The sequence below is a fragment of the Sphingopyxis sp. H115 genome (assembly GCF_001468465.1).
GTDB lineage: Bacteria > Pseudomonadota > Alphaproteobacteria > Sphingomonadales > Sphingomonadaceae > Sphingopyxis.
This window is the reverse complement of the sequence record NZ_LNSA01000001.1, coordinates 223,753-280,688: the sequence shown is the minus strand read 5'-3', so window position 1 is coordinate 280,688 and position 56,936 is coordinate 223,753. Positions and strand designations below refer to the sequence as shown.

Sequence of the window (56,936 nt, the reverse complement as noted above, 5' to 3'; positions counted from 1 at the left end):
GGGTCGGCAAGGTCGGGGAAAATTCCCGCCATATAATCGTCGTGGAACGCCGAAAGCCGGTCCCAAAGGTCTGCGACCGATATCGCGCGCCCTTCGGGGCGAAGCGTGCCGGCCCGGCGCGCGAGCGCGGCGTCCATGGCGATACGCGCCGCGTCCCCGCTGTGAAGCAGTTCGACGCGGCCGTCGGCGTTGATCGAAGGTTTTTCGCCCTTCCATATCTGGTCGATGAAGGTGGCGGTGACATTGTTGTAATAGGGCCGCGCGAGTTCGCCGAAGATATGCGGAAGCACGAGGTCGCAAAAGGCGCCGCCGGTAAAGGCCGCAATGATATCCGCCGCCGCTTTCTTGGACCGGCCGTAAACGGTGTCGAGAGCGGCGTGGGTGCTGTTCGCGTAAACGATGAAGGGCGATACCCCGGCCCGGGCGCAGAAATCGACGAGGCGGCGCGCGATCGCGGGATTGCCTTCGGCCACTTCGCCGTCGCTGCCCCGGTTCACGCCCGCCCAGTGCAAGATGATGTCGGCACCGGCGAGCGCATCGGCGAGGAGCGCGTCGTCGTTGAACGCGGCCCGGTCGAGCGGAACGAGCGTCCACGGTTCGGCATCGCCGCGGTAACGTGCGCCGCAATTGTCCGCGTGGAGCCGCGCGGCCGAATGCCAGCCTAATAGCCCCCGCGCTCCGGTAATGACGATCTTCATGGGGTTGCGGTCCGCCAGCTATCCACTGCCTGCTGTACTTCGGGGAGCGACAAGAGCAACTGCTTCACGCCTTCGACGTCAAGCCTTTCCGCATTATGGCTATGAAAATCCTCGAATTTGGCGAGGTCTTCGGTGCCTTCGGAAAAATAGGCATTATAGTTGAGGTCGCGGCCGTCGAGCTGGAGGCGCCAGTAATCGCCCAGGTCTTCCGCGGTGCCCAGCTCCTGCGAGCTGGCCAGCGTTTCGAACAATTTTTCGGAGTGCCGCCAGCCGATCACATTCACCGGGTGATCAGGAACGTCGAATAACTGCTTCAGCGCGACGACAAGGTCGGCGATCGTGCTGGCCGGCGCCTTTTTGATGAACAGGTCGCCCTGCCGCGCCTTTGCGAAGGCGAAGCGGACGAGCGCAACGCTGTCGCGCAGCGGCATCAGGAATCGGGTCATTTCGGGCTCGGTCACCGTGATCGGCCGCCCGGTCGTGATCTGCCGAATGAACAGGGGGATGACCGATCCGCGCGAATGCATGACATTGCCATAGCGCACGCAGCTGATCGTCGTTCCGGCGGCGGGGCCCAGTTCGCGCGCCGCAGATTGCGCGAGCTTTTCCATCATCGCCTTGCTCATGCCCATCGAATTGATCGGCATCACGGCCTTGTCGGTCGACAGGCAGACGAGGCTTTTGACCTTTGCGTCGATCGCGGCGCGAATGACGTTTTCGCTGCCGAGGATGTTCGTGCGCACGGCTTCGAGCGGGAAGAATTCGCAGGACGGCACCTGCTTGAGCGCGGCGGCATGAAAGATCGCGTCAACGCCAGCAGTGGCGCGGTCGACGCTCGAACGGTCGCGGATATCGCCGATAAAGAAGCGGACGCGCGAATCCGCGAGTTCGTTGCGCAGATGGTCCTGCTTTTCCTCATCGCGGCTCAGCACCCGCACTTCGGGAATTCCGTCGGCCAGAAGCTCGCGCAGCATCGTCTTGCCGAAACTTCCCGTTCCCCCGGTGATGAGGACGGAATTGATCGCGTCTGCCATAGATTGTCCCTGAAACTGAATGGATATATCGTGAATCTGCGAACCGGATCAGTTGGTTATCGTCTGGTCCTTCCGCTGGGGAATATTAAGTTGGCACGGCGACGATACAGCGCGAAGGAGGTTTGTGAAGGCACCGAAAACGCATCCCGTCGCGCGCTTCCCATTTCTCGGCGCGTTTTGCCTATGGCTTGCAATCGCCCCGAGATCAAGAATGGGTGCGATGCCGCGAGGGCATTCGATCGTCGGCGGACCGGCAGACTTGCTTGTCTCATGACGAGGCATTACGAAACATTTGCTCCAGCATTATGATCTTGTCCCTCTCATCTCATCTCTGCCGCGTCGAGGATGGTGGACCGCGCGCATTGTCGCCAGTCCGCAGGACCGTCTGGACTATTTCGGTGTCACTGCCATGAAGCGCGCGATCGACGTGGTCGCGGCCAGTCTGTTGCTGCTGATCCTGTTTCCAGTTTTGCTGGTTACGGCGCTACTCATCGCCGCTCGCATGGGCCGTCCGGTCCTGTTTCGCCAAGTCAGGCCGGGGCAGCATGAGGTGCCTTTCGAGATGCTGAAGTTCAGGACGATGCGCGATGCCGTCGATGCGGTAGGGAACCCTCTGGCCGACGCTGACAGGCTGACGCGCCTTGGGCGGTTTCTTCGCGCATCCAGCATCGACGAACTTCCAGAGCTTTGGAACGTGCTGAAGGGCGACATGAGCCTGGTCGGGCCCCGGCCGCTACTCATGGAGTATCTGCCTCGCTACACGGCGGAGCAGACGCGCCGCCACGCGGTTCGTCCCGGAATTACGGGATGGGCGCAGGTCAACGGCCGGAACGCGCTGAGTTGGGAACAGAAGTTCGCGCTGGACACATGGTATGTCGACAATCGCAGCCTGCGGCTCGACATACGGATTCTGTGGATGACGGTCGCAAAAGTAGTGCGGCGCGAGGGTATCGCTGCGGAGGGCGAGGCGACGATGCCCAAATTCGACGGGGTGGGCAAAGGGTGACACGATTGGTCGGCGTTTACGGCGCCAGCGGCTGTGGGCGCGGCATCATGCCGCTGTTGCGCGCTGAACTCGGCGGCAGCGAAGGCCAACTCGTCTTCATCGACGATGCGCCGCAGGCGGACCGCGTCAACGGTCACGAGGTCTGGAGCTTCGACCGCTTTCTCGGGGCGCCCGCAACATCGCGTCACGCCGCACTTGCTGTCGCAAATTCACGGGTGCGCGAGACGCTGGACCGGCGATGTACCGAGGCCGGGATCGCGTTGATCGGCGCGCGCGCCGCCAATATCGTCATCATGGACGAGGTGGAGATCGGCGCGGGCGCGCTGCTGTCACCATTCGTCACGCTGACGTCGAATATCCGCATCGGCCGCTGTTTCCACGCCAATCTTTACTCCTATGTCGAGCATGATTGCGTGATCGGTGACTATGTGACCTTTGCGCCCGGCGTGCATTGCAATGGTAATGCGACAATCGGCGATCATGCCTATGTCGGGTCCGGCGCGATTATCCGGCAGGGCATGAGAATCGGGGCGGGGGCGACGATCGGAATGGGGGCGGTAATTACGAAAGACGTGCCTGAAGGCGTGACTGTCGTCGGCAATCCTGCCCGGCCCATGGAAATGAGATGAGATGCTGAACACGAATTTTGCGCCTTGGCCCCGTTTCAGTGAAGAAGAGGTCGAGGCGGTCGCGGCGGTGCTGCGGTCCAATCGCGTCAATTACTGGACCGGCGACGAAGGCCGGGCGTTCGAGCGCGAATTCGCCCAATGGTCGGGCAGCGACCATGCCATCGCCGTCGCCAACGGCACCGTGGCGCTCGATCTCGCGCTGCACGGCCTGCGCGTCGGCGCCATCAACGGGGGCAGCACGACCGACGAGGTGATCGTCACGCCGCGCACCTTCCTTGCGTCGGTCAGTTGCGTCGTGAATGCCGGCGCGGTGCCGATTTTCGCCGACGTCGATCGCGACAGCGGCAATATTTCGGCCGAAACCATCGCCGCCGTCCGGACCCCGCGAACCCGCGCCGTCATTATCGTCCACCTTGCGGGCTGGCCCGCCGACATGGACCCGATCATGGCGCTGGCCGGCGAGCATGGGTTCGCCGTCGTCGAGGATTGTGCGCAGGCGCATGGCGCGCGCTACAAGGGGCGCAGCGTCGGATCGATCGGCCATATCGGCGCCTGGTCCTTTTGCCAGGATAAGATCATGACCACCGGCGGGGAAGGGGGGATGATCACGACCGACGATCGAGAATTATGGTCCCGGATGTGGTCGTTCAAGGATCATGGGAAGAGCTGGGAAGCCGTCTATGAGCGCGCGCATCCGCCGGGCTTTCGCTGGTTGCACGAAAGCTTTGGCACCAATTGGCGGATGATCGAGATGCAGGCCGCGATCGGCCGCATCCAGTTGCGGCTGATGCCGCAATGGACCGCCGCACGAACGCGCCACGCCGAAGCCATCTATCAGGCACTGGAACCCTTTTCGGGCGACGACGGGATATTGCGCCTACCCGCGCCGACGGATGCGGGTAGCGTGCACGCGCAATATAAATTCTATGCCTATTTGCGACCCGAGCGGCTGGCACCGGGATGGGACCGTGACCGCATCGCAGCCGAAATAAACGCCCGCGGCGTGCCCTGTTTCCAGGGCAGCTGTTCGGAAGTCTATCTGGAAAAGGCGTTCGACGGGACGGGGCTGCGGCCCGCCCAGCGCCTGGGGGTCGCGGCGGAGCTTGGGCAGACCAGCCTGATGTGGCTGGTACACCCGACACTGACCGAAGATCAGGTTACGCTCACCGCCGATGTCAGCCGCGACGTGATGCGCGCCGCGAGCGCCTAGGAGCGCCGTCGCGGCGCGCTCCGGTGAGCGCAGGGCCGCCCCCCGGCCGTTCAGGCGCCGCCGCTCGACAGCCGCTCTGCCCAGGCTGCGTCGGGAACATATTCGGGCACGAGCCGGCTGACGATCTGCATGGCGGCGACGGGATCGCCGCTGCCGCGGATCGTCGCGTCGAGTTGTTGCAGTTCCTTTTCCAGATCCGGCCAGGCCCAGCATTTTTCGCGCGCGCGAAGAATGCGGGGGTGGTTGGTTGGCCCCGGATTGTCGCCGATCAGCAATTCTTCGTAGAGCTTCTCGCCCGGCCGCAGCCCCGTCTCGACAATCTCTATATCGCCGTCGGGGCGGTCGGCGTCGCGGACGGAGAGGCCCGACAATTGGATCATGCTGCGCGCAAGGTCGATGATCCGCACCGGCTGGCCCATGTCGAGTACGAACACTTCGCCGCCCTTTGCCATGGCGGTCGCTTGAATGACGAGTTGCGATGCCTCCGGGATCGTCATGAAGTAACGAGTGATGTCGGGATGGGTGATGGTCACGGGCCCGCCCGCGGCGATCTGTGCCTTGAAGCGCGGCACGACCGACCCGCTGGACCCCAGCACATTGCCGAAGCGAACCATGCTGAAGATCGTCGAAGCCCCCGGCTGCTCGGCCCGCGCCTGCAAGATCAGTTCGCAGACGCGTTTTGAAGCGCCCATGATGTTCGTCGGGCGCACGGCCTTATCGGTACTGATTAGCGTGAAATTGCTGACCCCGTTCGCCTCGGCGGCCTCGACGCTGTGCAGCGTGCCCATGATATTGTTGCGCGTGCCCGAGATCGGGTTCGCTTCAACTAGCGGAACATGCTTGTACGCCGCAGCGTGAAACACCGTGTCGGGACGGTGGCTGCGATAAATGCGCATCGACGTCGACCGTTCGGCGACATTGCCCAGTTCGAGTGTGATCGGGACATTGAGATCGAGCGCCTCGATCATCTGCGTCAATTCCTGTTCGATCGCGTAAAGCGCGAATTCCGATTGGTCGAGCAGGATCAGCCGTGCAGGATGGCACTGGAGAATCTGGCGGCACAATTCGCTGCCGATCGAACCGCCGGCGCCGGAGACCAGGACGATCTTGCCGACGATGGTCTTGCCCATCAGCACCTCGTTGGGCGCGACCGCTTCGCGACCCAGCAATTCGTCGATCTGGATTTCACGCAGGTCGTTAACCGTCACTGACCCTTCGATGATATGCGACAGGCTGGGAAGCGAGCGCACATAGACCTGCTCCGCCTGCAGCATCTCGATAATCTCGCGCCGCCGCATGCGCGACGCGCTGGGTATGGCGAGGAGCACTTCGTCGATGTCGGTGTCTTCGAGCAATTGACCAAGACGGTTCGACCCAAAGACCGGAAAGCCGTCGAGCCGCTGGCCGTCGAGGCGCAGGTCGTCGTCGATGAACCCGACTAGGTAGATTTGCGGCTCGTGCCGCAGCGACAGCGCCAATTGTTGCCCGGCCCGGCCCGCGCCATAGACCAGCACGCGCCGCGCGGTCACCTTCATCTCGCTCAACATGTCGAGGAGCGCGAAGCGAATGACGATCCGGCTCGACGCGAGAAGCATCACGAAGATGATCGGCTGCAATATCGTGAGCGTACGAGGCACTGCGGGCATGCGGACCGCTACAAAGACGATCAACAAGGGAATGGTCAGCAACGCACAGGCTATCGCAAGGTCCGCGATCGTGCGTGCGCCCGAAAAGCGGATCAGCGATCGATAGACCCCCGTCAGAAAGGCGATGGGATACCAGCACAACAAGGCCACGCCGGCGAAAATCAAGACCGGGCGCGAAAAAAGATCCCAAACGCCCAAACGCAGCGAATAAGCGATCCAGACCGCGATGACGCAGAGCACGCCGTCCATGGCGGCGGCAAGGATACGCCGTTGGTCGCGCGTCCAGCTCAATGCCATGCGTAGAAGATAGTCCGGCGCGGCGCGCCAGCCCTGCCTGCCCCTAATTTGCATATTTTGACCGATCGTTTCCTGCAGACCCTGACACACGAAAAATTGGATTTGCGGTAATCGCCCAACAAAGTGATCGATGAATAGTTCCGCTCATGTCGCCTACCGGGAAGATTTAGCTTTACCGCCGGATATCTGCAATAAAATCATGTGGCTGCCGAAACTCGATGCAAGGAGCAGGTCATGCGTTCGGTCGCGCATCATTATCCTGTCATCCCACATCGCCGCCGGTCGCGTTGGATAGCGTTTTTCGCCGCTCGCCTTGTGACGGCAATCACCGCCGATGCCACTATGCTGGCTGTCCGGCCTTGCATTCACGGCCATGACGCTCGAATAGGGCAGTGGGGAGCCATGATGGATTTTGCATTCGACAATAGTTTCCACGACGCGATGGACGGGTTCTACGCCCCCGCCGAAGCGGTAAGGCCGTCGGCACCGCGGCTGCTGATTTTCAATCTCGCGCTCGCCGAACGCCTCGGGATCGATGCGGTCGGCACGACCGACGAACAGCTGGCGGACATATTCTCGGGCCGACAGCTTCCGGAAGGGGCCGCGCCGCTGGCCTTTGCCTATGCCGGGCATCAGTTCGGCCATTTCTCGTCGCAGCTCGGCGATGGGCGCGCCCTTTTGATCGGCGAAATCGTCGCGCCCGACGGTGTACGCTTCGATGTTCAGCTGAAGGGATCGGGCCCAACGGCTTTTTCCCGCAACGGCGACGGCAAGGCAGCGATCGGACCCGTGCTCCGCGAATTCCTCGTGTCGGAAGCCATGGCGGCGATGGGCGTCCCGACGACGCGTTCGCTCGCCGCAGTCGCGACCGGCGACCGCGTCCAGCGCGAACGCGCGCACCCGGGCGCCGTGCTGACGCGGATCGCAAGCAGCCATATCCGCGTCGGAACCTTCCAGTTCTTCGCCGCCCATTTCGGTGCCGATCATGTGGCTCAGCTTTCCAATTACAGCATAGGCCGCCATTTTCCTGACCTGGCCGATGCCGCCAATCCGCATCTGGCCTTGCTCGATCGCGTGATAGACCTGCAATGCGAGCTGGTGGCCCATTGGCTGGGCGCCGGGTTTATCCACGGCGTGATGAACACCGACAATGTCGCGATCAGCGGCGAGACGATTGATTATGGTCCCTGCGCCTTCATGGATCGGTTCGCCGTCAAAACTGTCTTCAGTTCGATCGATGCGAACGGCCGTTATGCCTATGGCCGCCAGCCGCAGATCATGCACTGGAACATGGCGCGCTTTGCCGAAGCCTTGCTGCCTGTGATCCATGCTGTCGATCCAGCCGACGTCGACCGCGCCAAGGCGCTCGTCGATGGGATCCCCGAACGTTTTCGGGACATCTGGTTTTCCCGGATGCGCGCGAAGCTGGGCTTTAGTCAGGCCGACGAGGCCGATGTCGCACTGATCGATGCGCTGTTCGCCGAGCTGGAATTGCATGCGATCGATTTCACGTCCTTTTTCCGCGCGCTCGCGCAGTTGTTGCGCGGCGACGGCGCGATGCTGGCGGCCCTCCTGCCCGATGCCGACACGATGGCGCCATGGATCGCCGACTGGTGGGCGCATCTCGAGCGCGAAACGATCGCGCCGCTCGAACGCGCCGACGCGATGGACGAGGTGAACCCGCTCTATATCCCGCGCAACCACAAGATCGAAGCTGCGCTTGCCGCGGCAGAGGGCGGCGACATGGCGCTGTGGCTCGAATTGCTTGAGGTTGTTCGCAATCCTTACATCGCGCGCGCCGAGTGGGCCGACTATGCGGAACCCGCGCCGGCCGATGCGGGTCCGTACACCACTTTCTGCGGCACCTGAGGACGTCCCCCCAGCGTTCATGGTTGCCAGAGTTGAGCGAACAGGTTCCGACTGTTAGGGAGCAGCGCCTGCGTGACGAAGGGACAACGAGAGTGCTGAACTCCCCAGTTAAAATTGCGGTCGTTGGCACCGGCTATGTCGGCATCTCCAACGCGGTGCTGCTCGCGCAGAACAACCGCGTCGTCGCGCTCGATATCGACAGTCATAAAGTGGACCAGATCAACGCGCGCGTGTCGCCGATCGCCGATCCGGAGATCGAGGATTATCTCGTAAACCGCGACCTCGACTTGATTGCCACGATCGACCGGCAGACCGCCTATGACGGCGCCGATTTCGTCGTCGTCGCCACCCCCACCGACTATGATCCTGAGAGCAATTATTTCAACACCGGATCGGTGGAATCGGTCATCGCCGACGCGCTGAAGATGGCGCCGGGCGCAATGATCGTCGTCAAATCGACCGTTCCCGTCGGCTTTACCGACCGGATACGCAGCGAGCATGGCAGCGAGGCGATCGTCTTTTCGCCCGAATTCCTGCGCGAAGGACGCGCATTGTACGATAATCTGTACCCATCGCGCATCATCATCGGCAATACGCATCCCCGCGCCACGGAGTTCGCGAACCTGTTGCTCGCCGCGTCGCTGAAACCCGACACGACGGTGCTGCAGACCGGCAACACCGAGGCCGAAGCGATCAAGCTTTTCGCGAATACCTATCTTGCGATGCGCGTCGCCTTCTTCAACGAACTCGATACCTATGCCGCGATGCACGGCGCCGATTCGCGGCAGATCATCGACGGGGTCGGGCTCGACCCGCGGATCGGACAATTTTATAACAATCCGTCCTTTGGCTATGGTGGTTATTGCCTGCCAAAAGACACCAAGCAAATGCTCGCGAACTATAAGGATGTTCCGCAAAACCTGATCCAGGCGATCGTTTCGTCGAACACGACGCGCAAGGATTTCGTCGCGTCCGAGGTGTTGAAGCGCAAGCCGCGCGTCGTCGGGATTCACCGCCTGGCGATGAAGGCGGGGTCGGACAATTTTCGCGCGAGCAGTATCTTGGGTGTGATGAAGCGGATCAAGGCCAAGGGGGTCGAGGTCATCATCTATGAACCGCTGCTCGAAGAGCCGACGCTGTTCAATTCGCGCGTCGTACACGACCTCGCGGCGTTCAAGGCCGAAGCCGATGTGATCATCGCCAACCGGATCGGCGACGAACTCGCCGATGTCATCGACAAGGTCTACAGTCGCGACCTGTTCGGGGTCGATTCCTGAGCGTGGGAACTTGATCGGCGCGGGCTCGTTGATCGGGGGCAACCCATCGAACGGGCAGGGGAAATGCGACGAAATGATGGGGCATGCGGACGTTTCGGCCATAGAAACCGGTTGCGCCGTCGCCGCGCGCACGCCACACAGGCGTCATCGGCGGATCACAGATGCATTTTCCTGAAATAACATGTGAAAGCCACTCGCGGCGATCGTCGCGGGTGCGGCATCTGTCCGTCCTGTCGGTGTCTATCCTTGCCTTGGGATGGACCGCGTCCGCGGGCGCGCAGCAGGTCGCGCCGCCCGCCGTGGTGCCGACGCTCCCACCGGCGACGGACGAACCGATCGCGTCGCCGACACTTCCGCCGCCTGAGGTTCAGCTTCCGGAGGTCGCGCCAATCATCGAAGACGATGAGTTCGACAAGGCCATCCCGCCGATCAGCGCCGGGGACGACGCCGAACTCGACCGCCCGCTCGAATCCATTGCGGATTTCGAGAAGCGGCAGGCAGCCGAAGCAGCGAAGGATTCGTCCAACTCAGGAGAAGCGACCGCCGAGGCGCAAGCGCCGACGATCGACGGCACAGCCGTCCCGGTGCTGGCCGATGGCGATGCAGCCGAGGCGATCGGCGATGCTCCGATCAGCGATCAGGAACTCGCGGCCCCGCTCCCTCCGCTCGACAATTTCAACGTCGAACCCGTGGTCTTTGCCGAGGCGGAGGAAGAACGGGGCGACGCCAGCATCGCCTATTCGGTGAAGGTCAACGGGCTCGATCCGGCCGACGACAGCACCGACGTCGATCTTGCCGACCTGTTCGGCGATTTGTCGGCGCTCTATGGTGGCGACGGCAAGGCCGACAACGCGGCGATGATTCGCGCACGGCTGTCCGCCGACGGCGAACTGATGCAGCGCATCCTCGCGTCGGAAGGCTATTATGATGCGGTCGTCGATACCCGGATCGATCGCGGCGAGCGGACGGAAGGGCAGGAACGCCAGCGTCGGCCCATCACCGCGGTGATCGACGTCAAACCGGGCCAGCGTTACACGCTGGCCGATATCATCATCGATGCGGCGCCGACGATCCCTCCGAACCTGATTGCCGACAATTTCCCATTGAGCGTCGGCGAGCCGATCGTCGCGCAGCGCATCCAGGGGGCGGAGGCGGCGATCGCGCTTAAGCTGCCCGAAGAAGGATATCCCTTCGCCAACGTCGGCCAGCGCGACATTCTGCTCGACGGCGCGACGGGTGACGGAGTGTATACGCTGCCGATCGACATCGGCAAACGGTCGCGCTTTGGTGGGATCGAGACGACAGGCGATCTCGCGTTCGATGCAGAGCATGTCGAAGTGCTGGCCCGCTTCAAGCGCGGCGATCTTTACGACAGCCGCAAGGTCGACGACCTGCGGCAGGCGCTGGTCGCGACCGGCCTGTTCGCGACCGTCGCCGCCGAGCCGCAGCCGACCGGTGAAAGCGCCGGCGACGGGACCGAATATGTCACGATGCTGGTCACGCAGCAGGCCGGGCCGCCGCGGACGATCGCGGCGAGCGCAGGCTATGGCACGGGCGAGGGCCTGAGGATCGAGGGCAGCTGGACGCACCGCAACTTCTTGCCACCCGAAGGCGCGCTGATTTTCCGCGGCGTCGCGGGGACGCAGGAACAGGGGGTCGGCGCGACGCTGCGCCGGTCGAACGCCGGACGCCGCGACCGCACGTTCGAACTGGTTACCGAAGTCACACGCAGCACCTATGACGCGTTCAATGCGATCACGGGGCGTGTCGGCGCGCGGGTCAGCTATGATTCGACCCCGATCTGGCAGAAGAAATTCACCTATGCCTATGGTGCCGAACTGATCGCGACGCGCGAGGATGATTATGACTTCGTCGCGGGCGACCGCAGCTATGATTTCTATACGATCCTTGGGCTCACGGGGCAGGTCGGGATGGATCGTACCGACAGTCTGCTCGACCCGACGAAGGGGTTTCGCGTCACCGCGCTGATCCAGCCCGAAGGCTCGCTCGCCGGGCGCTTCTCGCCCTATGCGCGAGCGCGGCTCGACGTCAGCGGCTACTATCCGGTTACAGACAGCATCGTACTGGCAGGCCGCGTCCGCGTCGGTTCGATCCTGGGCGCGGCGCGCGAGCGGCTGGCCCCCTCGCGGCGCTTCTATGCCGGCGGCGGCGGGTCGGTGCGCGGTTTCGGCTATCAGGAACTGGGGCCCAAGGATCCGAACAACGATCCGATCGGCGGGCGTAGCGTCAATGAGGCGGCGTTCGAGGCGCGATATAGGTTCGGCAATTTCGGGGTCGTCGGTTTTGTTGACGCGGGACAGGTGTATCGCGGTTCGACGCCCGATTTTTCGAACCTGCGTTTCGGCGCGGGGATCGGGGCGCGCTATTATACGAACTTCGGCCCGATGCGGTTCGATATCGCGACGCCGATCGGGCGCAAGCCGGGTGAGGCGCGGGTCAGCGTCTATGTCTCGATAGGACAGGCCTTCTGATGACCGGAGACCCGGCCTTCGACGCCGAAGAGGACGCACCGGCGAAACTCCGGTCGTGGCCGCGCACAATCTTGCGCTGGATCGGGGTGGCACTGCTCGGGTTGATATTGCTTTTCGCCCTGTTTCTCATCGGGCTCAATAGCGACGCCGGACGCCGTTTCGTCGTCACCCAGATCGAGAAATATGAATTCGAAAACGGGATGAAGATCGGGATCGGCCGGCTCGACGGATCGCTCTATGGCGAGATGGTCATCCGTAATTTTACGCTGTCCGACCCCAAGGGCGTCTTCCTCGCCTCGCCTGAAGTGCGGGTCGACTGGCGGCCGATCCGCTATCTTGCGAACCATGTGGATATCCGATCGGCCACCGCCGCGACGATGACGATGCGTAAATTGCCCGAATTGAAGCCGGTTCCCGACACGGGCGAGCCCTTGCTTCCCGATCTCGATATCGACGTCGGGCTGCTACGGATCGACCGCTTTGTCTTCGAACCCGCCGTTGCGGGCGAACGCCAGGTGGCGACGCTCAACGGCAAGGTCGCGATCGCTGACCGCCGGGCGCAGGTGACCGCAAACGCAGCGACGCTCAGCGGCGGCGGCGGACAGGGCGACAAACTGAAACTGTTACTAGACGCGGTGCCGGAGCAGAACCGGCTTGCGGTGACGCTCGATGTCAACGCGCCGCAGGGCGGCGTGCTCGCGGCGATGGCCGGCTTCGAGGAAACGCTGACCGCCAAGCTCGACGGTCGCGGCGACTGGAAGGCCTGGAACGGCGAGCTGACCGCAAACCTTGGCACGGCGCCGCTCGCACGCATCGCCCTGACCGGACGCGACGGGACCTTCGCAGCGAAAGGGGCGGCAGAGGCCTCGCGTCTGTTTGCGGACGGACCGGTCGCCGAAATCCTGGGGAAGGAGACCGCGATCGACCTGACCGCGCGGCTCGACAAACGCAAAGCCGCGATCGACGGGCGGCTGTCGTCGGAGGCGGCCGAACTCGGGATCAGCGGCGGGGCCGATCTTGGCACCAACCGTTATGAGGGTCTGCAACTTGCGGTCAACATCTTGCGGCCGGGCGCGATCGCGCCGGCGGTGCGTGCGAACGGCCTTCGCGCGACCGCCACGCTCGACGGCGAGTTCGCGTTGCCGACGGTCGATTATCAGGCGAATGCGAACAACCTCGCGGTCAACGATATCGTCGTCGAAGGACTGAGCCTTGCCGGCAAGGCGCGCGTCGATGCCGACCAGATCGTCATTCCGGTCGCGGGCCGCGCCGCGCGCATTCGCGGCCTCGACACCGTTGCCGGCGGCACGCTTGTTCAGGTCCGGCTCGACGGTGACCTGGCCTATAGCGACGGGCGCATCCTCAGCGACAATCTGCGCCTCCGTTCGCCGCGTATCGACGCCAAGGCGATTCTTGTCGCCGATCTCAACAAGGGTTTCTACACCGGGGCGATCGACGGACGGATCAACGATTATCGCATCGAAAGCGTCGGCATTTTCGATATCGACACCGATGCCGATCTCAAGACCGCGCCGCGCGGCGGCTTCGAAATCGCCGGCCGCGTCCGGGCGCGATCGACGAGGCTTTTCAATTCGGGGGTGCGCGACTTCCTCGGCGGCAACGCCACGGCATCGAGTGACGTGCGCTATGGCACCGACGGTCTCGTCCGTTTCGCCAACCTCCGCCTCTCTGCTCCGCGCCTGCGGATTACCGGCGGGCAGGGGAGCTACGCGCCGAACGGGCAGATCCGGCTGACGGCGCGCGCCAACTCGGCCGACTATGGCCCGGTCGGTGTCCAGGTGGCCGGCACGATCAGCGATCCCGACGCGGTCGTGACCGCCGAACGCCCGGGGCTCGGCATCGGCCTTGCCAAGCTTGTGGCGCGCATCAACGGCGCCCCGAACGGCTATCGCCTCGCCGCGACGGGCGAGACGGACTATGGCCCCCTGTCCGCCGATGTCCTGTTGCTCACGGCGAAAGGCCCGCTGACAATCGATGTCGAACGCGGCGACCTGTCGGGCATCGGCTTCAAGGGGCGATTGGTGCAGAGCGATGCGGGGCCGTTCGTCGGGCGGCTCGACGCATCGGGACAGGGGCTGGGCGGTCTCGTCCGCCTGAGTGCGGCGGGCCAATATCAGGCCGCCGCGATCAACGTCCGCGCAAACAATGTCGTGTTGCCCGGGGCGGCGCAGCTTTCGGTCGGTTCGGCGATCGTCGATGCTGATGTCACGCTGTACGACAATCCGCACGTCGTCGCCGACATTCAGATTGCGCAGACGCGCATCCGCGAATTCGATATCGCCGTCGGCAGGGTCAAGATCGACTATCGCGACGGCAGCGGCCGCGCGCAGGCGCTGGTCGAAGGGTCCAGTGGCGTGCCGTTCCGCGTTGCCGCCAATGCCGATCTGAAACCGGACTTGTGGCGCGCATCGGTGCAGGGCCGGGCAACGGGCATTAATTTCCGCACCACATCGCCCGCGCGGATCATCCCTGGCGCCGATGGCTATGAATTGCTGCCCACGACGGTCAATCTGGGCCGTGGCAGTAGCGCGCGGATCGCTGGCCGCTTTGGTGAGGGCATCATGCTCCAGAGCCGCCTCGAACGCGTAAATATGGCGATCCTCAACGCCGTTTATCCCGACATGGGTCTCGGCGGCCGTGCCTCGGGAAGCCTCGATTTCGAACAGGCCAGCGCCGACAGCTTCCCGCGCGCCGACGCGCGGCTGACGATCACCGGCTTCACGCGGACGACCGCCGCCTCGGTCAGCCAACCGGTCGACGTCAATTTTGCCGGCAAGCTGCTCAGCGATGGCGGCGAGGCGCGGGCCGTGATGCGCAAGCGGGGCAGCGTAATCGGACGTTTGCAGGCCTCGCTCCGCCCGCTCGGCGCGGGCGCGGGCAGCTGGACCGAACGCCTGATGGCGGCGCCGCTCGGCGGCGGTATCCGCTACAACGGGCCCGCCGATACGCTCTATTCCTTCTTCGGTCCCGCGGACCAGCATGTGACCGGCCCTATCGCGGTCGCGGCCGATTTCAGCTGCAGCGTATCCGATCCCTGCCTGAATGGCGTCGTGCGCGGCAAAGACATGGTCTATGAAAACCAGACCTATGGTACGCGGCTGACGAACATGGTCGTGAACGGCCGCTTCACCGGGAACCGGCTAGAGATCGAGCAGGTCACGGCAACCGCGGGCGACGGCACGGTGCAGGCCAAGGGCTTCATCAGCCTGGCGTCGGCCGACGGCTATCCGATGAATATCTCGGCAACGCTCGACAATGCGCGGCTAGCGCGCAGCGAGAACATAGCCGCGCGCGCGACGGGCAATCTGACGCTGGAAAAGGTCGCGGGTCAGACGGCGCTGCTGTCGGGCAGCCTGCGCCTTCCGGAAACGCGGTACCGGATCGTGCGCGAAGGCGCGGCGCAGGTGCCGGTACTGACCGGTGTCCGGCGCAAGCCGGCCGCGGGCCGTCCGCGGATCAGCGGCGACGGGCTTGCGGCGGTGGGCGGCAGCCTGTTCGACCTCATCCGGCTCGACATCGCGCTGAAGGCGCCCGACGAAATCTATGTCAGCGGCATGGGACTCGAGTCCGAATGGAAGGCGGACATCGTGCTGCGCGGCACGACCGAGGCGCCGCGGGTGACCGGGGAGATCGAGCTGGTGCGCGGGACGCTGGGCTTCGCCGGACGCTCGTTCGAATTGCAGGAAGGGCGTGTAACCTTCCCGACCGGCGACGCGTTCGATCCCTCGATCCGCCTGCTTGCAAGCGACACGATCGAAACGGTGACGGTGAACGTCAGCGTGACCGGCCGCGCGAGCAATCCTCAGATCGCATTCTCGAGCGTGCCCGGCCTGCCACAGGACGAGATCGTGTCGCGCATCCTGTTTGGCGATTCGATCACAACGCTGTCGCCGCTCCAGGCGGTCCAGCTCGCCTCGTCGCTCAACGCACTGAGCAGCGGGGGCGGAGGACTGAGCCCGCTCGGCGCGCTGCAATCGGCGACGGGAATCGACCGGCTTCGCGTTCTTGGCCCCGACGACACCGTCGGGCGCGGCACGGCGCTCGCAGCCGGGCAGTATATCACCAAGGACATCTATCTGGAGGTGATCACCGACGCGCGCGGCTATACCGCGACGCAGCTGGAGATCAGCCTGACTCCGGCGCTGTCGCTGCTGAGCCAGGCGGGCGGGTCGGGCCAGTCGAACCTTAGCATTCGCTACCGCAAGGATTATTGATGCGCGCCGCAATCCTCTTCGTTTCCGCGCTGTTACTTGCGGCGTGCAAGGACGAGCCGCGGTTCGACGACCGCTATGACGAGGCGGCAAAAGAGATTGAGGCGCGCGCGAACGCGATGGACGCCGATATCGCGAAATCCGGTCAGGCAGCGCCTGCGGCGTCAAATGACTTGTCTGAAACCGCGAAGCCGTCTAACCCGCCGCCGTCATCTGGGGAGTAGCCAGCCGTCCTTCGCGACGGGCCACCGCGTCAACATACTTGGCTGAGAGGTCATGGTGCGGTGGAAACGGGAAACCGTTTGGGCGAGACCAATGGCATCGACCTTCGTCCGGGCCGGACGGCGGGTCCGGTGTCTATTGGAATCGCAGCCGTCCGGCCCCGGAGTATCCCATGGAAGCCCTGTTCACGTCGACCGCCGTGGTCGCGCTCGCCGAAATCGGCGACAAGACGCAATTGCTGGCGATCCTGCTCGCCGCGCGTTTTGGCCGTCCGGTGCCGATCATCCTCGGTATCTTGGTCGCTACGCTCGCCAACCATGCGCTCGCGGCGATGCTTGGCGCATCGGCGGCAGCCTTCCTCGACAGCGCAGTTTTTCGATATGCGATCGGCCTGTCGTTCATCGCGATGGCCCTATGGACGCTTATCCCGGACAAGTTTAGCGATGACGAAGCGCCCAAGCCGCGCTTCGGCGCGTTTCTGACGACGCTCTTTGCCTTCTTCCTCGTCGAAATGGGCGACAAGACGCAGGTCGCGACCATTGCCTTGGGCGCGCAATATCAGAACGTCGTGGCGGTGACGGCAGGGACGACGCTCGGCATGATGATCGCAAATGTCCCGGCGATCTTCCTCGGCAACGAATTGCTGAAACGCGTCGACCTGGCCAAGGTCCGCATGGTCGCAGCAGCCCTGTTCCTGATCATCGGCCTGTGGGTGTTCGCGCAGACCGCCGGCTGGCTCGGCTAGTCGGCGTTGCGCGTGGCGAGCATGCGTTCGAAGCGCCAGCTCGATGCGCACATCGCGTCGAGGTCGCGATTTGCCTTCCAGCCCAGTTCCCGCGCGGCGCGTTCGGGGCTGGCGAAGCAGCTTGCGACGTCGCCGTCGCGGCGCGGCGCGATGCGATAGGGGACGCTAACGTCATTGATACGCTCGAAGGCTTCGACCATCTCGAGCACCGAATAGCCTTGTCCCGTGCCGAGATTCCACGTCGAAATCGGTTGGCCGCTCTTCGCGACCGCCTCAAGCGCGGCGACATGACCCTCGGCCAGATCGACGACATGGATATAGTCGCGCACGCCCGTTCCGTCGGGCGTGTCGTAATCGTCGCCGAACACCGACAATTCAGCGAGCCGTCCAGCGGCGACCCGGCTGATGAAGGGCATCAGATTGTTCGGAATGCCGTTGGGGTTTTCGCCGATCAGGCCGCTGTCATGCGCACCCACCGGGTTGAAATAGCGCAAGATGGCGATGCGCCATTTAGAATCCGCCGCCGCGACGTCGCGCAGCATCTCTTCGATCATTAGCTTGGTACGGCCATAGGGATTGGTCGCCGACGTCGGGTGGTTCTCGTCAAGCGGTAGATATTGCGGCTGGCCGTAGACGGTCGCGCTCGACGAAAAGACCAGCGTATGCACATCGCAATCGGCCATCGCTTCGAGCAGGGTCAGGGTACCGCGCACATTATTGTCATAATATTTTATCGGCTCGGCGACCGATTCCCCGACGGCTTTGAGGCCTGCGAAATGGATGACCGCCTCGGCGCCATATTCTTGGAGGACATAGCGCATCGCGTCGCGGTCGCGGATGTCGCCCTCGACCAGCGGAATGGCGGTGCCGGTGATCGCTTCAAGCCGGTCCATCACCGCTGCATCGCTGTTGGAAAGATTGTCGAAACAGACGACGTCATGCCCCGACGACACCAGGGCGGTGGCGACATGGCTACCGATATATCCGGCGCCGCCCGTCAATAATATCTTCATCGCTCGGCCTGTCTCCATCGGGCAACGGCCCGGTATCGCCGCCCTATTCTATCGGCGGCATACTACCAAGAGATTGTGCGTAGCCGCGCCGGCAAGGCCGGCTTTTGGGATGTCGATCGAGAATATGGTGAGCCCTGCTGGGTTCGAACCAGCGACCTACTGATTAAAAGTCAGTTGCTCTACCGACTGAGCTAAGGGCCCATCGCGATACCGCCAAGGCGATCTTGCGAAGTGAGCCGCCGCCCTAGTGCCCCGACGCGTTCGGGTCAACCGGCTTCGGACGGATCAACCGTGCGGCGAGTTGGCGAACGCTGCGTCCCCGCAAGGGGTGCTTCCATTCGGGGACGATCGCGCGCAGCGGGCCGAGCACGAAGGCGCGCTTTTCGAGGGCGGGATGGGGAATAGTGAGGCTGGCATCGGCCCACGCCCCGCCCGACCAAAGCAAGATATCGAGATCGAGCGTCCGCGCGCTCCAGCGCTGGCCGGTGCGATGACCGAAGCGAGCTTCGATTTCCTGCAAGCGATCGAGCATTTCGGGCGGACTCAGCTTGGAGGCGACGAGCGCGACGGCGTTGGCATAACGGCGGCGCGACGGACCGATCGGGTCGCTGGCGATGATCGGGCTGGCGTCGACCGCCTCGATATCGTCGCTCTCCAGCGCGGCGAGCGCGGCAAGCAGCACGGCGCGCGGATCACCATAACGCGCATGGCGGCGGTTCGACCCGAGGCCGATGGCATAGAGCGGGAGCGGCATTGCGTTGCTCATAGATGCGCGCCTATCGCAGATATGTGGAAATTGACAGCCCATTGCCCGGAACCGAACCGCCGCGCGATTGCCCGCGCTGCCCGCGGCTCGTCGCTTTGCGGCGCGCGTGTCAGGATGAGCACCCCGACTGGTGGAACGCGCCTGTTCATGCCTTCGGCGATCCCGATGCCTGGCTGGCGTTCGCTGGGCTGGCGCCGGGCAAGCATGGCGCGAACCGCACCGGGCGGCCGTTCACGGGCGATTATGCCGGCGACCTGCTGTTCGCGACGCTGGCCGAATTCGGGCTGAGCAAGGGATGCTACGATGCGCGGATCGACGACGGGCTCACGCTCGACGGGGCGATCATCGTCAACAGCGTCAAATGCCTCCCGCCTCAGAACAAGCCGATGCCCGCGGAGATCGCGAACTGCCGCCCCTTTTTCGAGCGTCAGCTTGCCGCCCTGCCGGCAGTCCGGGTGATTATCGCGCTCGGGCGGATCGCCCACGATGCGGCGCTGCGCGCGGCGGGCGAGCGCCTCGCCGCCCATCGCTTCGCGCATGGCGCGGTCCATGCGCTGCCCGGCGACCGCTACCTCGTCGATAGCTATCATTGCTCGCGCTACAACACGAACACCGGGCGGCTGACGGCCGAGATGTTCGCCGACGTCTTTCGCACTGCGATCGCACTCAGGGATCAGACGAGCGGGCCGAATTCCTCGACCAGTCCGCGATAAAGTGCGCGCTTGAAGGGCACGATCAGCTTCTCGATCTCGCCCAGCTCGGCCCATTTCCACGCGCGGAATTCTTGATGCTCGGTGTGGATGTTGACGTCGCCGTCGTCGCCCATGAAACGCATCAGGAACCAGTGCTGGCGCTGCCCGCGATATTTTCCGCCCCACATCTTGCCGATCAGATGGTCGGGGAGGTCGTAGAAATATTCCTCTTTGCTGCGCGCGATGATCTCGACCAGCCCGCCATGGACGCCGGTTTCCTCGCCAAGTTCGCGGATGGCGGCCTCTTCGGCATCCTCACCGTCGTCGATACCGCCCTGCGGCATCTGCCACGCCTCGGTGGTGGTATCGAGGCGCTGGCCGACGAAGATGAGACCGTCGCGGTTGGCGAGCATCACGCCCGCGCACGGGCGATAGGGAAGTTTGTCGTGATCAATCATGCCGTGCCGTTAGCTTCGGCGACGATCGCTTTCAATATGGTGAGCGCGCTGCGGATGTCCTCCTTCGCGCTTGGGATTCCCTGCGACAGATTGATATAGCCGTGGATATTGCCCTTGGCCTCGCGGTAGGTTGTCGGCACCCCCGCTTCGATCAGCTTCGCGGCGTAAGCGCGCCCCTGGTCGCGCAGCGGGTCAAGCCCCGCGGTCACGAGCAGCGTCGGCGGCAAGCCTTCGGCCGGAAAATCGAGCGGCGAGGCGCGGTAATCGGCAGGATCGGCGGCATAATGATTGCCGAACCAGGTCATGCTGCCTTTGGTCAGCAGATGACCCTCGCCGAAATCGCGATAGCTTTGCCAGTCGTCGTGCGTCGTGACCGCAGGATAGATGGGGTGGATCGCGATGACTGGTTTCGCCGCTGGCTTGTCGCGAAGGCTGAGCGCGGTGGCGATCGTCAGATTGCCGCCCGCGCTTTCCCCCGACAGAACAAGGCCGGTGCAGGGGACATGGTCGGCGACCCAGCGCGTCGCGGCTTCGCAGTCGATCGGGGCGGCGGGGAAGGGGTGTTCGGGCGCAAGGCGATAATCCACGGCGATCACCGGCATGTCTAGCAGCCGCGCCGCCTCGGCGCAGTAGGGATCATGCGTGTCGAGATCGCCGATCACCCACCCGCCGCCGTGATAAAAGACCATCACCGGACCGGTGTCGCGATCGGGGCGATTGTCGTAGATGCGGATGGCGATATCGCCCGCGGGCCCCGGGATGGTGCGGTCCTCGACATTCGCGATCTCGCCGCGGGGCACGTCGGCGAGCTGGCCCATCACACGGAACATCTCGCGCGCGCCTTCCGGCGGCATCTCCTCCATCTTCGGGCCTTCCTGCGCGTTCAGGAAGGCGAGGAAAGCCGCCACGTCGGGGCGCGTGAAATGGGTGGTGCCGTCGGTCATCTGCATCTCTCCCTGATCCAATTTTCACCATGCTATTCGGTATCGACGGGGTAAATTCAATCCCGAAATGAAACTCACCTGCGCTTCTCGCTTTGCTGCGCACAAATTTTTCTCAATTGCGGCGAAGCGCCCACAGGCCTAGGCCAGTGTCACAGGTTCGCAAGATTCAAAGGCAGATACGAAAAATGGCGACAGCGGTAGCGGACGAAGCCGGCAAGCGGCAGTCCCCCCTTTCGGACGCAGTGGTGGTTCGATTTGCCGGCGATAGCGGCGACGGGATGCAGCTGACCGGCGGTCAGTTTACCTTGTCGTCGGCGCTGGCGGGCAACGACTTCGCGACCTTCCCTGATTTTCCTGCCGAGATCCGCGCCCCGCAAGGCACGCTTTTTGGTGTGTCGGCTTTCCAGATCAATTTCGGTTCGTCGGCGATCGACACCGCGGGCGATGCACCCGACGTGCTTGTCGCGATGAACCCCGCGGCGCTCAAGACCAATGTCCCGCAGCTGAAGCAGGGCGGCCTCATCATCGCCGACGAGGGTGAATTCAACGACCGCAATCTCGCCAAGGCGAAATATGACGCGAACCCGCTCGACGACGGCAGTCTTGCGAAGTGGCAATTGCTGAAGCTCAACATCAGCCAGCTCACCATGGACGCGGTCAAGCCTTTCGGGCTCGGCAACAAGGAAGCGCTCCGCTGCAAGAATATGTGGACGCTGGGGCTGTCGCTCTGGATGTTCGACCGCGATCGCCAGCCGCTGATCGACTGGCTGAACGCGAAGTTCGCCAAGGACCCGAACCTTGCCGCCGCCAACGTCGCCGCGCTCAACGCGGGCCACGCCTATGGCGAGACCGCTGAGCTCGCGGGCCCGCTGAAGCAGCATCATGTCGACCCTGCGCCGGTTGCCCCTGGCCTCTACCGGACGCTGACCGGCGCCGAAGGCATCGCGCTCGGCCTCGTCGCGGGCGCCCAGCTTGCCAAGCTGCCGATGTTCTTCGGCGGCTATCCGATCACGCCGGCGTCGGCGATCCTCCATCATCTGTCGCGGCTCAAGGAATATGACGTCACGACCTTCCAGGCCGAAGACGAGATCGCGGCGATCTGTTCGGCGATCGGCGCGAGCTATGGCGGGTCGCTCGGCGTCACCAGCTCGTCGGGTCCGGGCATCGCGCTGAAGGGCGAGGCGATGGGCCTCGCGATCATGACCGAGCTGCCGCTCGTCATCGTCAATTCGCAGCGTGGCGGCCCCTCGACCGGCCTTCCGACCAAGACCGAACAGTCGGACCTCTATCAGGCGGTCTATGGCCGCAACGGCGATGCGCCGATGCCGGTGATCGCCGCGCGCTCCCCCGGCGATGCGTTCGAGTGCGCGATCGAGGCGGTGCGCATCGCTGTGCAATATATGACCCCGGTGATGCTGCTCACCGACGGCTATATCGCCAACGCCGCCGAGCCCTGGGCGGTGCCCGATCTTACCGCCTATGAGGCGTTCCCGGTTGAATTCTTGACCGAAGTGCCCGAGGGCGGCTTCAAGCCCTATGGCCGCGACGAAAAGCTCGCGCGCCCGTGGGTCAAGCCCGGTACTCCCGGCCTGCTCCACCGCATCGGCGGGATCGAGAAGGAGGTCGACACCGGCCACATCAACTATGCGCCGGGCAATCACCAGACGATGACCGACATCCGCAAGGCCAAGGTCGACGGCGTCAAGGTCCCCGACCAGGTCGTCGAATTGGGCGCTGAGGGCGGCAAGCTCGCGGTCGTCGGCTGGGGCTCGACCTTTGGGCCGATCCATCAGGCGGTGCGTCGACAGCGGGCGCAGGGCGCTGACGTCAGCCATATCCACATCCGCCACATCTGGCCGCTGCCCGCAAATCTCGGCCAATTGCTTAAGAGCTATGACAAGGTGATCGTGCCCGAAATGAACACCGGGCAATTGAAGACCGTGCTGCGCGATCAGTATCTGGTCGACGCAAAGCCCGTAAACAAGGTGTCGGGCCAGCCCTTCACCATCGCCGAAATCGAAGCCGCGATCGAGGACGCGCTTCCGTGAGCGAAGGTGAGGGCTTCTCGCATGAAGTTCTTGGTAAATTTGCGCCCGTTGCTGATTTGGCGGGTTATGTCGAAGGACGAGGCAATTGGTGCGGCCGTAACGCGATTCTGATTTTGTCCAATGACGGGGGGACCTATGATCAAGCCTCGGTCAACGCATTGGCTCTTCTCGATAAGGATCGCCTTTGGGCAGCCGAGTTTAATGATCGCATCTACGAGAAGTTGTTCAAAACATGGGCTGAAAATTGGAACGAAGAAGATGGCGAAATCTCTAGGCAAGATTGGCTCGCCCGCATCGGTGTTTCGCGGATCGAAGCGACGGCGTCTGGATACTTTACCATCTACTATGACGATGGCGATCTCTTTTGGGGGCACTCAATTGAGGTATGGGGATCATTCGAGCGTGGCGTTTTAGATGTGAAAATCGTCGGATAATTATATCGTTGTTGGAGGTATCGCCGTTTTTGAGCTGGCGATGGAGAAATTGACATGAACGAGATGACCACCATCGCGCGCACCACGACGCTCAAGGATTGGGAAACCGATCAGGAAGTCCGCTGGTGCCCCGGCTGCGGCGACTATGCGATCCTCAAAGCCGTGCAGCGCACCATGCCCGAAATCGGCACCGCGCCTGAGAACACCGTGTTCATCAGCGGCATCGGCTGCTCGTCGCGCTTCCCTTATTATATGGAGACATACGGCTTCCACACGATCCACGGCCGCGCACCGGCGTTCGCGACGGGGCTGAAGCTCGCCAATCCCGGTCTCGACATCTGGATCGTCACGGGCGACGGCGACGGACTGTCGATCGGCGGCAACCACACGATGCACCTGATCCGCCGTAATCTCGACTGCCAGATCATGCTGTTCAACAACGAGATCTACGGCCTTACCAAGGGCCAATATTCGCCGACCAGCCGTGTCGGCACGACGAGCCCCTCGACCCCCTATGGCTCGGTCGACCGTCCGGCGCAGCCCGCAGCCTTCGCATTGGGGGCGGGGGCGCGTTTCGTCGCGCGCGGCTTCGACGTGTCGAAGGAACTACCCAATGTGCTGAAGGCTGCGCACGCCCACAAGGGCGCGGCCTTTATCGAGATTTTCCAGAACTGTATCGTCTATAATAAAGATGTGTTCGAGGATTTCGCTGCGCCCAAGGGAGCCGAGGACCGTCAGCTCTGGCTGAAGCAGGGTGAACCGATGCTCTATGCCAAGGGCACCAAAGGCATCGCGCTCGACGCCGAGGCGCTGCACCTCAAGACCGTCGATGTCGTCGATGGCGATTGGGAAGCCGCGGGCGTGATCGTGCATGATGTTACCAACCGCAGCGTCGCGCACATGCTCGTCGAGATGCGTTTTGGCGAATTTCCGATGGCATTGGGCGTCCTCTACGACGATCCGCGCCCGACCTTTGAGGCCGATGTCGTTCGCCAGAACAAGGCGGCAGCAGAAGGCAAGAAGGCCGACCTGCAGGGATTGCTCAAAAAGGGACAGACCTGGACGGTAACCGAGGGTGGGCCCGAACTCTGATCTTGCGGCGGCTCTCCGGGTCGGATTTATAGATTCGCATGGACAATCTGACGCATAGCCTTGTCGGTGCGCTGCTCGGGCAGATGGGGCTCAAGAAAAAGACCGGCCTTGCGATGCCGACGCTGATCATCGCGGCGAACCTGCCCGATATCGATGCCGGCTGCGCGATCTACGGGATCGAATCGCTGGCGATGCGGCGCGGGATCACGCACGGGCCGGTTGCGCTGCTTGTGCTGCCGCTTATCCTGTGGGGGCTGATGCTTGCCTTCGATCGCTGGCAAGAGCGGCGCGGCAAGCGCCCCGCCGACCGGTTACCCATCGACAAGGGCTGGTTGCTCGCGCTCGCCTATATCGGCTGCCTCAGCCATCCGGCGCTCGACTGGCTCAACAATTACGGGATCCGCCTGCTCGAGCCCTTCAGTCATCGCTGGTTCTATGGCGACAGCATTTTCATCATCGACCTGTGGATATGGATCGCGCTCGGCGCATCGGTCTGGCTTTCCCTTCGCGGTGAGCGCCGCGGAGCGGCCAATTGGCGGCGCCCGGCATGGATCGGCTTCACGGCGGTTTGCGCCTATATCTTTGCCAACGGCCTCATCACCGGCGCCGCCGAGCGCATGGCATCGAGCGCGCTCGAAGCTGGTGGCCGTAAGGACGCGCTGGTCGTCGCCAGTCCGCCCCCGCTGGCGTTCTGGAAACGCGACATCTTCTGGCGAACTTCCGATCGTTACGGCAATGCGAGTTTCGTGCCGGGCGTCGGCGGGAAGGTGGATCTGACGGGCAGTCCGACGGGCATGGACGACCCCCGCCTCGCAACCTGGGTAAAGGGCGACCCCGCCGCCCGCGCCTTCCTGTTCTGGTCGCGTATGCCCGTGGCGCAGAGCGATGACGGCGCGATCCTGCTGCGCGACCAGCGCTTCATGCACCCGCTGGCACAGGACCGTTTCCAGGTCCGGCTGACCGCGCCCGACACGGCAAGCTATCCGGATTGATCGCGGAGCGATGGACGTCATGACGCCATGCGGCAACCGATTGTCAGCCGCACGGCTTTAAGGCAGGAAGGGGCTATGAACACGCATGTCAGCCCGCGCCGCGGTAAGGAACTGCTCCGCGCCGATCGTGCCTATCGCACCGGCGGTGCGATGGCCCGGCTGATTGCGCTCGCCCCGTCGGGCCTGTTCCACCGCCTTCTCGACCGCATCGATGCGGGACTCGCGCACGGTACGATCGAGGGGCATTTACCCGACGGCAGCGTGCGTCTGCTCGGCGGGCGCGGCAAGGGGCCCGTGGCCGTTGTCCACCTCCATCGCTGGGCGGCGCTCGCACGGCTGGCGCTGTCCGGCTCGGTCGGTTGGTACCGGGCGTGGGAAGCGCAGGAATGGTCGTCGCCCGATCCGGTACCGCTGTTCGACCTGTTCATGCGCAATGGCGAATCGCTGGGCAATGTGGCGCGCGCCCGCGGCCCCTCGCGCTGGCTGAACAAGGCGATCCATGCCTTTCATCGCAACGATCGCCGCGGCGCCAAGCGGAACATTCATGCCCATTACGACCTGGGCAATGATTTCTACCGCCTGTGGCTCGACGCCGCGATGAATTATTCCAGCGCAATGTTCACCGATCCCGCCCAGTCGCTCGACCAGGCGCAGGCGGCCAAGGTCGACGCGATCCTCGACCGGCTCGACCTGCGTTCGGGAAGCCGGCTGCTCGAGATCGGATGCGGATGGGGCGCGCTCGCCGAACGCGCGGTCGAGCGCCATGACGTCCTCTATACCGGTATCACCCTGTCGGCGGCCCAGGCCGAGATTGCCGATGCACGGTTGGCCGCGGTCGACCTCACTGGGCGCTCGCATATCGAGATTTGCGATTATCGCGACGCGAAAGGCCCGTATGACGCGATCGCCAGCGTCGAGATGGTCGAAGCGGTCGGGCAAGAATATTGGCCGGCCTATCTCGATGCGATCGCCCGGCTTCTTCGGCCCGGTGGCAAGGCGGCCATCCAGTATATCCTGATCAACGATGCGCTGTTCGAACGCTATGCCGCGAGCAGCGACTTCATCCAGGCCTATATCTTCCCCGGCGGTTGCCTGATCTCCGAAAGCCGCTTTCGCGCGCTGGCGGAGGCGCGCGGCCTTGTTTGGCGCGACGTGCGCCGGTTTGGCGGTGATTATGCCGAAACGCTGCGCCAGTGGCGCGAGCGGTTCGACGCGGCCGTAGCAGCGAACGATCTGCCTCCCGGGTTCGACGAGCGTTTCGTGCGGCTCTGGCGCTATTATCTTCAATATTGCGAGGGTGGGTTCCGCGGCGGAGGCATCGACGTCGCGCAGGTCACACTTGAAAAAAGAGCCTGAGAACAGGGGAGGAAAAAGCATGCGACGATTTTTGGCGGCGGGGCTTTTATGCGCCGCAGCAGCGGGGTGCGGTGCGCCCGCGTCCACCCGTGCCAACGATATATTGCCAAAGGATCTGAATGTGCTGTTCTGGACCCAGGATCAACGCGACGCCGCCTTCCGGACGATGGAGACGGTTCCCAAGGTCGTCGTCAACACGGTCGAGGCCGGCGATGCCGTCTATCCCTTGCCGCAGGGCGAGCCGCTCGATGTCGGATCGGATGTCGATGCCTATATGGCGAAGCAGCGCAACGCGGGGCTCATCATCGTCCAGGACGGCAAGATCCGGCTCGAAAAATATGCGCTCGGCTATGGCGCTGCGGGCCGTTGGACCAGCTTTTCGGTTGCCAAGAGCTTTACCTCCACGCTCGTCGGCGCCGCAGTGAAGGATGGCTATATCAAGAGCCTCGACGACAAGGTGACGACCTATATCCCCGGCCTTCAGGGTTCGGCCTATGACGATGTCAGCGTCCGGCAATTGCTGACGATGACCTCGGGCGTCAAATGGAATGAGGATTATACCGATCCCAAGTCCGACGTTGCGCAGTTCAATATGCAGAAGCCGGTCGCCGGCGAGGATATAACAGTCAGCTATATGAAGACCTTGCCGCGCGAAGCGCCGGCGGGATCGAAGTGGGTGTACAAGACCGGCGAAACCAATTTGATCGGCGTGCTCGTGTCGAGCGCGACGGGCAAGACACTGTCGGCCTATCTGTCCGAAAAGATCTGGAAGCCGTTTGGCATGGAGCAGGACGCGGTGTGGATGCTCGGCGCAACGGGGCACGAGATCAGCGGATGCTGCATGTCGGCGAGCCTCAAGGATTATGCGCGGTTCGGGCAATTCATCCTGAATGGCGGGGTTGCGGGGGGCGAGAAGGTGCTGCCTGACGACTGGCTGGCATCCGCGACGACCAAGCAGGCCGGTATCGACATTCCGGGGCGCGGTTATGGCTATCAATGGTGGACGAACGACGATGGCAGTTTCGCCGCGCAGGGCATTTTCGGGCAGGGGATTTTCATCGATCCCAAGCGAAAGCTGGTGATCGCGTCGAACGGCAACTGGCCGACGGCCACCGATCCCGAAGGCGTCGGCGCGGCGCGCGAGGCCTTTTACAAGAGCGTGCAGGCGGCGGTCGATCGGGAAGCAAAATAAGCGTCGCTCCCGCGAAGGCGAGGGCCGTTGGCACCCTGGCGACGAGGCGAGTTAGTCGGTGACGACGCTCGCCGCGCGCTGGGCCAGCCAGACCGCGACGAGCGGCACAGCGACGCCCAGCGCCATGATCCACCAAGTATCGGCGAGCGTAACGGCACGATAAAGCGCGGCGCCCATGACCGAACCGGCCACGACCCAGCCTGCACCGGTGCCGGCGGAGACGCGCATGGCAAGCCAACCCCCGGCGAAGGTTCCAATGAACCAGCCGGCGATCAGCGCGATCGTCGAGCCGACCGGGATCAGGATTTCGCCGCTTTCAGGGTCGTAAACGTCGGGTGAAATTTCACTGCCGGCATATTGCGCCAACCAGATCAGCCCGAAAGCAACAAGGATGCCGACCACGGCGGCGATCGCCGATCGCAAAATATTCTTCGTCATTCCCGCGCCCTCGCAAACCCTTGTTATGATGGTCCCTTAGCGCAGGAAAGCAAAGATGGCGTTAAGCTTTTTCCATGACCTTGGGCAGCGCATGAAAAGCAGTGCTGTCGAAGCCATCGACCATCATCCGGGCGACATAATCGCCGACCGCGGCTGGTTCCTTGATGCTTTGCGGGTCTTCGCCCGGATAAGCGCGTGCGCGCATTTGCGTCCGCGTGCCGCCGGGGTCGAGAATGGCCGTCCGCACCGTCGAGATATTGCGCATTTCGGCGCCATAGCTGGTGACGAGGGTTTCGAACGCGGCCTTCGACGCGGCATAGGCGCCCCAATAGGCTCGCGGCTCGCGCGCAACGCTGCTCGACAGCGCGACAAGCCGCCCACTCGCGGCGCGGCGCAGCAACGGGTCGAAATTGGCGATCAGCGCCTGTTGTGCGATCAGGTTCAGCGTCAGGATCTTGTTGAATTCTTTGCCGTCGATCGCCGCAACCGGGGTCAGAGTGCCCAGCATCGCGGCGTTGAGCACAAGCATGTCGAGTTGCTGCCAGCGTTCGGCAATCGCGCTTGCGAGGCGGGCGATGCTGTCGCCGTCGGTCAGGTCGAGCGGTGCGATCGTCGCGCTGCCGCCGGCTTCGTGGATGCGGTCCTCGAGTTCTTCGAGCCCACCCGCCGTGCGCGCGGTGATCACGACATGCGCGCCGCGCGCGGCCAACGATTCGGCAATCGCCTCGCCGATCCCCCGGCTGGCGCCGGTAACGAGCGCGACCTGGCCCGCGAGTTCTTTAGACATCGTAGTCATTGTGTCAGACAACCCGTTCGGCAAGCAGCGAAAATTGATCTTCGAGGCCATGCTCGTCGAAATCGGTCAGCGTGGTTGGATAATCGCCGGTAAAACAGGCGTCGCAATATTGCGGCGCGTCATGCTTGCGATCCGCCTCGCCAAGCGCACGATAGAGGCCGTCGATCGTCAGGAAGGCGAGGCTGTCGGCGTTGATGAAATTCGCCATTTGGCCGACCGTCATCTGCGCGGCGAGCAGCTTTGCGCGTTCCGGCGTATCGACGCCGTAGAAACAGCTGTGCGAGGTCGGCGGGCTCGCGATGCGCATATGCACTTCGGCAGCGCCCGCGTCGCGCATCATCTGCACGATCTTGAGGCTGGTCGTGCCGCGCACGATCGAATCGTCGATCAGCACGATGCGTTTGCCCGCGATCAGCGCGCGATTGGCATTATGCTTCAATTTTACGCCGAGGTGACGGACCTTGTCGCCGGGCTGGATGAAGGTGCGCCCGACATAGTGCGAGCGGATGATGCCGAGTTCGAACGGAATGCCCGATTCCTGCGCATAACCGATCGCAGCGGGTGTGCCCGAATCGGGAACGGGGATGACGAGGTCGGCTTCGACGGGGTTTTCGCGCGCGAGTTCGGCGCCGATCGCCTTGCGCACCGAATAGACGCTCGTCCCATCGACGATCGAATCGGGGCGCGAGAAATAGACATATTCGAAGATGCACGGCCGCGCGGACTGCTGCGCGAACGGGCGGTGCGAGGTGAGTTGACCGTCGCGGACGATGACGAGTTCGCCGGGTTCGACCGACCGGACGAATTCGGCGCCGACAACGTCGAGCGCAACCGTTTCGGACGCGAGGATGTGCGCGTCACCCAGCTTGCCGATGACGAGCGGACGGATGCCGAGCGGATCGCGGCAACCGATCATGCCTTCAGCGGTCAGGCAGATCAGCGAATAAGCGCCCTCGACCTGTTTCAGCGCGTCGATGAACCGGTCGAGCAGCGAGCGATAGTTAGACGTGGCGACGAGATGGATGATCACCTCGGTATCGCTGGTCGACTGAAAGATCGAACCGCGGCGGACCAATAGCTTGCGCAGCGCGGCAGCATTCGAGATATTGCCATTGTGGGCAACCGCAAAGCCGCCGGTCGCCAGGTCGGCGAACAGCGGCTGCACGTTGCGCAGCGCGGTCTCGCCCGTCGTCGAATAACGGACGTGACCAACCGCCGACGCACCGGCCAGTTGGCGCATGATGTCGTCGCGGTCGAAATTGCCAGCGACATGGCCCATCGCGCGGTGGGTGTGGAATTCCTTGCCGTCGAAGGCGGTGATGCCTGCGGCCTCCTGTCCACGGTGTTGCAGGGCGTGCAGGCCCAACGCGACAACCGCGGCGGCGCTGTCAGCGCCATGAATACCAAAAACGCCGCACTCCTCGCGGAGCTTGTCGTCATCGAAAGGGTGGGTCGTCAGCATGTCGTTCCAGGGGGCAGGGGCCAGTGACTGCGGCGCATATAGGGAGGGCAATCGCAAATGTCGCCCCCTAATCACGGATTTGTCATATGGGCGGCGAGGCGTGGGGTGACAGCCCCACCAAAGCTGCTCTAAAGCGTCGTTCATGACCGACCAGCGTGACACGACCGATCGATTTCTTCCGCGTTTCGACGCCGCCGGACTGGTAACGGCGATCGTCGTCGAGGCCGACAGCCATAAATTGTTGATGGTCGCGCATATGAATGCTGAGGCGATCGAGCAGACCCGCGCGACGGGGCAGGCCCATTTCTGGTCGCGATCGCGCGCGGCGCTGTGGCGCAAGGGCGAGACGTCGGGGAACGGCCTCACCCTGATCGAAATGCGGGTTGATTGCGATCAGGACGCGCTCTTGCTGCGCGTGAAGCCAGCGGGCCCCGCGTGCCACACCGGGCGCCGATCCTGCTTTTATCGCCGCGTCGAAAGCGACGACAGCCTGACCTTTCTGGCCGACGATGCGCAGGGCTAGTGCCGCGCTGGCGTTGGCGTTGCTGGCCGGATGCGAACGGCCAGCACCCACTGAAGGAGCCAAGGGCATCGACGCCGACAATCCGCTCGAGATGGCGGCGCGCGAACGCGGCGTGGTGCGCCCCGAAGCCGCGACGCCGGTCGGCGTTTTCGAACGCAGGCACGATCTTGGCCGCGATGCCATGTGCGTGGTGCCCGACGGCGCGGGCCAATGGCGCTTCGCGGTCACGGCGGCTTTCGGCCCCGGGCTGTCCTGTACCGCGCAGGGCACGATCGTCCGCGAAGGCGGCGGATGGCGGATGCGCTTTGCCGGCGCCGAAGGCTGCGAGGTCGTGGTGCAGGAGCAGGAGGACGAACTGCGCCTGCCTGGAAAGCTGCCGGAGCGATGCAATCGCCTGTGCCCCTCGCGCGCGTCGCTTGCGGGTTTGCGGTTGCCGCGCGCGAGCTGGTCCGAAGCCGATGCGAGGGGCTTGCGAATGACCGATCGACGCGGCAATATGGGGCGTCCGTGCGGCGGCTGACCTGTCCCGGATCGGCCCCATCGGGCAGTCTTGACGTTCACGTCAACGGAAACTAGTTTCAGCCGCATGACCGAAGCTTACGGCCACGCCCATATCGATACGCCCGATCACCTGGGGCGCGAACAATTCAGCATCACCGACTTGTCGACCGAGTTCGGCGTGACTGCGCGCGCGCTGCGCTTCTACGAGGATGAGGGGCTGATCAGCCCGTCGCGCAAGGGTTTGTCTCGCATCTATTCGAAGCGCGACCGCGCGCGGCTGGCGTGGATTTTGCGTGCCAAGCGCACAGGCTTCAGCCTCGCCGACATTCGCGAGATGATCGATCTGTACGACGTCGGCGACGGCCGCAAATTGCAGCGTCAGGTGACGATCGAAAAATGCGAAGAGCGCATCGCGCTCCTGCGCCGTCAACGCGACGATATTGACAGCGCTGTAGATGAGCTGTCACGCTTCATCGATATGGTGAAGAAAGTCGACGCCGGCCAATAGGCCGCCCGGCTTCCGATCCTCTGCCTCTCCCCAGGCAAGTTAGACATCGAAACTGCTTTTCAGAAGGATTTCCCATGCCCGTCTATCGCGCCCCCGTGCAGGACACGCTGTTCCTCCTCAACGACGTCCTCGGGATCGAGCGTTATTCGAACCTGCCGGGTTTCTCCAACGCCACGCCCGACATGATCGAGGCGGTGTTAACCGAGGCGGGCAAGTTTTGCGAGGAAGTACTGTTCCCGATCAACCAGTCGGGCGACCTCGAGGGCTGCACCCGCCACGACGATGGCTCGGTGACCACGCCCAAGGGCTTCAAGGAAGCCTATAAGGCTTATAGCGAAGCGGGCTGGGGCCTGCTGACCGCGCCCGAGGAGTTTGGCGGGCAGGGTTTGCCGCACGTCCTCGGCTTCCCGGTCGAGGAATATCGCAACGCCGCCAACCAGGCCTTTGCAATGTATCCCGGCCTGACGCAGGGCGCGACCGCCGCGATCCTCGTTAAGGGATCGGACGAGCAGAAGGCGACCTACGTTCCCAAGATGATCGCGGGCGAGTGGAGCGGCACGATGAACCTGACGGAGCCGCATTGCGGCACCGACCTCGGCCTCATCCGCACCCGCGCGGTGCCGAACGGCGACGGCAGCTATGCCATCACCGGCACCAAGATCTTCATCTCGTCGGGCGAGCACGACCTGACCGACAATATCATCCACCTCGTCCTCGCGAAGACCCCCGACGCGCCCGACAGCGTTAAAGGCATCTCGCTGTTCATCGTGCCCAAATTCCTTGTGAACGACGACGGCTCGCTCGGTGAGCGCAACAGCCTGTCGTGCGGGTCGATCGAGCACAAGATGGGCATCCACGCTAATTCCACCTGCGTGATGAATTACGATGGCGCGAAAGGCTGGATGGTCGGCGAGGAGAATAAGGGCCTCGCCGCAATGTTCGTGATGATGAACGCCGCGCGCCTCGGCGTCGGCATTCAGGGGCTCGGACAGGCCGACGTCGCCTATCAGAACGCGGTGCAATATGCGCAGGACCGCCGACAGGGCCGCGCGCTCACCGGGCCGAAAGATCCGCAGGAAAAGGCCGATCCGCTGTTTGTTCACCCCGACGTCCGCCGTATGTTGATGGATGGCAAGGCGACGGTCGAGGGGCTGCGCGCGCTCTGCACCTGGGGCGCGCTCCAGGTCGATCTTGCGCATGTTGCCGAGAGCGATGAGGAGCGCCAGCGCGCCGACGATCTCGTCAGCCTGCTCACCCCGGTCATCAAGGGCTTTGGCACCGACAAGGGTTATGAGGTCGCGACCAACGCGCAGCAGGTGTTCGGCGGCCACGGCTACATCGAAGAGCAGGGCATGAGCCAATATGTCCGCGATGCGCGCATCACCATGATCTACGAAGGCGCGAACGGCGTGCAGGCGATGGACCTCGTCGGCCGCAAGCTCGCGCAGAATGGCGGCCGCGCGATCCAGGCCTTCTTTGCCATCGTCGACGAGGAATGCGCGCGCGCGAAGGGCGATGAAGCGCTCGCGGATTTCGCGGGGCGTCTCGAAAAAGCGAATGGTGAGCTCAAGGCCGCGACGATGTGGTTCATGCAAAATGGCATGGCGAACCCGAACAATGTCGGCGCGGGTGCGCATCATTATATGCACATATTGGGGATCGTCGCCTTGGGCTCGATGTGGTTGATGATGGCCGACGCAGCCGCGAAGGCACTGTCGGAGGGCCGCGGAAACAAGCCGTTCCTCGAAGCCAAGCTCGTCACCGCGCGCTATTTCGCCGAACGTTTCCTGCCCGACGCCGGATCGCTCCGCCGCAAGATCGAAGCGGGCAGCGACGCGATGATGGCCCTGACCCCCGAACAGTTCGCCGCCTGACTTTAGTCCTTGCAACTATCGCCGCCATCATGCGTGGTGGCGGCGATGGGGACAGAGCTTGCACCTATAGTCGTCGAAGGCCGCAACTGCTGGCGGATTGAACGTGCCAACAAGGCGCGGATGATCGTCGATGCGGCCGACTATTTCGAACTGCTCGAAATTCTGATGGCGAAGGCGGAAGAGCGTATCCTGCTCATCGGGTGGGACTTCGATCCGCGCATCGCGCTGAAACCCGACAAGGAGGGCAAGGGCGAACCGCTTGGCGACTATCTGCTGAAGCTCGCGCACGAAAAGCCCGATCGCGACATCGACATCTTGCGCTGGAATTTCGGGGGACTGAAACAATTTGCGATACCGCGCATCCTGTCGATGATCGCGCGCTGGAAACTCACGCGCTCGATCAGTTTCCGTCTCGACAGTGCGCATCCGGTCGGCTGCAGCCATCACCAGAAGGTTGCGGTGTTCGACGATCATCTCGCCGTGTGCGGCGGGATCGACGTCGGTGCGCGGCGCTGGGACACGCGAGGGCACAAGGATGGCGACACGCGACGCACCGCCCCCGACGGCAAAGCCTATATGCCCTGGCACGACAGCACGATGATATTGGCGGGACCGGTGGGCAGCGCGCTCGCGGATCTCGGCAACGAGCGCTGGCAGCGTGCGACCAAAAAGCCGCTGCGCGACCTGACGGGCAAGGGCGAAAATTGGCCCGACGACCTGAAGCCCGATTTCGAGCGCGTCGACGTCGCCATTTCGCGTACGCGCGCCGAATATGACGGCTATGACGAAATTCGCGAGATCGAACAGCTATACCTCGACATGATCGCGGCGGCGAAGCACTTCATCTATTTCGAAAATCAATATTTCACCTGCGGAAAGATCGCCGCGGCGATCGCCGAACGGTTGAACGAGGATGATCCGCCCGAATTCGTAATGGTGATGCCCGAAACCGCCGACGGCTGGCTCGAACAGATGGCGATGGACGCTGCGCGCGTACAACTCGTCCGCGAAATCGCGAAAGCGAAACATGGCGACCGGCTCAAGGTCTATTGTCCGCGGACGGCAAAGGGTGAGCCCATTTACGTCCACGCCAAGACCGCAGTGGTCGACGATCGGATGATCCGCGTCGGGTCGGCCAATATGAACAATCGCTCGATGGGGCTCGACAGCGAATGCGACGTGACGATCGACGCCGCCTTGCCCGCGAACGCTGGCGTCGAGCCAGTGATCCGCCGCTTGCGCGAATCGCTGATCGCCGAGCATCTGGATGTCGATCCGGCCGAGGTCGGCCGCCGGTTTGACGCGACAGGGTCGCTGATCGCCGCGATTGAGGCACTGCGCGGGGAAGGCCGGTCGCTCGAACTGCTCGACCTCACCAAGCCGGGTCCGTTCGACGAATTCATCGCCGAGAATGAATTGCTCGACCCGACGAGCCCCGACGAAATGTTCGAAAGCCTGACCGAGCGTGGCCTCAGGAAAAGCTGGCATCGCGGCCGGGACTGGATGCGGCGGCACCGACCCTTCCGGCGGAAGAGCTAGTCAGCGAGCGACAGGATGTGATGCGCCTGCTTGAGGTGCGGCGCATCGACCATCTTGCCATCAACCTGAAGCACGCCGACGCCGGGGTTCGCCGCAAAGGCATCGACGATCGCCTGCGCCCGCGCCACCTCGTCGATCGAGGGCGTGAAGGCGGCGTTGATTGGCCCGACCTGCGAGGGGTGGATCGCCATCATGCCATTAAAGCCGTCGCGGCGCGCGCGGGCGGCGTAGGCGGTGAGGCCCGCCTCGTCCTTGATCGCGGGAAAAACGGTATCGATCGCGGCGGTGTTCGCGCCATGCGCAGCGAACAGTGTCAGCGCGCGCGCCATTTCATATGGCGCCGTGTAGCTGCCATCGTCATGCCGGCTGGTTGTCGCGCCGATCGCCGCGGGCAGGTCTTCTGCGCCCCAAGTCAGGCCGAGCAGCCGATCCTTCAACTCGCGATAGCTGCCAAGCGTGAAGATGGCAGCGGGGGTTTCGGTGGCAATGGGCAGGATGGCGGGAAGCGACGCATCGCGCGCCGACTCACTCCGCAATATGGTGTCGAGTTGCTGGATGCTCGGTGCGCCCTCGGCCTTGGGCAGCATGATCGCATCGGGCCGCGCGCCCGCGATCGCGGAGACATCGGCGGCGGTCATATGCCCGTCGAGCGGATTGACGCGCACCAGTGTGATCACCTCGCGCTCACCGGCCAGATAGTCCGCGACCGCGGCGCGTGCCGTTTCCTTGTTCGCGAGCGAAACCGAATCCTCGAGGTCGAGGATGATCGCGTCGGCGCCCGACGCCGCGGCCTTGGCGAAACGTTCGGGCCGGTCGCCGGGGACGAAGAGGAGCGAGCGGAGTCTCATGCCATCACCTATGCCGTTCGTGTCGAGCGAAGTCGAGACACGCGAGGGGCCAACGGTTCTCGACTTCGCTCGAACCGAACGGATTCGATCAATCTTTTCGCTTGATGAGCGCGGAACGCTCGCACTGGCAGACGATCTCTTCCCGCTGGTTGATCGCGCGATGAAGGAAAGTCACGATCCCGGCATTGGGCCGCGATTTCGATTCCTTCAGGCCAACTACCTCGCTTTCGGCGCGAAGCGTGTCGCCGATGAACACCGGCTTCGGCATGACGAGCTTGTCATAGCCGAGGTTCGCGACGAGCGTGCCGAGCGTCGTATTGCCGACCGACAGCCCGACCATCAGGCTGAAGGTGAAGGTGCCGTTGACGAGGATCTGGCCGAACTCCGACGCCTTTGCCGCCTCGATGTCGAGGTGCAACGGCTGCGGGTTATGCGTCATCGTCGTGAAGAGCAGATTGTCGGTCTCGGTCACCGTGCGCCGGATATCGTGCGTCAGCGTCTCGCCGATCTGCCACTCGTCGAAATATTTGCCGGCCATTATGCCTCTTCCTTCTCGATCTTCACCAGCAGGGCCTCGACCTGCACCTGCGCCCCCGCGGTCGCGTTGAGTTCAGCGACGACGCCGTCGAAGGGTGCGGTCAGGCTGTGCTCCATTTTCATTGCTTCGAGCGTCAGCAGTTTCTGCCCCTTCGTCACCTTGTCGCCCGCAGCGACATCGACCGCGATGACCTTGCCCGGCATCGGTGAGAGGATCGCGCCGTCGCTCGCCGCGCCGCCCGCGCTGCCCTCGGCGCGCCAAGGCGTGAGCTGCCATACCGAGCCACTCTCGGCGACGAGCATTGCGGGCGCGGGCTCGTCGGCGCCCGGACCATGGAGTTCGACCTCGACACGCTTGCCGTCGAGCAGGAAGGGCGCGCTGCGCACGTCGGGGGCATTGAGGCGGAAGCCCGATTGCAGCGAGCGCGGCACCATCGCCATTGCGGCGTTGGTGAGCGCCTGCGCGGTCGGGACCGGCTCCTCGGTCATCGCGTCGCCGTCGCGGCCGATCAGGCCGGTGTCGACGGTGCCTGCGACGAAATCGGGATGATCGAGCGCGTTGATCAGGAACGCCGAGTTGGTCTTCACCGGCCAGATCGCGCTTTCCTCCAGCATCTCGGACAAGAGTTCGCGCGCTTCCTCGCGATCCTCGCCCCACGCGATGACCTTGGCGATCATCGGGTCGTAGAAGGGCGAAACCTCGGCGCCCTCATAGACGCCGGTATCGACGCGGCCCATATGCTCGGGCAGCTGGAAGAGCTCGAGCGTGCCGATCGACGGCAGAAAACCCTTCGCCGGGTCCTCGGCATAGAGCCGCGCTTCCATCGCCCAGCCGTTGATCGCCAGTTCCTCTTGGCGAAGCGGGATCGGTTCTCCGCTCGCGACGCGGAGCTGCCATTCGACGAGGTCGACGCCCGTGATTTCCTCGGTCACCGGATGCTCGACCTGCAGCCGCGTGTTCATTTCCATGAACCAGATGCGGTCGGCGCGGAGGCCCTCCGACGCGTCGGCGATGAACTCGATCGTCCCCGCGCCGACATAGTCGACCGCCTTCGCTGCGCGGACCGCGGCGGCGCACAGATCGGCGCGCGTCGCCTCGTCCATGCCGGGGGCAGGGGCTTCCTCGATCACCTTCTGGTGGCGGCGCTGGAGCGAGCAGTCACGCTCGAATAGATGGACGACATTGCCGTGGGTGTCGCCGAACACCTGCACCTCGATATGGCGCGGGGTCAGGATATATTTCTCGATCAGCACATGGTCGTTGCCGAACGAGGCGGCGGCCTCGCGCTGGCACGAGGCGAGCATGTCCGCGAAATCGGCCGCATCATCGACCTTGCGCATCCCCTTGCCGCCGCCGCCCGCGACGGCCTTGATCAGCACCGGATAGCCGATCTCGGCAGCCTGCTCGGCGAGAAAAGCTGCGTCCTGGTTCTCGCCCATATAGCCCGGCGTCACGGGCACGCCCGCCGCGGCCATCAGCTTCTTCGCTGCATCCTTCAGCCCCATCGCCGTGATCGACGAAGGCTTGGGCCCGACCCATACGAGCCCGGCATCGGCGACAGCCTGCGCGAACTCGGCATTCTCGGACAGGAAGCCATAGCCTGGATGGATCGCCTCAGCCCCGGTCGCCTTCGCGGCGGCGATGATCTTCTCGCCGACCAGGTAGCTCTCCCGCGCCGGCGAAGGCCCGATATGCACCGCCTCGTCCGCCTCGCGCACATGCAGCGCCATGGCATCGGCGTCCGAATAGACCGCGACGGTCCGAATGCCCATCTCGCGCGCGGTGCGGATGATGCGGCAGGCGATCTCGCCACGATTGGCGATGAGGAGGGAGTTGATCATGCTTTTTCCAATGGAGTTTGTTCGAGACGAACACCTTCGGCGCAGCGGTTATCGTCAGGAAAATACCCGTCCGCATCTGGCCAAAGGAGCTGGAGCCGTTTGATTGGCAGTTCGATATTCGATTGCCTGGCGAACCATTCCGCCGATCCAAAGTAGCTGTCGGGAATTGAGGAACCTTCGGCCAACAGCGTGTCATAGCCATTGAGAACCTCGGAAAGTCGAAACCCTGCCTCGGGCGCTCGCTCTTTTCTCCGGCATTCTTCGACCGCATCGTTGATCATATGGCAGCGGGTTTCGGTCGTGAGGCCGAAGCAAATAAATTCCGGCCAACCGAATGTCTTGGTGAGCCCGATCGAATAGGAGAACCATTCTTCGGGATCATTGCTATCGGTTCGCGGCGCGACGCTCAGAACCGCCCACCCGACGGTATCGACCGTGTCGCAAAGCCAGTTTTCGAAGTCGCTGTGCATCATCACATCCTGAATACGCCGAAGCCGCGGTCCTCGACCGGAGCGTTCAGCGTTGCCGAAAAGGCCAGTCCGAGGACGTCACGCGTCTGCGCGGGGTCGATGATGCCATCGTCCCACAGCCGCGCGGTGGCGTGATAGGGATTGCCCTCATCCTCATATTTCTGGCGGATCGGCGCCTTGAAAGCCTCGGTCTCTTCCGCCGTCCATTTCTCCGCATCGCGGTGCACCGTCGCCAGCACCGACGCCGCCTGCTCGCCACCCATCACCGAGATTCGCGCATTGGGCCAGGTGAACAGGAAGCGCGGCGAATAGGCGCGCCCGCACATGCCGTAATTGCCCGCGCCGAAGCTGCCGCCGATCAGCACGGTGATCTTGGGCACCGTCGCGGTCGCGACGGCCGTCACCAGCTTCGCGCCATGCTTGGCGATCCCTTCGGCCTCATATTTGCCGCCGACCATGAAGCCGCTGATATTCTGAAGGAAGAGAAGGGGAATGCGCCGCTGCTGCGCCAGCTCGATGAAATGCGCGCCCTTGACCGCACTTTCGCTGAACAACACGCCGTTGTTCGCCAGGATCGCGACCGGAATGCCCCAGATATGCGCGAAGCCGCAGACGAGCGTGCTGCCGTAGTTCGCCTTGAATTCGTGGAACTCGCTGCCGTCGACGATGCGCGCGATGACCTCGTGCACATCGTAAGGCGCGCGAACGTCCTGCGGGATGATGCCGTAAAGCTCCTCGGCGGCATATTTGGGCGGGCGCGGATCCTTCATCGCCACCTCGAAGCCCTGTTCGACGCCGAAGGTCGACACGATATCGCGCACGATCGTCAGCGCATGTTCGTCATTCTCGGCGAGATGGTCGACAACACCCGATTTCTTCGCGTGCAGATCGCCGCCGCCCAGATCTTCGGCGCTGATCTCCTCGCCCGTTGCGGCCTTTACCAAGGGCGGGCCGGCGAGGAAGATCGTGCCCTGATTGCGCACGATCACCGTCTCGTCGGACATCGCGGGCACATAGGCGCCGCCCGCGGTGCAGCTGCCCATCACGCAGGCGATCTGCGGAATGCGCTTCGCCGACATATTCGCCTGGTTGAAGAAGATGCGCCCGAAATGGTCACGGTCGGGAAAGACCTGGTCCTGATGCGGCAGGTTGGCGCCGCCGCTGTCGACGAGGTAGATGCACGGCAGGCGGTTTGCCTCGGCAATCTCTTGCGCGCGCAGATGCTTCTTCACCGTCATCGGATAATAGGTGCCGCCCTTTACCGTCGCGTCGTTGCACACGATCATGCACTGGCGCCCCGATACTTGCCCGATCCCGCAGATCAGCCCCGCGCCCGGCACTTCACCCTCGTAGAGGTCGTTCGCCGCAAGCTGGCCGATCTCAAGGAAGGGCGCGCCCGGATCGAGCAGTCGTTCGACGCGCTCGCGCGGCAGCAATTTGCCGCGGCCCTTATGCCGCTCGCGCGACTTTTCGTTTCCGCCGAGCGCCGCTTCGGCGACCGCCGCCCGCAACGCGTCGGTCAGCGCGCGATTATGCGCGCTGCGGGTGCGAAATTCCTCGCTGTCCGCGTTGATGTTCGTGCCAAGAACCGGTGCGCTCACTGTATCGTCTCTCCCTGAAGCCCGTTCGGAACTAACCCGCCGCTCGTCGATTGAAAAGCACGGCAGGCCGAAAATGGTTGGAATTGAAACCGGATTTTCCCACGCGTCGGCTGCCCGCCAATCCGTGACAAAATAAGGTCATTCCTATGAAAAAAGCTGTCTTTGCCGTCCTTCTGTCCACCGCGGCGATTGTCGCGGGTCCCGTCGCCTGTAGCAGCGGCAAGGACAGCTCCGCCGCTTACACCGTCGGCACCGACATCGGGATCAGCAAGGCGGCCATGGATACGACCGCAAAGCCGGGTGACGACTTCTACGCCTATGCCAACGGAAATTGGGACAAGGCGAACGAAATCCCCGCTGACCGCTCGTCGATCGGCGCCTTTTACGTCGCGCAGCTCGAAACCGAAAAGCGCAACCGTGAGCTGGTCGACGCGATCGTCAAGGGCGACGCGGCGCCCGACACTAACGAGGGGCGCATCGCCGCTTTCTACAAGGCCTATACCGACGTGAAGGCGATCGACGCCGCAGGTATGAAGCCCGTCGCCGCCGATCTCGCGCGTTTCGCGGCAATCACCGACAAGGCGGGCCTGTCGAAGGTGCTCGGCGAGCAGCTTCGCGCCGACGTCGATCCGCTCAATGCCACCGACTTCCAGACCGAAAATCTGTTCGGCGTCTTCGTGACGCAGGGGCTCGCGACCCCCGGCGAGGTTATCCCCTATTTGCTGCAGGGCGGCCTCGGCATGCCCGAGCGCGAATATTATCTGTCGTCCGATCCCAAGATGGCGAGCATCCGCACCGCCTATCAGGCCTATATCGCCAAGCTGCTGACCGCCGCCGGGCAGAGCGACGCCGCCGCGAAGGCGAAGCGCATCTACGACCTCGAGGTCAAGATCGCCAAGGCACACGCGACGCGCGAACAAAGCGAGGATTTCACCAAGTCCGCCGACGTCTGGACCAAAGCCGATTTCGCGAAGAAGGCGCCCGGTATCGACTGGCCCGCCTTTTTCACCGCAGCGAAGCTCGACGGCGCGGACAAGTTCGGCGCCTATCATGCGAATGCGATCACCGGCCTGTCGGCGCTCGTTGCGTCCGAGCCGATCGATGCTTGGAGGGACTGGCTCGCCTTCCACCAGATCAACAGCCACGCCGACGTGCTGCCGAGCGCGATCGATAGCGCGCATTTTGCCTTTTACGGAACAACGATGGCGGGCACGCCGCAGCAGCGCGGCCGCGAAAGGCGCGCGCTCGACGCGCTCGACACCTATCTCGGCGATGCCGTCGGCAAGGCCTATGCCGACAAATATTTCCCGGCCTCGGCCAAGGCCGAAGTCGGCGACATGGTGAAGAACATTAAGGCCGCCTTTGCAAAGCGTGTCGAAACGATCGACTGGATGGCGCCCGAAACCAAGAAGGAAGCGATCAAGAAGGTCGAGACGATTGTTGTTGGGGTGGGCTATCCCGACACATGGCGCGACTATGGCAGCTACACCGTCGGCACCGATGCCTACGCCAACGAGGTCGCGGGGCAGAAAGCCGAATATGCGCACCAGCTCGCCAAGATCGGAAAGCCGATGGACAAGGGCGAATGGTGGATGGTGCCGCAGACGGTCAACGCCGTGAACCTGCCGGTGCAGAATGCGCTCAATTTCCCCGCCGCGATCCTTCAGCCGCCCTTCTTCAACGCCAAGGCCGATCCCGCGTTCAACTATGGCGCGATCGGCGCGGTCATCGGCCATGAGATCAGCCACAGCTTCGACAATAATGGCGCCGCCTTCGATTCCACGGGCGCGCTGCGTAACTGGTGGACCCCGGCGGATCTGGCGAAGTTCAACGCGGCGGGCGATGCTCTCGCGGCGCAGTTCGACACCTACAAGCCGTTCCCCGACTTGGCGGTCAACGGCAAGCTGACGCTGGGCGAAAATATCGCCGACGTTGCAGGTTTGCAGGCCGCTTACGACGCGTACCGCGCCTCGCTTGGCGGCAAGGAAGCGCCGGTAATCGACGGCTTCACCGGCGACCAGCGTTTCTTTATCGCATTTACGCAGACCTGGGCAACCAAGATGCGCGCCGAGGCGCTCCGCGCGCGCATCGCCACCGACGGCCACGCGCCGGGAATGTACCGCGCGCTGACGGTCCGCAACCTCGACGCCTGGTACAAGGCGTTCGATGTCAAGGAAGGCGACAAGCTCTACCTCGCGCCCGACCAGCGCGTCCGCATCTGGGGCTGATGGCGAAGGGAGGCGGGGCGTCATGCTTCGCCCTCCGTCTTTGCGGCAGGCTTCTTGCGGATCAGGTGGCTATAGACGCCCACGAGGTTAATGCAGAGGAGGGCGATATTCTGCCATCCGATGCCTTCGCTGTCGGGCTGGAGGAAACCCCATGCGATCAAAGCGAGGCTGCTCGTCACAAAGATGACGAATGCCCACCCGGTCCATCGTTCGCCGAGATTGAGCGATACGAGCAATGCCGCAAGCGTCGCCGCGGCGGCGCCATAATATTGCAAGGCGTCGAGCAGGGTCTGGCTCATGCGCCGGTGGTTCCGAATACGAACTCGAGCTTCAGCCCGTCGGGATCGGCGAAGAATACCGCATAATAGGTCGGACCGTAGCGCGGGTAATCGGCAGGCGCGTCGAGGATCGTTGCGCCGATGCGGCGCAGCAAAGCGTGCAGCGCATCGACGTCTGCGCGGCTTTCGGCGGTCCAGGCGAGATGATGAAGGCCGGGCGAATAGCGGTCGTGCGTCCGCGCTGCGCCCGGCCCACGCGCTTCGATAATACCGATCGAATGAAAGGGCTCGCCCGCGCGATCCCAGTCGCTGCCATGGTCGTGATCGGCCGAGCGCCGATAGCCGAGAAAGCCGAGCACCGCGTCATAGAAGATGCGCGACCGGTCTTTTTCGGTCACCGTCAGGTCGATGTGATGGACAAGCCCGCGCATGCTCATGTCAACGCACCGATCAGCGCGAAGATGCCCGCGCCGCTCAGCGCCGGCCAGGCGATATGGCGACCCTTCGTATAGGCGGCGTTGACCAGCCCGGTTGCAAGCCACCCCCCGCCAATGACGGCAAGCAAAGCGTCCGGCGTAGCTGGCCAAGCGACCGCCGCCGCAGAAATCAGCATCAGCACCGCCGTTGCGTGCCAGGCAAAGCGGATGATCCGCCGCGTCAACGGATCCGCGAGCACTCCCGTCTCGCTTCGCAACAGCGGAACGATCAGCCGCCGATAGCCGATTACCGAATGAACCCCGGCCGTCGTCACCATGAAGGCGGCCGACAGCCAGAGCCAGCTCACGCGCCGGCGCCGATCAGTTCGCGGCCGATGAGCATGCGGCGGATCTCGTTCGTCCCCGCGCCGATGTCGAGGAGCTTGGCGTCGCGCCAGTAACGCTCGACCGGCCAGTCCTTCGTATAGCCCGCGCCGCCGAGTGCCTGGATCGCCTCGCCCGCGACCTTTACGGCATTCTCGCTTGCAAGCAGGATCGCGCCCGCGGCGTCGAACCGCGTCGTCTGTCCGGCATCGCACGCCTTGGCGACGTTGTAGACATAGGAGCGCGCCGACTGGAGCATGACATACATGTCGGCGACCTTCGCCTGCATCAGCTGGAACGATCCGATCGGCTTGCCGAACTGCTTTCGCTCGCGGACATAGGGAATGACGGTGTCCAGACACGCCTGCATGATCCCGAGCTGGAGCCCGGCGAGCACGACGCGCTCATAATCGAGCCCCGACATCAGCACGCCGACGCCGCCATTCTCCGGCCCCATGACCTGCTCTTCGGAGACTTCGCAGTCGGTGAACACCAGCTCGGCGGTCGGCGAGCCGCGCATGCCGACTTTATCGATCTTCTGCCCGATGGAGAACCCCGGCATGTCCTTTTCGATCAGGAAGGCGGTGATCCCGCGCGATCCCGCCTCGGGGCTCGTTTTCGCATAGACGACGAGCGTGTCGGCATGCGTCGCGTTGGTGATCCAGAATTTGGTGCCGTTGAGGACATAGCCGCCCTGAACCCGGTCGGCCTTCAGCTTCATCGACACGACATCGCTGCCGGCACCGGCTTCGGACATTGCGAGGCTGCCGACATGTTCGCCGCTGATCAGCTTCGGAAGATATTTCGCCTTTTGCTCGGGATTGCCCCATCGGCGAATCTGGTTGACGCACAGATTCGAGTGCGCGCCATAGGAGAGGCCGATCGCGGCGCTCGCACGGCTCACTTCCTCGACCGCGATCACATGTTCGAGATATCCGAGGCCGAGCCCGCCGAACTCTTCCTCGACGGTGATGCCGTGAAGGCCAAGTTCGCCCATCTGCATCCACAGCTCGTCGCGCGGGAACCAGTCTTCGGCGTCGGCCTTGGCGGCGAGAGGTGCGATCTGTTCGTCGGCGAAGCGGGCGGTAGTGTCGCGAATCATGTCGGCGGTTTCGCCGAGCGCGAAATCGAAATCGGGGGTGGCGCGCATGAGGGTCCTATCGATCGAAGGGCGAGGCTGCGCGTGATAGTGCATCAAAACGTCTTCATAGGGAAATTGAAACGACCGCACGTTTATCATAAAGAAAATCTATGATTAAACGCGCCCACATCCGCCAATTTCTTGCCGTGGTCGACGCGGGCAGCTTTACGCAGGCGGCACTCCGCATCCGCGTGACCCAGCCGGCGCTGTCGAGCGGGATCGCCGAACTCGAAAAGCTCGTCGGTACGCCGCTCTTCATCCGTAACCGCCGTCAGATCCGGCTGACAGAGGCGGGCGGACGCTTCCTGCCGATCGCGCGCGATCTCGAACGCGGCTTCCGCGCTGCCGACGGCTTCGGCCGCGATGCCGACCGCCGGGCGGCCGAACTCAAGCTCGGGATCATCCGCTCGACGCCGGGCGAATTGCTGCAGGCCATCGCCGCGGCGCTGCGCCCGGGCTTTTCGATCGAACTCGTCGAAAACAGTGACTCCGAGTTGCGCTCGGCGCTCGGCAGCGGCCGGCTTCATATGGCGCTTGTTCCGCTGCGCGACGGTGACCGCGGCGACCATGTCGTGCCACTCTATGAGGAGCCGCTGGCGATGTTCGTCGCTGCGGGCCATCCGTTTGCGGGGCGGATCGAGGTCGGGCCCGAGGAACTCGCCGCCGAAACGATGATCGCGCGCCGGTCGTGCGAATTTCTCGATGCGACCAGCCGATTCTTTACGCGCCACGGCGTTCGCCCGCGCTTTGCCTTGCGCAGCGAGAGCGACGAGCGCTGCCTGCGCATGGTCGCCGCCGGGGTCGGCATCACCACCGCGCCGATATCGCTCGCGATCGACGGTATCGTCCCGCTCAAGGTCGCGGGCTATGACTTCCACCGCGAACTCGGGCTGCTCCTCGCCCCGGCGTGGCACGCGCTACCCGAGATCGGGGCGCACCTGGCCCATCCGCTCGAAACCATCGGGGCAATCGCCACCGAATGGCGGCGAACGCGGGTCGACGGAGCGAGCTGACGCGATCTCCCACAAGTCTGGCTTGCAGCGCGCAAAGGCCATAACGTTTGCCCGCCAACATCGGCCGGAGCTACGGCGGCCTCATCCACCCCGTCCGTTTGGACGTATGACGGAATTTGAAACAGCCTATTCCGCTGCTGCACGGCGGAAATATTAGGAGACGAAGTTTGTTGTCGTCTGAATTGACGCATCTTGACCGGCTCGAGGCCGAGAGCATCCACATCATGCGCGAAGTGATGGCCGACGCGGCGAAGCCCGTGATGCTCTACAGCGTCGGCAAGGACAGCGCGGTGATGCTGCACCTCGCGCGCAAGGCCTTCTATCCATCGCCACCACCATTCCCGCTGCTGCACGTCGATACGACGTGGAAATTCCAGGCGATGTACGAACTGCGCGACCGCATGGCGGCCGAGAGCGGCATGGAGCTCATCGTCTACCAGAACCCCGAGGCGAAGGCGCGCGGGATCAACCCCTTCGATCACGGTCCGTTGCACACCGACATGTGGAAGACCGAGGGGCTCAAGCAGGCGCTCGACCTTCACGGTTTCGACGTCGCCTTTGGCGGCGCGCGGCGCGATGAGGAAAAGAGCCGCGCCAAGGAGCGCATCTTCTCCTTTCGCACGGCGACCCACGGCTGGGACCCGAAGAAGCAGCGCCCCGAACTCTGGAACCTCTATAACGCCCGCAAGGCGAAGGGGGAGAGCATCCGGGTGTTCCCGATCTCGAACTGGACCGAGCTCGACGTCTGGCAATATATTGCGCGCGAAAATATCCCGATCGTGCCGCTCTATTTCGCCGCGCCGCGCCCGACGGTCGAGCGCGACGGCCTGCTGTTGATGGTCGACGATGACCGCTTCCCGCTGGCGGAAGGCGAGGTTCCGGTCGAACGGTCGGTGCGTTTCCGCACGCTCGGCTGTTACCCGTTGACCGGCGCGGTCGAGAGCCAAGCATCGACCTTGTCCGAAGTCATTCAGGAGATGCTGCTCACGACAACGAGCGAACGGCAAGGCCGCATCATCGACAAGGACGGCGGCGATGCGTCGATGGAGAAGAAGAAGCAGGAGGGGTATTTCTGATGACCGACCCCATCTACGTCACCGACGCCCTCATCGCCGAGGACATCGACGCCTATCTCGCGGGCCACGAAAAGAAGTCGCTGCTGCGTTTCATCACGTGCGGCTCGGTGGACGACGGTAAGTCGACGCTGATCGGGCGCCTGCTCTATGACTCGAAGATGATCTTCGAGGACCAGCTCGCCGCGCTCGAAGCCGACAGCAAGCGCGTCGGCACGCAGGGGCAGGAGATCGACTTCGCGCTGCTCGTCGACGGCCTTGCTGCCGAGCGCGAGCAGGGGATCACGATCGACGTCGCCTATCGCTTTTTCACGACCGAAAAGCGCAAGTTCATCGTCGCCGACACGCCGGGGCACGAGCAATATACGCGCAACATGGTCACGGGGGCCTCGACTGCCGATCTCGCGGTCATCCTGATCGATGCGCGCAAGGGCGTGCTCACCCAAACCCGCCGCCACAGCTTCCTCGCGCATCTGATCGGTATCAAGCATATCGTCCTCGCCGTGAACAAGATGGACCTCGTCGGATACGACAAGGCAGTGTTCGACCGCATCACGCTGGCGTATCGCGCCTTCGCGAGCGAGATCGGCATCACCAACTTCACCGCAATCCCGATATCGGGGTTCAAGGGCGACAATATCACCGCGCCCTCGGACAACACGCCCTGGTTCAAGGGCCCAGCGCTGATCGAGCATCTGGAAAACGTCGAGGTCGGGGCCGCCGCCGACGAAGCCAAGCCGTTCCGTTTGCCTGTCCAATGGGTCAACCGCCCGAACCTCGACTTCCGGGGCTTCTCGGGCCAGCTCGCAAGTGGCAAGATCAAACCCGGCGACGCCGTTCGCATCCTGCCGAGCGGCAAGACGACGACTGTAGACCGCATCGTCACCCTCGACGGCGACCTCGACGAAGCCGTTGCCGGCCAGTCGGTGACGCTGACGCTCGCCGACGAGGTCGACTGCTCGCGCGGCGACGTCATCGCGGCGGCGGACAATCCGCCCGAGGCGGCCGACCAGTTCGAGGCGACGCTCGTCTGGATGGCCGACGAGGCGATGATCCCGGGCCGCGCCTATTGGCTGAAGCTCGCGACGCAGAGCGTTTCGGCGACGGTGCAGGCGCCGAAATACGAGATCAACGTCAACACGCTCGATCATCTCGCGGCGAAGACGCTCGAATTGAACGGCATCGGCGTCGTCGAAATGTCGACCGACAAGCCGATTACCTTCGAGGCCTATGGCGACAACCGGACGCTCGGCGGCTTCATTCTGATCGACAAGCTCACCAATGCGACCGTCGCGGCGGGGATGCTGCATTTCAGCCTCCGCCGCGCGCAGAATGTCCATTGGCAGGCGACCGACATCGACCGCGATATGCGCGCGAACCTGAAGAACCAGCGCCCCGCTCTGCTGTGGTTCACCGGTCTTTCGGGGTCCGGCAAGTCGACGATCGCGAACCTCGTCGAAAAGAAGTTGCACCGGATGAACCGGCACAGTTTCCTTTTGGACGGCGACAATGTCCGTCACGGCCTCAACCGCGACCTCGGTTTTACCGAGGCCGACCGGATCGAGAATATCCGCCGCGTGGGCGAGGTCGCGAAGCTGATGACCGACGCGGGGCTGATCGTCATCACCGCCTTCATTTCGCCATTCAAGGCCGAACGCGAGTTGGTGCGTGCGATGCTGCCCGAGGGCGAGTTCCTCGAAATCTTCATCGACACTCCCCTCGCCGAAGCGGAGAGACACGACGTCAAGGGTCTCTACAAAAAGGCACGCGCGGGCCAGCTCAAGAATTTCACCGGCATCGACAGCCCCTATGAGGCGCCCGAGAATCCCGAAATTCGTATCGACACGACTGCGATGACGCCCGACGAGGCCGCTGACCTGATCATCGATCGCTTGCTGGGATAGATATGACTGTGGGGGAAAACGACGAACTGCTTGCCGAACGGCTAGCAACTGCAGCGGGTGCGATCCTGCTCGATCTGCGCACACGCGGCGGCCTTGACGGCAAGGCGCTGGGGAAGGCGGGGGACGAGCAGGCCAACGCCATGCTGTGCCGGGAGATTCGTACCGCTCGTCCCGCCGATGCGCTCCTTTCCGAAGAAGAGAAGGACAATGTGGCACGCTGTGGCCAGAGCCGCGTCTGGATCGTCGATCCGCTCGACGGCACGCGCGAATATGGCGAGGGACGCGACGACTGGGCGGTGCATGTCGCGCTTGCGATCGACGGCATTGCAACGGTCGGTGCCGTCGCGCTGCCCGGCCTCGGCGTCACGCTGACGTCGGGCGCGCCGGTCGCGCTTCCACCCGCGAACCAGCCGCTCCGCATGCTCGTCAGCCGCACGCGCCCCGCCGCCGAGGCCGTGTTCGTCGCGGACAAGCTCGGCGCGGAACTGGTCGCGATGGGCTCGGCGGGCGCGAAGGCGATGGCGGTCGTGCGGGGGGAGGCCGATATCTACCTCCACACCGGCGGCCAATATGAGTGGGACAATTGTGCGCCCGTCGCGGTGGCGCAGGCGGCGGGTCTGCACGTCAGCCGCGTCGATGGCTCGCCCATCCGGTACAATAATCCCGACACCTATTTGCCCGACCTGCTGATTTGCCGGAAAGAGCTGGCCGGTGCGGTGCTGCGTCTCGCCGCGGAATATTCGCCCGCGCGATGACGCCGGGCGCAGCGGGTTCCTTGTCGCGAAAGGCGATTTAAGCGCAAGAATCGGGACGCCGCGCCTTCCGTTGCATCGATAGAGCGCCCTGACCGATGTCAGGAAAGGCAAATCATGGAACTGGAAGACAAGACCATCATCGTCACCGGCGCGAGCAGCGGGATCGGCGCCGCGGCAGCGAAGCTGTTTGCATCGGAAGGAGCGAATGTGGTGCTGGGCGCGCGTCGCGGCGCCGAACTCGAAGCCCTTGCCGATTCCATCCACCAAGCCGGTGGGCAGGCGGTGTTCCTCGCCGGCGACGTGAGGGACGAGGGATATGCCAAGGCGCTTGTCGATCTGGCCGGAAAGGCGTTTGGCGGACTGGACGGCGCGTTCAACAATGCCGGCATCGTCGGAGATATGCAGCCGGTCTCTGATATGGCCATCGGCAACTGGACCGACGTGATCTCGGTCAACCTGACCGCCGCCTTTCTGGCCGCCAAGGCCCAGGTACCGGCGATGAAGGCGCGCGGTGGGGGCTCGATCGTCTTCACCTCGTCATTCGTGGGTTTCAGCAACGGCGGCCTACCCGGCATGGGGGCCTATGCGGCGTCCAAGGCGGGGCTGATCGGCTTTGCCCGGTCACTGGCATCGGACCATGCCGCCGAGGGCATAAGGGTTAACACGTTGTTGCCCGGCGGCACGATCACGCCGATGGGAGGCGAGAACGATCCTGCCGCGCAGGAGTTTATAGCCGGATTGCATCCGATGAAGCGGATGGCGGCTGCCATCGAGATCGCGCAGGCGGCGCTGTTTCTTTTGTCTCACCGGTCGAGTTTCGTGACGGGAAGCCCGATGATTGCCGATGGCGGGGTCTCGGTCCGGCTGACATGATGCGGCGGCGCCGGATGCTTCGCGATTCCGGCCGCATTTTTCGCAACCGGCGATTGCCAGCGTCCTTCTGCCGCCCTATTTCGGTTTCATCGAGAAACCGAACACGGGAGACGCATGATGACCGACCTGCCTGAAACCAACCTCACGATGCTGACGCTCGTGAAGCCCGAAGGGCAGCTCGAAGTGTCGCTGGAGCGTCGTCCGATGCCGACTCCCAAACCGCATGAGGTACTCGTGAAGGTGCTCGCCGCGCCGATCAACCCGTCGGACCTCGGCTTGCTGTTCGGCGGCGCCGACATGTCGACCGCGCGCGCCTCCACTCGTGATGGCTTGCCCGTCATTACCGCCGATGTGCCGCCCGCGGGCATGCGCGCGATGGCCGGGCGCGTCGGCGACGCGCTCACCATCGGCAACGAAGGCTGCGGCACCGTCGTCGCGGCAGGCGATTCGCCGGAGGCGCAGGCGTTGCTCGGCAAGACCGTCGCTCTGCTCGGCGGCGAAATGTACGCCGAATATCGCTGCCTGCCCGTGCAGATGGTGATGCCGCTTCCCGACGGCACCGACCCCGCCGACGGCGCCTCCTGCTTCGTCAATCCGCTGACCAGCCTTGCGTTCACCGAGACGATGCGGATGGAAAATCACAGCGCGATCGTCCACACCGCCGCAGCATCGAACCTCGGCCAGATGCTCGTCAAGATTTGCGCGAAGGACGGCATTCCGCTCGTCAACATCGTCCGCAGCGACGCGCAGGTCGAAATATTGAAGGGGATCGGCGCCCAATATGTCGTCAACAGCAGCGCCGACGATTTCATGGACCGGTTGATCGACGCGATCGTCGAGACGGGGGCGACGATCGGTTTCGATGCCACCGGGGGCGGAAAGCTCGCGGGTCAGATCCTGACCGCGATGGAAGCGGCGGCGGTCAAGCGCATGACGACCTACAGCCGCTATGGTTCGGACACGTTCAAGCAGGTCTATATCTATGGCGCGCTCGACCTGTCGCCGACGACCTTTTCGGCGCGCAGCTTCGGCCTGACCTGGGCGCTCGGCGGCTTCCTGCTCACCCCCTTCATGGCAAAGGCGGGCATGGAAGTCGTTGGCCGGATGCGCAAGCGCGTCGTCGACGAGCTGACGACGACGTTCAAAAGTCACTATAGCCATGAAGTGTCGCTGGCGGACGCGCTGAACGTCGAAACGGCGCAAGCCTATAATGCGAAACGCACGGGCGAGAAATATCTGATCAAGCCGCACGGCTAGGCGCGTCGGCAAACGACCGATTGCGGACACTGTTTCTTCGTCATCCCGGACTTGATCCGGGATCCATCGCGGCGTCGAGGTCATGGGCCCCGGATCAAGTCCGGGGTGACGAGGAGGCGGAACCGACGTCCGCTCACCACCCCTAAGCCGCCATCGCCCCAAAAATTGCTGTCCTACATTATCGCGCCGTGTCAGCCTTCGGCGGCTCTTTGAAATCGTCCGCTTGCACAAACAGGTCTTGGGATGGCGTTAAAGCCACAAAGGACACAGTTTCGACGCGCGCACGCGGGGCTTTTGTGGCTTTAGCGCTGCGCGGAACGCGATTTCAGAGTGAAGTCAGGCAGATTCCCGCCATTCCGGCGTTACCGCTTCATGCACTGCCTTGCATCGTCGCGCTTATACTCGCTGCAATTCCACAGCGCCTTTTCGAACCCGGCCTTGTCGTCGCGCAGATAGGAAAAGCTCATCGCTGCGCGCTGCGTGTCGCTCATCGCATCGCTGTCGGGTTTGAGGGTTGGATTGGTCCAGCCCATGAATTTGCAATAGGGCTTGTCGCCGCAAAGGCGCAGCGCGGTCGTCACGAAACTTTCGGGTGCCGCCTTGCGATCGAGCTGGGTGTAGATGGTGTCGCGGCCCGCGCTTTCGCCAGCGCCGGTCACGATGCGCGCTTCGCCGACCGCAGCATTGGCGTCTACGCCCGTTACGAGTTCGGTCGGGATCCCCATCGCGTTCGCATGCAGCGGCGACAGGGCAGCGAGTTTCGCAATCGGGCCGTCTTCGCCCGACACGCTGCCGCGAAAAGCCCCCGGCGTGCCCCAGAAGCCCGGCCAGCGGAAGAAGAGATGCGTATCGACGATTGCGATCTTTTCGAGGCTGTCGCTCCAATAGGGGCGCACCCAGTCGGTATGATAATGGGTGGCGAGGCCGACCGAAGGATCGGTCAGGCCTGACAGCATCATGTCGGCGTTGACCTGTGCGCGCAGCCACGCCGCTTCGGAATAGCGGCGCGCCAGCGCGCCGTCGCAGGTGAAGGTGAACTGGCAACCCGTCTGGCGTTCGGCACCCTGGAACACGACGCCGCAGATCGATTTCGGAAAGGCCGGATGTCGCGCGCGGTTGATCACCACCTGTCCGACCGACAATTGCCCGCGGCTGTCGTCACCCGCTTCATAGATCATCGCCGCGGCGAGGCAGTCGCGGGCGCGCAAGCGCGCGTCGCCAGTACCGGCATAGACGAACGGTCGCGCCGCCACGAACCCCTTGGTGACCAGCGCGATGCGCGCATTGGCGGCGCGCGCGTCGTCCTCGGTAACGGGCGCCAGTTCCATCGGCGGCACGTCGGGAACGACATCGGCGGGCGGCGCAACCGGATGCGGGCGCACGGCGGCGTCGCGGACGATGCCCCCCCCGCTATGATACAAGACCGCGGCGATTGCGACGGCGGCGATCAGGACGAACAGCCAGCCCGTCCAGTCGCGCCCGACGGGCAACGCCGATGGATCGTCCACGGAACGCACGAGGGGGCCTCAAATCTCCGGGAGGAAATCGGGGACCGACAGATAGCGCTCGCCGGTGTCGTAGTTGAAGCCGAGAACGCGGCTGCCCGGCGGCAGTTCGGCCAGCTTCTGCGCGATGGCGGCCAGCGTCGCGCCCGACGAAATGCCGACGAGCATGCCTTCCTCGGTCGCGGCGCGGCGCGCGAAATCTTTCGCTGCACCAGCGTCGACCTTGATCACCCCGTCCAGCAGGTCGGTGTGCAGGTTACGCGGGATGAAGCCCGCGCCGATGCCCTGGATCGGATGCGGTGCGGGCTGGCCGCCCGAAATGACCGGTGAAGCTTCGGGCTCGACCGCGAAGACCTTGAGGTTCGGCCAATGCTCTTTCAGGAATTGCGCGGTGCCCGTGATATGGCCGCCGGTGCCGACGCCGGTGATGAGTACGTCGATCGGCGTATCCTTGAAATCGGCAAGAATTTCGGGTCCCGTCGTACGGACATGGACGTCGATGTTCGCTTCATTTTCGAACTGCTGCGGCATCCAGGCGCCGGGCGTCGTTTCGACGAGTTCGATCGCGCGCTCGATCGCGCCCTTCATGCCCTTTTCGCGCGGCGTCAGGTCGAAGGTCGCGCCATAGGCAAGCATCAGGCGCCGGCGCTCGACCGACATGCTTTCGGGCATGACCAGGATCAGCTTGTAGCCTTTGACCGCCGCGGCCATCGCAAGGCCGATACCGGTGTTGCCCGATGTTGGCTCGACGATCGTGCCGCCGGCCTTCAAACTGCCGTCGCGCTCGGCCGCTTCGATCATTGCGAGCCCGATCCGGTCCTTGATCGACCCGCCGGGATTGCTGCGCTCCGATTTCACCCAGACTTCGGCGTCGGGAAACAGCTTTGCCATACGGATGTGCGGCGTGTCGCCGATGGTATCGAGGATGGAATTGGCTTTCATGTCGATCCTGCCTTGAATTGGGGTTCAAAGGTGCGTGCCCGGCGCAGTTCGGGGAACAGCCAAGCCCATAGCGCCGTCACGCCGATCGCGCCAGCGCCGCCGATCACGACCGCGCCGACCGGCCCCAACGCAGCGGCCATCGCCCCGGCGCGCATCTCGCCAAGTTCATTCGACGCCGAAATCGCGAGGCCCGAAGCGGCGCTGACGCGGCCGCGCATATGGTCGGGGGTGTTGAGCTGTATAAGCGTGCCGCGCACGAAGACCGAAAACATGTCGGCGGCACCCATCAGCACAAGCACGGCCAGCGAAAGGATGAGATTGGTCGAGAGGCCGAAGACCACCGTCCCCGCGCCGAATACCGCCACCGCCCACAGCATCTTCACCCCGACGTTGCGCTCGATCGGTCGGATCGCGAGGCCGACGGCAACCGCCACCGACCCCGCCGCAACGGCGGCGCGCATTAGGCCCGCGCCTTCAGGGCCGGCGTGCAATATGTCGCGCGCGAAGACGGGGAACATCGCCGTGGCGCCCGCGAGCAGCACGGCGAACAGGTCGAGCGTGATCGTGCCGAGAAGGAAGCGCTCGACCCACACGAACTGCAGGCCGTCGACCATTTCGCGCAGCGGGTGGCGGCGGACCTCGGGCGGGGGCGGGAGCACTGGGCGGACGCGGCTCAGCGTGAAGGCCGAGATGGCTAGGAGCATCGCCGAGAAAACATACACCGACCCGGGATGCGCGGCATAGATGAGCCCGCCCGCGGCGGGGCCGATCACCGACGCCGATTGCCACGCGATGCTGCTCATCGCGATCGCGCGCGGCAGGACTGCTGGAGGTACGATATTGGGGGCGATCGCGCTCATCGCCGGCCCCGAGAAGACGCGCGCGACGCCGTGGAGCGCGGCGAGGCCGAAGAGCAGGGGCAACGTCAGCCCATCGGTCCAGGTGAACCAGCCGAGCGTCGCGGCGATCAACAGGTCGATCAGGTTCGAAAAGATCGCGACGCTGCGCCGTTCGAAACGATCGGCCGCCCAGCCGGCCACCGGCGTCAGGATCGCGAGCGGCACGAACTGGAAGAGGCCGAGCAGCCCGAGTTGGAACGACGCCTCTTTGATCGACATGCCGTAGTCGGTGCGCGCGGTGTCGTAGAGCTGGTAGCCGATCACCACGACCATCGCGATCGTCGCCATCACCGCGGTGAAGCGCGCGAGCCAGAAATAGCGGAAGTCGGGAAAGCTGAGCGGAGAGGGGGCTTTGGGCGCCGCTTCCGGGATCACCGGTTCTTCGCCTTCGGGTGGGGGGATCGTCGCCATCGCTGATCGCCGTAGCCCGCTTTTCGCACCTGTCCAGATGCATAGCTTTGCCGTTTGTCGATTCTCGGGTGTCATTCCCCGCACCGGCTGGCAAAAGACCCGACGCAGAAGTCAGGGAGACATTCGAATGAAAAGCAAATTGGCCCGTCTGGGCAGCACGGCGATGGCCGCCACGCTGCTGGCCCTTACCGCGTGCAATGCCTCGAAAAATGAATCGGCAACCGCGCCAAGCGCGAAGAACTGGACTGAATTTCGCGATCAGTTCCTTGCTGGCTACTTTCCGCTGAATCCCAATTTTGCGGTCTATCAGGGCAAGCATGAGTTCGACGGCCAACTTCCCGACTGGTCGCCCGAAGGGCTCGAAAAACAGGCCGCTTATCTGGAAAAGGCGATCGCCGACGCCAAGGCGTTCGATGGCGAGATGACCGATGCCGAAAAGTTTGAGCGCGACTATCTGGTCCATGTCGCGCAAGGCCAGCTCTTCTTCCTCCGCGATACCGATTTTGCGCAGAAGAACCCGGCCTTCTACACCGGCGCGCTCGACCCCAACGTCTATATTGCGCGCCCCTACGCC

Annotated in this window: 52 protein-coding genes, 1 tRNA gene and 1 riboswitch (2 of these 54 only partly in view); of the genes, 29 read left to right on the top strand and 24 right to left on the bottom strand. The window is 63.7% G+C overall.

The window, feature by feature from the left end:
- On the bottom strand, window positions 1-698 hold the 5' portion of the coding sequence (locus tag ATE71_RS01355; protein WP_058801552.1) for an NAD-dependent epimerase/dehydratase family protein. The gene continues 433 nt to the left of window position 1, outside the view; 698 of the gene's 1,131 nt are visible here — the first part of the coding sequence; it begins with the start codon at window positions 696-698; its stop codon lies off the left edge, out of view.
- Window positions 695-1,732 carry an SDR family NAD(P)-dependent oxidoreductase gene (locus ATE71_RS01350; protein WP_058801551.1) on the bottom strand — a complete coding sequence of 346 codons (1,038 nt, stop codon included), beginning with the start codon at window positions 1,730-1,732 and terminating at the stop codon, window positions 695-697. Before ATE71_RS01350 ends, ATE71_RS01355 begins: the two co-directional genes overlap by 4 nt.
- Before the next feature lie 409 nt (window positions 1,733-2,141).
- Here ATE71_RS01350 and ATE71_RS01345 point away from each other — a divergent pair, with 409 nt between their 5' ends.
- The 3 genes from ATE71_RS01345 to ATE71_RS01335 are packed head-to-tail and all read left to right on the top strand — an operon-like array spanning window position 2,142 to window position 4,577.
- Entirely contained in the window at window positions 2,142-2,738 is a 597-nt protein-coding gene (locus tag ATE71_RS01345) for a sugar transferase (RefSeq protein ID WP_058801550.1), read from the top strand.
- Window positions 2,735-3,367, top strand: coding sequence for an acetyltransferase (locus tag ATE71_RS01340; RefSeq protein ID WP_058801549.1), 633 nt, complete (start codon window positions 2,735-2,737; stop codon window positions 3,365-3,367). Before ATE71_RS01345 ends, ATE71_RS01340 begins: the two co-directional genes overlap by 4 nt.
- A 1-nt stretch (window position 3,368) precedes the next feature.
- Complete coding sequence (locus ATE71_RS01335) at window positions 3,369-4,577, top strand: DegT/DnrJ/EryC1/StrS family aminotransferase (protein WP_058801548.1); 1,209 nt, start codon at window positions 3,369-3,371, stop codon at window positions 4,575-4,577.
- Window positions 4,578-4,627: 50 nt separating this feature from the next.
- On the opposite strand, the gene ATE71_RS01330 is transcribed toward ATE71_RS01335, so the two are convergent.
- Both ATE71_RS01330 and ATE71_RS21950 read right to left on the bottom strand, forming a co-directional pair.
- Window positions 4,628-6,574: a polysaccharide biosynthesis protein gene (locus ATE71_RS01330; RefSeq protein ID WP_058801650.1), complete on the bottom strand. Its 1,947-nt coding sequence runs from the start codon at window positions 6,572-6,574 to the stop codon at window positions 4,628-4,630.
- A 99-nt stretch (window positions 6,575-6,673) separates the two neighbouring features.
- Complete coding sequence (locus ATE71_RS21950; RefSeq protein WP_152998583.1) at window positions 6,674-6,895, bottom strand: hypothetical protein; 222 nt, start codon at window positions 6,893-6,895, stop codon at window positions 6,674-6,676.
- A 27-nt stretch (window positions 6,896-6,922) separates the two neighbouring features.
- Here ATE71_RS21950 and ATE71_RS01325 point away from each other — a divergent pair, with 27 nt between their 5' ends.
- The 6 genes from ATE71_RS01325 to ATE71_RS01300 all read left to right on the top strand — a co-directional run bounded on the left by ATE71_RS01325 (window position 6,923) and on the right by ATE71_RS01300 (window position 17,357).
- Entirely contained in the window at window positions 6,923-8,389 is a 1,467-nt protein-coding gene (locus ATE71_RS01325; RefSeq protein WP_235587854.1) for a protein adenylyltransferase SelO, read from the top strand.
- 92 nt (window positions 8,390-8,481) lie between these two features.
- The gene (locus tag ATE71_RS01320) at window positions 8,482-9,666 is read left to right on the top strand and encodes a nucleotide sugar dehydrogenase (RefSeq protein WP_414892309.1); all 1,185 of its coding nucleotides are present in this window, start codon (window positions 8,482-8,484) and stop codon (window positions 9,664-9,666) included.
- A gap of 161 nt (window positions 9,667-9,827) precedes the next feature.
- On the top strand, window positions 9,828-12,158 hold the full coding sequence (locus tag ATE71_RS01315; RefSeq protein WP_058801546.1) for an autotransporter assembly complex protein TamA: 2,331 nt from the start codon (window positions 9,828-9,830) through the stop codon (window positions 12,156-12,158).
- Window positions 12,158-16,393 (top strand): translocation/assembly module TamB domain-containing protein, encoded by a 4,236-nt coding sequence (locus ATE71_RS01310; RefSeq protein WP_058801545.1) that lies wholly within the window; start codon window positions 12,158-12,160, stop codon window positions 16,391-16,393. The genes ATE71_RS01315 and ATE71_RS01310 overlap by 1 nt, the downstream gene beginning before the upstream one ends.
- Window positions 16,393-16,614 (top strand): hypothetical protein, encoded by a 222-nt coding sequence (locus tag ATE71_RS01305; protein ID WP_058801544.1) that lies wholly within the window; start codon window positions 16,393-16,395, stop codon window positions 16,612-16,614. The genes ATE71_RS01310 and ATE71_RS01305 overlap by 1 nt, the downstream gene beginning before the upstream one ends.
- Window positions 16,593-16,769: riboswitch (yybP-ykoY riboswitch) on the top strand. Its footprint overlaps the gene before it by 22 nt.
- A 15-nt stretch (window positions 16,770-16,784) precedes the next feature.
- Complete coding sequence (locus ATE71_RS01300) at window positions 16,785-17,357, top strand: TMEM165/GDT1 family protein (protein ID WP_058801543.1); 573 nt, start codon at window positions 16,785-16,787, stop codon at window positions 17,355-17,357.
- On the opposite strand, the gene galE is transcribed toward ATE71_RS01300, so the two are convergent.
- From galE to folK, 3 genes are all read right to left on the bottom strand, one after another.
- Window positions 17,354-18,370 (bottom strand): UDP-glucose 4-epimerase GalE, encoded by a 1,017-nt coding sequence (galE, locus tag ATE71_RS01295; RefSeq protein ID WP_058801542.1) that lies wholly within the window; start codon window positions 18,368-18,370, stop codon window positions 17,354-17,356. The genes ATE71_RS01300 and galE overlap by 4 nt on opposite strands.
- A gap of 125 nt (window positions 18,371-18,495) precedes the next feature.
- Window positions 18,496-18,571 (bottom strand) — tRNA-Lys (locus ATE71_RS01290).
- A 43-nt stretch (window positions 18,572-18,614) separates the two neighbouring features.
- Complete coding sequence (folK, locus tag ATE71_RS01285; RefSeq protein WP_152998582.1) at window positions 18,615-19,136, bottom strand: 2-amino-4-hydroxy-6-hydroxymethyldihydropteridine diphosphokinase; 522 nt, start codon at window positions 19,134-19,136, stop codon at window positions 18,615-18,617.
- 23 nt (window positions 19,137-19,159) lie between these two features.
- Here folK and ATE71_RS01280 point away from each other — a divergent pair, with 23 nt between their 5' ends.
- Entirely contained in the window at window positions 19,160-19,849 is a 690-nt protein-coding gene (locus ATE71_RS01280) for a uracil-DNA glycosylase (protein ID WP_058801647.1), read from the top strand.
- Here the strand turns inward: ATE71_RS01280 and ATE71_RS01275 are convergent.
- Entirely contained in the window at window positions 19,810-20,286 is a 477-nt protein-coding gene (locus ATE71_RS01275) for an RNA pyrophosphohydrolase (RefSeq protein ID WP_058801541.1), read from the bottom strand. The genes ATE71_RS01280 and ATE71_RS01275 overlap by 40 nt on opposite strands.
- Entirely contained in the window at window positions 20,283-21,230 is a 948-nt protein-coding gene (locus tag ATE71_RS01270; RefSeq protein ID WP_058801646.1) for an alpha/beta hydrolase, read from the bottom strand. Before ATE71_RS01270 ends, ATE71_RS01275 begins: the two co-directional genes overlap by 4 nt.
- A gap of 185 nt (window positions 21,231-21,415) precedes the next feature.
- Between ATE71_RS01270 and ATE71_RS01265 the strand changes: the two genes are divergently transcribed.
- The 6 genes from ATE71_RS01265 to ATE71_RS01240 all read left to right on the top strand — a co-directional run bounded on the left by ATE71_RS01265 (window position 21,416) and on the right by ATE71_RS01240 (window position 28,344).
- Entirely contained in the window at window positions 21,416-23,278 is a 1,863-nt protein-coding gene (locus ATE71_RS01265; protein ID WP_058801540.1) for a 2-oxoacid:acceptor oxidoreductase subunit alpha, read from the top strand.
- Window positions 23,275-23,712 (top strand): DUF2262 domain-containing protein, encoded by a 438-nt coding sequence (locus tag ATE71_RS01260; RefSeq protein ID WP_058801539.1) that lies wholly within the window; start codon window positions 23,275-23,277, stop codon window positions 23,710-23,712. The genes ATE71_RS01265 and ATE71_RS01260 overlap by 4 nt, the downstream gene beginning before the upstream one ends.
- Window positions 23,713-23,766: 54 nt before the next feature.
- Window positions 23,767-24,804, top strand: coding sequence for a 2-oxoacid:ferredoxin oxidoreductase subunit beta (locus ATE71_RS01255; RefSeq protein ID WP_058801538.1), 1,038 nt, complete (start codon window positions 23,767-23,769; stop codon window positions 24,802-24,804).
- Between the two features lie 38 nt (window positions 24,805-24,842).
- Complete coding sequence (locus ATE71_RS01250) at window positions 24,843-25,796, top strand: metal-dependent hydrolase (RefSeq protein WP_058801537.1); 954 nt, start codon at window positions 24,843-24,845, stop codon at window positions 25,794-25,796.
- A 75-nt stretch (window positions 25,797-25,871) separates the two neighbouring features.
- Window positions 25,872-27,152, top strand: coding sequence for an SAM-dependent methyltransferase (locus ATE71_RS01245; RefSeq protein ID WP_058801536.1), 1,281 nt, complete (start codon window positions 25,872-25,874; stop codon window positions 27,150-27,152).
- 19 nt (window positions 27,153-27,171) lie between these two features.
- Window positions 27,172-28,344, top strand: coding sequence for a serine hydrolase domain-containing protein (locus ATE71_RS01240; protein WP_058801535.1), 1,173 nt, complete (start codon window positions 27,172-27,174; stop codon window positions 28,342-28,344).
- A 51-nt stretch (window positions 28,345-28,395) separates the two neighbouring features.
- Here the strand turns inward: ATE71_RS01240 and ATE71_RS01235 are convergent, their stop codons facing one another.
- From ATE71_RS01235 to purF, 3 genes are all read right to left on the bottom strand, one after another.
- The gene (locus ATE71_RS01235) at window positions 28,396-28,782 is read right to left on the bottom strand and encodes a hypothetical protein (RefSeq protein WP_058801534.1); all 387 of its coding nucleotides are present in this window, start codon (window positions 28,780-28,782) and stop codon (window positions 28,396-28,398) included.
- A 61-nt stretch (window positions 28,783-28,843) separates the two neighbouring features.
- Window positions 28,844-29,569 (bottom strand): SDR family NAD(P)-dependent oxidoreductase, encoded by a 726-nt coding sequence (locus ATE71_RS01230; RefSeq protein WP_058801645.1) that lies wholly within the window; start codon window positions 29,567-29,569, stop codon window positions 28,844-28,846.
- Between the two features lie 13 nt (window positions 29,570-29,582).
- On the bottom strand, window positions 29,583-31,040 hold the full coding sequence (gene purF, locus ATE71_RS01225) for an amidophosphoribosyltransferase (protein ID WP_058801533.1): 1,458 nt from the start codon (window positions 31,038-31,040) through the stop codon (window positions 29,583-29,585).
- 142 nt (window positions 31,041-31,182) lie between these two features.
- On the opposite strand from purF, the gene hisI reads away from it, so the two are divergent.
- From hisI to ATE71_RS01200, 5 genes are all read left to right on the top strand, one after another.
- Complete coding sequence (gene hisI, locus ATE71_RS01220) at window positions 31,183-31,563, top strand: phosphoribosyl-AMP cyclohydrolase (RefSeq protein WP_058801532.1); 381 nt, start codon at window positions 31,183-31,185, stop codon at window positions 31,561-31,563.
- Window positions 31,550-32,083 carry a hypothetical protein gene (locus tag ATE71_RS01215; protein WP_058801531.1) on the top strand — a complete coding sequence of 178 codons (534 nt, stop codon included), beginning with the start codon at window positions 31,550-31,552 and terminating at the stop codon, window positions 32,081-32,083. Before hisI ends, ATE71_RS01215 begins: the two co-directional genes overlap by 14 nt.
- A gap of 66 nt (window positions 32,084-32,149) precedes the next feature.
- Entirely contained in the window at window positions 32,150-32,572 is a 423-nt protein-coding gene (locus tag ATE71_RS01210; RefSeq protein ID WP_058801530.1) for a MerR family transcriptional regulator, read from the top strand.
- A gap of 74 nt (window positions 32,573-32,646) precedes the next feature.
- Window positions 32,647-34,446 carry an acyl-CoA dehydrogenase C-terminal domain-containing protein gene (locus ATE71_RS01205; RefSeq protein WP_058801529.1) on the top strand — a complete coding sequence of 600 codons (1,800 nt, stop codon included), beginning with the start codon at window positions 32,647-32,649 and terminating at the stop codon, window positions 34,444-34,446.
- Window positions 34,447-34,491: 45 nt separating this feature from the next.
- Window positions 34,492-35,985, top strand: a complete 1,494-nt coding sequence (locus tag ATE71_RS01200; RefSeq protein ID WP_058801644.1) for a phospholipase D-like domain-containing protein — start codon at window positions 34,492-34,494, stop codon at window positions 35,983-35,985.
- Here the strand turns inward: ATE71_RS01200 and ATE71_RS01195 are convergent.
- The 5 genes from ATE71_RS01195 to ATE71_RS01175 form a co-directional block, all read right to left on the bottom strand.
- Window positions 35,982-36,833 carry an HpcH/HpaI aldolase/citrate lyase family protein gene (locus ATE71_RS01195; protein WP_058801528.1) on the bottom strand — a complete coding sequence of 284 codons (852 nt, stop codon included), beginning with the start codon at window positions 36,831-36,833 and terminating at the stop codon, window positions 35,982-35,984. The two genes, ATE71_RS01200 and ATE71_RS01195, sit on opposite strands and share 4 nt — an antisense overlap.
- Window positions 36,834-36,921: 88 nt before the next feature.
- Complete coding sequence (locus ATE71_RS01190; RefSeq protein WP_058801527.1) at window positions 36,922-37,371, bottom strand: MaoC family dehydratase; 450 nt, start codon at window positions 37,369-37,371, stop codon at window positions 36,922-36,924.
- A complete protein-coding gene (locus ATE71_RS01185) occupies window positions 37,371-39,212 on the bottom strand; it encodes an acetyl/propionyl/methylcrotonyl-CoA carboxylase subunit alpha (RefSeq protein ID WP_058801526.1) in 1,842 nt (613 codons plus the stop codon). The genes ATE71_RS01190 and ATE71_RS01185 overlap by 1 nt, the downstream gene beginning before the upstream one ends.
- Window positions 39,209-39,685, bottom strand: a complete 477-nt coding sequence (locus ATE71_RS01180; protein WP_058801525.1) for a DUF4262 domain-containing protein — start codon at window positions 39,683-39,685, stop codon at window positions 39,209-39,211. Before ATE71_RS01180 ends, ATE71_RS01185 begins: the two co-directional genes overlap by 4 nt.
- Complete coding sequence (locus tag ATE71_RS01175; RefSeq protein WP_058801524.1) at window positions 39,685-41,283, bottom strand: carboxyl transferase domain-containing protein; 1,599 nt, start codon at window positions 41,281-41,283, stop codon at window positions 39,685-39,687. Before ATE71_RS01175 ends, ATE71_RS01180 begins: the two co-directional genes overlap by 1 nt.
- 146 nt (window positions 41,284-41,429) lie before the next feature.
- On the opposite strand from ATE71_RS01175, the gene ATE71_RS01170 reads away from it, so the two are divergent.
- Window positions 41,430-43,511, top strand: a complete 2,082-nt coding sequence (locus ATE71_RS01170) for a M13 family metallopeptidase (RefSeq protein WP_058801523.1) — start codon at window positions 41,430-41,432, stop codon at window positions 43,509-43,511.
- A gap of 20 nt (window positions 43,512-43,531) precedes the next feature.
- Here ATE71_RS01170 and ATE71_RS01165 read toward each other — a convergent pair whose 3' ends face one another.
- Genes ATE71_RS01165 through ATE71_RS01150 form a run of 4 tightly spaced genes read right to left on the bottom strand, consistent with a single transcriptional unit; the run spans window position 43,532 to window position 45,739 of the window.
- Window positions 43,532-43,810, bottom strand: a complete 279-nt coding sequence (locus tag ATE71_RS01165) for a hypothetical protein (RefSeq protein WP_058801522.1) — start codon at window positions 43,808-43,810, stop codon at window positions 43,532-43,534.
- Window positions 43,807-44,226, bottom strand: coding sequence for a VOC family protein (locus ATE71_RS01160; protein ID WP_058801521.1), 420 nt, complete (start codon window positions 44,224-44,226; stop codon window positions 43,807-43,809). Before ATE71_RS01160 ends, ATE71_RS01165 begins: the two co-directional genes overlap by 4 nt.
- Complete coding sequence (locus ATE71_RS01155) at window positions 44,223-44,573, bottom strand: hypothetical protein (RefSeq protein ID WP_058801520.1); 351 nt, start codon at window positions 44,571-44,573, stop codon at window positions 44,223-44,225. The genes ATE71_RS01160 and ATE71_RS01155 overlap by 4 nt, the downstream gene beginning before the upstream one ends.
- Complete coding sequence (locus ATE71_RS01150; RefSeq protein ID WP_058801643.1) at window positions 44,570-45,739, bottom strand: isovaleryl-CoA dehydrogenase; 1,170 nt, start codon at window positions 45,737-45,739, stop codon at window positions 44,570-44,572. The genes ATE71_RS01155 and ATE71_RS01150 overlap by 4 nt, the downstream gene beginning before the upstream one ends.
- Window positions 45,740-45,840: 101 nt before the next feature.
- Between ATE71_RS01150 and ATE71_RS01145 the strand changes: the two genes are divergently transcribed.
- The 6 genes from ATE71_RS01145 to ATE71_RS01120 all read left to right on the top strand — a co-directional run bounded on the left by ATE71_RS01145 (window position 45,841) and on the right by ATE71_RS01120 (window position 52,605).
- Window positions 45,841-46,743 carry a LysR family transcriptional regulator gene (locus ATE71_RS01145; protein ID WP_058801519.1) on the top strand — a complete coding sequence of 301 codons (903 nt, stop codon included), beginning with the start codon at window positions 45,841-45,843 and terminating at the stop codon, window positions 46,741-46,743.
- A gap of 170 nt (window positions 46,744-46,913) precedes the next feature.
- On the top strand, window positions 46,914-47,819 hold the full coding sequence (gene cysD / locus ATE71_RS01140) for a sulfate adenylyltransferase subunit CysD (protein ID WP_082665019.1): 906 nt from the start codon (window positions 46,914-46,916) through the stop codon (window positions 47,817-47,819).
- A complete protein-coding gene (gene cysN, locus ATE71_RS01135; RefSeq protein ID WP_058801518.1) occupies window positions 47,819-49,720 on the top strand; it encodes a sulfate adenylyltransferase subunit CysN in 1,902 nt (633 codons plus the stop codon). The genes cysD and cysN overlap by 1 nt, the downstream gene beginning before the upstream one ends.
- A 2-nt stretch (window positions 49,721-49,722) precedes the next feature.
- Entirely contained in the window at window positions 49,723-50,475 is a 753-nt protein-coding gene (locus tag ATE71_RS01130) for a 3'(2'),5'-bisphosphate nucleotidase CysQ (RefSeq protein WP_058801517.1), read from the top strand.
- Between the two features lie 114 nt (window positions 50,476-50,589).
- A complete protein-coding gene (locus tag ATE71_RS01125; RefSeq protein WP_058801516.1) occupies window positions 50,590-51,348 on the top strand; it encodes an SDR family oxidoreductase in 759 nt (252 codons plus the stop codon).
- Window positions 51,349-51,465: 117 nt separating this feature from the next.
- Window positions 51,466-52,605, top strand: coding sequence for a zinc-binding dehydrogenase (locus ATE71_RS01120; protein WP_058801641.1), 1,140 nt, complete (start codon window positions 51,466-51,468; stop codon window positions 52,603-52,605).
- Between the two features lie 362 nt (window positions 52,606-52,967).
- Here ATE71_RS01120 and ATE71_RS01115 read toward each other — a convergent pair whose 3' ends face one another.
- Genes ATE71_RS01115 through ATE71_RS01105 form a run of 3 tightly spaced genes read right to left on the bottom strand, consistent with a single transcriptional unit; the run spans window position 52,968 to window position 56,362 of the window.
- Window positions 52,968-54,113 (bottom strand): cell wall hydrolase, encoded by a 1,146-nt coding sequence (locus ATE71_RS01115; protein WP_058801515.1) that lies wholly within the window; start codon window positions 54,111-54,113, stop codon window positions 52,968-52,970.
- 18 nt (window positions 54,114-54,131) lie between these two features.
- Window positions 54,132-55,052: a cysteine synthase A gene (cysK, locus tag ATE71_RS01110; protein WP_058801514.1), complete on the bottom strand. Its 921-nt coding sequence runs from the start codon at window positions 55,050-55,052 to the stop codon at window positions 54,132-54,134.
- Complete coding sequence (locus ATE71_RS01105) at window positions 55,049-56,362, bottom strand: MFS transporter (RefSeq protein WP_058801513.1); 1,314 nt, start codon at window positions 56,360-56,362, stop codon at window positions 55,049-55,051. Before ATE71_RS01105 ends, cysK begins: the two co-directional genes overlap by 4 nt.
- A gap of 127 nt (window positions 56,363-56,489) precedes the next feature.
- On the opposite strand from ATE71_RS01105, the gene ATE71_RS01100 reads away from it, so the two are divergent.
- Window positions 56,490-56,936: the beginning of a DUF885 domain-containing protein gene (locus ATE71_RS01100; protein ID WP_082665007.1), read on the top strand. 1,275 nt of this gene lie beyond the right edge of the window; only the first 447 of its 1,722 coding nucleotides appear in the window; it begins with the start codon at window positions 56,490-56,492; its stop codon lies beyond the right edge, outside the window.

Excerpts from the sequence above, each read along its gene's own strand:
- ATE71_RS01350 (WP_058801551.1), bottom strand. The coding sequence starts at position 1,732 with ATGGCAGACGCGATCAATTCCGTCCTCATCACCGGGGGAACGGGAAGT.
- ATE71_RS01345 (WP_058801550.1), top strand. The coding sequence starts at position 2,142 with ATGAAGCGCGCGATCGACGTGGTCGCGGCCAGTCTGTTGCTGCTGATC.
- ATE71_RS01335 (WP_058801548.1), top strand. The coding sequence starts at position 3,369 with ATGCTGAACACGAATTTTGCGCCTTGGCCCCGTTTCAGTGAAGAAGAG.
- ATE71_RS01330 (WP_058801650.1), bottom strand. The coding sequence starts at position 6,574 with ATGCAAATTAGGGGCAGGCAGGGCTGGCGCGCCGCGCCGGACTATCTT.
- ATE71_RS21950 (WP_152998583.1), bottom strand. The coding sequence starts at position 6,895 with ATGGCCGTGAATGCAAGGCCGGACAGCCAGCATAGTGGCATCGGCGGT.
- ATE71_RS01325 (WP_235587854.1), top strand. The coding sequence starts at position 6,923 with ATGATGGATTTTGCATTCGACAATAGTTTCCACGACGCGATGGACGGG.
- ATE71_RS01315 (WP_058801546.1), top strand. The coding sequence starts at position 9,828 with ATGCATTTTCCTGAAATAACATGTGAAAGCCACTCGCGGCGATCGTCG.
- ATE71_RS01310 (WP_058801545.1), top strand. The coding sequence starts at position 12,158 with ATGACCGGAGACCCGGCCTTCGACGCCGAAGAGGACGCACCGGCGAAA.
- ATE71_RS01305 (WP_058801544.1), top strand. The coding sequence starts at position 16,393 with ATGCGCGCCGCAATCCTCTTCGTTTCCGCGCTGTTACTTGCGGCGTGC.
- ATE71_RS01300 (WP_058801543.1), top strand. The coding sequence starts at position 16,785 with ATGGAAGCCCTGTTCACGTCGACCGCCGTGGTCGCGCTCGCCGAAATC.
- galE (WP_058801542.1), bottom strand. The coding sequence starts at position 18,370 with ATGAAGATATTATTGACGGGCGGCGCCGGATATATCGGTAGCCATGTC.
- folK (WP_152998582.1), bottom strand. The coding sequence starts at position 19,136 with ATGAGCAACGCAATGCCGCTCCCGCTCTATGCCATCGGCCTCGGGTCG.
- ATE71_RS01275 (WP_058801541.1), bottom strand. The coding sequence starts at position 20,286 with ATGATTGATCACGACAAACTTCCCTATCGCCCGTGCGCGGGCGTGATG.
- ATE71_RS01270 (WP_058801646.1), bottom strand. The coding sequence starts at position 21,230 with ATGACCGACGGCACCACCCATTTCACGCGCCCCGACGTGGCGGCTTTC.
- ATE71_RS01265 (WP_058801540.1), top strand. The coding sequence starts at position 21,416 with ATGGCGACAGCGGTAGCGGACGAAGCCGGCAAGCGGCAGTCCCCCCTT.
- ATE71_RS01255 (WP_058801538.1), top strand. The coding sequence starts at position 23,767 with ATGAACGAGATGACCACCATCGCGCGCACCACGACGCTCAAGGATTGG.
- ATE71_RS01250 (WP_058801537.1), top strand. The coding sequence starts at position 24,843 with ATGGACAATCTGACGCATAGCCTTGTCGGTGCGCTGCTCGGGCAGATG.
- ATE71_RS01245 (WP_058801536.1), top strand. The coding sequence starts at position 25,872 with ATGAACACGCATGTCAGCCCGCGCCGCGGTAAGGAACTGCTCCGCGCC.
- ATE71_RS01240 (WP_058801535.1), top strand. The coding sequence starts at position 27,172 with ATGCGACGATTTTTGGCGGCGGGGCTTTTATGCGCCGCAGCAGCGGGG.
- ATE71_RS01235 (WP_058801534.1), bottom strand. The coding sequence starts at position 28,782 with ATGACGAAGAATATTTTGCGATCGGCGATCGCCGCCGTGGTCGGCATC.
- ATE71_RS01230 (WP_058801645.1), bottom strand. The coding sequence starts at position 29,569 with ATGTCTAAAGAACTCGCGGGCCAGGTCGCGCTCGTTACCGGCGCCAGC.
- purF (WP_058801533.1), bottom strand. The coding sequence starts at position 31,040 with ATGCTGACGACCCACCCTTTCGATGACGACAAGCTCCGCGAGGAGTGC.
- hisI (WP_058801532.1), top strand. The coding sequence starts at position 31,183 with ATGACCGACCAGCGTGACACGACCGATCGATTTCTTCCGCGTTTCGAC.
- ATE71_RS01215 (WP_058801531.1), top strand. The coding sequence starts at position 31,550 with ATGCGCAGGGCTAGTGCCGCGCTGGCGTTGGCGTTGCTGGCCGGATGC.
- ATE71_RS01210 (WP_058801530.1), top strand. The coding sequence starts at position 32,150 with ATGACCGAAGCTTACGGCCACGCCCATATCGATACGCCCGATCACCTG.
- ATE71_RS01205 (WP_058801529.1), top strand. The coding sequence starts at position 32,647 with ATGCCCGTCTATCGCGCCCCCGTGCAGGACACGCTGTTCCTCCTCAAC.
- ATE71_RS01200 (WP_058801644.1), top strand. The coding sequence starts at position 34,492 with ATGGGGACAGAGCTTGCACCTATAGTCGTCGAAGGCCGCAACTGCTGG.
- ATE71_RS01195 (WP_058801528.1), bottom strand. The coding sequence starts at position 36,833 with ATGAGACTCCGCTCGCTCCTCTTCGTCCCCGGCGACCGGCCCGAACGT.
- ATE71_RS01190 (WP_058801527.1), bottom strand. The coding sequence starts at position 37,371 with ATGGCCGGCAAATATTTCGACGAGTGGCAGATCGGCGAGACGCTGACG.
- ATE71_RS01185 (WP_058801526.1), bottom strand. The coding sequence starts at position 39,212 with ATGATCAACTCCCTCCTCATCGCCAATCGTGGCGAGATCGCCTGCCGC.
- ATE71_RS01180 (WP_058801525.1), bottom strand. The coding sequence starts at position 39,685 with ATGATGCACAGCGACTTCGAAAACTGGCTTTGCGACACGGTCGATACC.
- ATE71_RS01170 (WP_058801523.1), top strand. The coding sequence starts at position 41,430 with ATGAAAAAAGCTGTCTTTGCCGTCCTTCTGTCCACCGCGGCGATTGTC.
- ATE71_RS01165 (WP_058801522.1), bottom strand. The coding sequence starts at position 43,810 with ATGAGCCAGACCCTGCTCGACGCCTTGCAATATTATGGCGCCGCCGCG.
- ATE71_RS01160 (WP_058801521.1), bottom strand. The coding sequence starts at position 44,226 with ATGAGCATGCGCGGGCTTGTCCATCACATCGACCTGACGGTGACCGAA.
- ATE71_RS01150 (WP_058801643.1), bottom strand. The coding sequence starts at position 45,739 with ATGCGCGCCACCCCCGATTTCGATTTCGCGCTCGGCGAAACCGCCGAC.
- ATE71_RS01145 (WP_058801519.1), top strand. The coding sequence starts at position 45,841 with ATGATTAAACGCGCCCACATCCGCCAATTTCTTGCCGTGGTCGACGCG.
- cysN (WP_058801518.1), top strand. The coding sequence starts at position 47,819 with ATGACCGACCCCATCTACGTCACCGACGCCCTCATCGCCGAGGACATC.
- ATE71_RS01130 (WP_058801517.1), top strand. The coding sequence starts at position 49,723 with ATGACTGTGGGGGAAAACGACGAACTGCTTGCCGAACGGCTAGCAACT.
- ATE71_RS01125 (WP_058801516.1), top strand. The coding sequence starts at position 50,590 with ATGGAACTGGAAGACAAGACCATCATCGTCACCGGCGCGAGCAGCGGG.
- ATE71_RS01120 (WP_058801641.1), top strand. The coding sequence starts at position 51,466 with ATGACCGACCTGCCTGAAACCAACCTCACGATGCTGACGCTCGTGAAG.
- cysK (WP_058801514.1), bottom strand. The coding sequence starts at position 55,052 with ATGAAAGCCAATTCCATCCTCGATACCATCGGCGACACGCCGCACATC.
- ATE71_RS01105 (WP_058801513.1), bottom strand. The coding sequence starts at position 56,362 with ATGGCGACGATCCCCCCACCCGAAGGCGAAGAACCGGTGATCCCGGAA.